The 54,180-nt window shown below is 74.7% G+C and carries 60 protein-coding genes (1 of these 60 only partly in view); 21 read left to right on the forward strand and 39 right to left on the reverse strand.

Translation table 11 applies throughout. The features are described from left to right. On the reverse strand, positions 1–952 hold the 5' portion of the coding sequence (locus AB0J76_RS36180; RefSeq protein ID WP_352326568.1) for a hypothetical protein. 251 nt of this gene lie to the left of the window's left edge; 952 of the gene's 1,203 nt are visible here — the first part of the coding sequence; its start codon is at positions 950–952; its stop codon lies beyond the left edge, outside the window. Positions 953–1,238: 286 nt separating this feature from the next. Here AB0J76_RS36180 and AB0J76_RS36185 point away from each other — a divergent pair, with 286 nt between their 5' ends. After that, a complete protein-coding gene (locus AB0J76_RS36185) occupies positions 1,239–2,003 on the forward strand; it encodes a SpoIIE family protein phosphatase (protein WP_352331291.1) in 765 nt (254 codons plus the stop codon). Between the two features lie 83 nt (positions 2,004–2,086). Here AB0J76_RS36185 and AB0J76_RS36190 read toward each other — a convergent pair whose 3' ends face one another. Then, positions 2,087–2,620 carry a hypothetical protein gene (locus tag AB0J76_RS36190; protein ID WP_352331293.1) on the reverse strand — a complete coding sequence of 178 codons (534 nt, stop codon included), beginning with the start codon at positions 2,618–2,620 and terminating at the stop codon, positions 2,087–2,089. Between the two features lie 45 nt (positions 2,621–2,665). Here AB0J76_RS36190 and AB0J76_RS36195 point away from each other — a divergent pair, with 45 nt between their 5' ends. The 3 genes from AB0J76_RS36195 (at position 2,666) to AB0J76_RS36205 (ending at position 6,318) form a co-directional block, all read left to right on the forward strand. Beyond that, complete coding sequence (locus tag AB0J76_RS36195; RefSeq protein ID WP_364392169.1) at positions 2,666–4,276, forward strand: helix-turn-helix domain-containing protein; 1,611 nt, start codon at positions 2,666–2,668, stop codon at positions 4,274–4,276. Between the two features lie 151 nt (positions 4,277–4,427). After that, a complete protein-coding gene (locus AB0J76_RS36200; RefSeq protein WP_352331251.1) occupies positions 4,428–5,798 on the forward strand; it encodes a diaminopimelate decarboxylase in 1,371 nt (456 codons plus the stop codon). Between the two features lie 184 nt (positions 5,799–5,982). Then, complete coding sequence (locus AB0J76_RS36205) at positions 5,983–6,318, forward strand: WGxxGxxG family protein (RefSeq protein WP_364392173.1); 336 nt, start codon at positions 5,983–5,985, stop codon at positions 6,316–6,318. Positions 6,319–6,475: 157 nt separating this feature from the next. Here the strand turns inward: AB0J76_RS36205 and AB0J76_RS36210 are convergent, their stop codons facing one another. Then, a complete protein-coding gene (locus AB0J76_RS36210) occupies positions 6,476–7,267 on the reverse strand; it encodes a putative protein N(5)-glutamine methyltransferase (protein ID WP_352327674.1) in 792 nt (263 codons plus the stop codon). Positions 7,268–7,669: 402 nt separating this feature from the next. On the opposite strand from AB0J76_RS36210, the gene AB0J76_RS36215 reads away from it, so the two are divergent. Continuing rightward, positions 7,670–9,766, forward strand: a complete 2,097-nt coding sequence (locus tag AB0J76_RS36215) for a prolyl oligopeptidase family serine peptidase (protein WP_364392177.1) — start codon at positions 7,670–7,672, stop codon at positions 9,764–9,766. A gap of 22 nt (positions 9,767–9,788) precedes the next feature. On the opposite strand, the gene AB0J76_RS36220 is transcribed toward AB0J76_RS36215, so the two are convergent. The 9 genes from AB0J76_RS36220 to AB0J76_RS36260 form a co-directional block, all read right to left on the reverse strand. Then, positions 9,789–10,319, reverse strand: a complete 531-nt coding sequence (locus AB0J76_RS36220) for a DUF1707 domain-containing protein (protein ID WP_352327676.1) — start codon at positions 10,317–10,319, stop codon at positions 9,789–9,791. Then, positions 10,316–11,119, reverse strand: a complete 804-nt coding sequence (locus tag AB0J76_RS36225) for an ABC transporter permease (RefSeq protein ID WP_352327677.1) — start codon at positions 11,117–11,119, stop codon at positions 10,316–10,318. The genes AB0J76_RS36220 and AB0J76_RS36225 overlap by 4 nt, the downstream gene beginning before the upstream one ends. Then, positions 11,116–12,096 carry an ATP-binding cassette domain-containing protein gene (locus tag AB0J76_RS36230; protein WP_352327678.1) on the reverse strand — a complete coding sequence of 327 codons (981 nt, stop codon included), beginning with the start codon at positions 12,094–12,096 and terminating at the stop codon, positions 11,116–11,118. Before AB0J76_RS36230 ends, AB0J76_RS36225 begins: the two co-directional genes overlap by 4 nt. A gap of 17 nt (positions 12,097–12,113) precedes the next feature. Further along, positions 12,114–13,100 (reverse strand): DUF4097 family beta strand repeat-containing protein, encoded by a 987-nt coding sequence (locus AB0J76_RS36235; protein ID WP_352327679.1) that lies wholly within the window; start codon positions 13,098–13,100, stop codon positions 12,114–12,116. Then, on the reverse strand, positions 13,100–13,651 hold the full coding sequence (locus tag AB0J76_RS36240; RefSeq protein ID WP_352327680.1) for a hypothetical protein: 552 nt from the start codon (positions 13,649–13,651) through the stop codon (positions 13,100–13,102). Before AB0J76_RS36240 ends, AB0J76_RS36235 begins: the two co-directional genes overlap by 1 nt. A gap of 71 nt (positions 13,652–13,722) precedes the next feature. Then, positions 13,723–14,112, reverse strand: a complete 390-nt coding sequence (locus tag AB0J76_RS36245; protein ID WP_352327681.1) for a hypothetical protein — start codon at positions 14,110–14,112, stop codon at positions 13,723–13,725. Positions 14,113–14,158: 46 nt separating this feature from the next. Then, entirely contained in the window at positions 14,159–14,665 is a 507-nt protein-coding gene (locus tag AB0J76_RS36250; protein ID WP_352327682.1) for an FBP domain-containing protein, read from the reverse strand. Beyond that, positions 14,662–16,023 carry a DHA2 family efflux MFS transporter permease subunit gene (locus AB0J76_RS36255; protein ID WP_352327683.1) on the reverse strand — a complete coding sequence of 454 codons (1,362 nt, stop codon included), beginning with the start codon at positions 16,021–16,023 and terminating at the stop codon, positions 14,662–14,664. The genes AB0J76_RS36250 and AB0J76_RS36255 overlap by 4 nt, the downstream gene beginning before the upstream one ends. Beyond that, positions 16,020–16,592 (reverse strand): TetR/AcrR family transcriptional regulator, encoded by a 573-nt coding sequence (locus AB0J76_RS36260; RefSeq protein WP_352327684.1) that lies wholly within the window; start codon positions 16,590–16,592, stop codon positions 16,020–16,022. Before AB0J76_RS36260 ends, AB0J76_RS36255 begins: the two co-directional genes overlap by 4 nt. A 131-nt stretch (positions 16,593–16,723) precedes the next feature. Here AB0J76_RS36260 and AB0J76_RS36265 point away from each other — a divergent pair, with 131 nt between their 5' ends. The 3 genes from AB0J76_RS36265 to AB0J76_RS36275 are packed head-to-tail and all read left to right on the forward strand — an operon-like array spanning position 16,724 to position 19,548. Beyond that, complete coding sequence (locus AB0J76_RS36265) at positions 16,724–16,924, forward strand: ferredoxin (RefSeq protein WP_352355003.1); 201 nt, start codon at positions 16,724–16,726, stop codon at positions 16,922–16,924. A 10-nt stretch (positions 16,925–16,934) separates the two neighbouring features. After that, positions 16,935–18,293, forward strand: coding sequence for an FAD-dependent oxidoreductase (locus AB0J76_RS36270; RefSeq protein WP_364392186.1), 1,359 nt, complete (start codon positions 16,935–16,937; stop codon positions 18,291–18,293). A 16-nt stretch (positions 18,294–18,309) separates the two neighbouring features. Continuing rightward, positions 18,310–19,548, forward strand: a complete 1,239-nt coding sequence (locus tag AB0J76_RS36275) for a cytochrome P450 (RefSeq protein ID WP_352327000.1) — start codon at positions 18,310–18,312, stop codon at positions 19,546–19,548. A gap of 74 nt (positions 19,549–19,622) precedes the next feature. Here AB0J76_RS36275 and egtE read toward each other — a convergent pair whose 3' ends face one another. From egtE to AB0J76_RS36315, 8 genes are all read right to left on the reverse strand, one after another. Continuing rightward, positions 19,623–20,759, reverse strand: a complete 1,137-nt coding sequence (egtE, locus tag AB0J76_RS36280) for an ergothioneine biosynthesis PLP-dependent enzyme EgtE (RefSeq protein ID WP_364392189.1) — start codon at positions 20,757–20,759, stop codon at positions 19,623–19,625. Beyond that, the gene (gene egtD, locus AB0J76_RS36285; protein WP_352327002.1) at positions 20,756–21,736 is read right to left on the reverse strand and encodes an L-histidine N(alpha)-methyltransferase; all 981 of its coding nucleotides are present in this window, start codon (positions 21,734–21,736) and stop codon (positions 20,756–20,758) included. Before egtD ends, egtE begins: the two co-directional genes overlap by 4 nt. Before the next feature lie 19 nt (positions 21,737–21,755). Continuing rightward, positions 21,756–22,466, reverse strand: a complete 711-nt coding sequence (gene egtC, locus AB0J76_RS36290) for an ergothioneine biosynthesis protein EgtC (RefSeq protein WP_352327003.1) — start codon at positions 22,464–22,466, stop codon at positions 21,756–21,758. Next, positions 22,467–23,762 (reverse strand): ergothioneine biosynthesis protein EgtB, encoded by a 1,296-nt coding sequence (egtB, locus tag AB0J76_RS36295; RefSeq protein ID WP_352327004.1) that lies wholly within the window; start codon positions 23,760–23,762, stop codon positions 22,467–22,469. Next, entirely contained in the window at positions 23,759–25,024 is a 1,266-nt protein-coding gene (gene egtA, locus AB0J76_RS36300; RefSeq protein ID WP_352327005.1) for an ergothioneine biosynthesis glutamate--cysteine ligase EgtA, read from the reverse strand. The genes egtB and egtA overlap by 4 nt, the downstream gene beginning before the upstream one ends. An 86-nt stretch (positions 25,025–25,110) precedes the next feature. Next, positions 25,111–25,356: a zf-HC2 domain-containing protein gene (locus tag AB0J76_RS36305; RefSeq protein ID WP_352327006.1), complete on the reverse strand. Its 246-nt coding sequence runs from the start codon at positions 25,354–25,356 to the stop codon at positions 25,111–25,113. 40 nt (positions 25,357–25,396) lie between these two features. Further along, positions 25,397–25,990, reverse strand: a complete 594-nt coding sequence (locus tag AB0J76_RS36310) for a sigma-70 family RNA polymerase sigma factor (protein WP_352327007.1) — start codon at positions 25,988–25,990, stop codon at positions 25,397–25,399. Between the two features lie 230 nt (positions 25,991–26,220). Next, complete coding sequence (locus tag AB0J76_RS36315) at positions 26,221–26,619, reverse strand: VOC family protein (RefSeq protein WP_352327008.1); 399 nt, start codon at positions 26,617–26,619, stop codon at positions 26,221–26,223. Positions 26,620–26,686: 67 nt separating this feature from the next. Here AB0J76_RS36315 and AB0J76_RS36320 point away from each other — a divergent pair, with 67 nt between their 5' ends. Then, complete coding sequence (locus AB0J76_RS36320; protein ID WP_352327009.1) at positions 26,687–27,175, forward strand: DinB family protein; 489 nt, start codon at positions 26,687–26,689, stop codon at positions 27,173–27,175. A gap of 16 nt (positions 27,176–27,191) precedes the next feature. Here the strand turns inward: AB0J76_RS36320 and AB0J76_RS36325 are convergent, their stop codons facing one another. Both AB0J76_RS36325 and AB0J76_RS36330 read right to left on the reverse strand, forming a co-directional pair. Next, positions 27,192–28,055: an SMP-30/gluconolactonase/LRE family protein gene (locus AB0J76_RS36325; protein ID WP_352327010.1), complete on the reverse strand. Its 864-nt coding sequence runs from the start codon at positions 28,053–28,055 to the stop codon at positions 27,192–27,194. 37 nt (positions 28,056–28,092) lie between these two features. Continuing rightward, on the reverse strand, positions 28,093–29,004 hold the full coding sequence (locus AB0J76_RS36330; protein ID WP_352327011.1) for an EamA family transporter: 912 nt from the start codon (positions 29,002–29,004) through the stop codon (positions 28,093–28,095). 76 nt (positions 29,005–29,080) lie between these two features. Between AB0J76_RS36330 and AB0J76_RS36335 the strand changes: the two genes are divergently transcribed. Continuing rightward, entirely contained in the window at positions 29,081–29,578 is a 498-nt protein-coding gene (locus AB0J76_RS36335) for a MarR family transcriptional regulator (protein ID WP_352327012.1), read from the forward strand. 37 nt (positions 29,579–29,615) lie between these two features. On the opposite strand, the gene AB0J76_RS36340 is transcribed toward AB0J76_RS36335, so the two are convergent. The 6 genes from AB0J76_RS36340 to AB0J76_RS36365 all read right to left on the reverse strand — a co-directional run bounded on the left by AB0J76_RS36340 (position 29,616) and on the right by AB0J76_RS36365 (position 34,818). Next, positions 29,616–30,815, reverse strand: a complete 1,200-nt coding sequence (locus tag AB0J76_RS36340; protein WP_352327013.1) for an MFS transporter — start codon at positions 30,813–30,815, stop codon at positions 29,616–29,618. A 44-nt stretch (positions 30,816–30,859) separates the two neighbouring features. Further along, complete coding sequence (locus tag AB0J76_RS36345) at positions 30,860–31,339, reverse strand: Rrf2 family transcriptional regulator (RefSeq protein WP_358001181.1); 480 nt, start codon at positions 31,337–31,339, stop codon at positions 30,860–30,862. A 23-nt stretch (positions 31,340–31,362) separates the two neighbouring features. Further along, positions 31,363–32,256 carry a pentapeptide repeat-containing protein gene (locus AB0J76_RS36350; RefSeq protein WP_364392200.1) on the reverse strand — a complete coding sequence of 298 codons (894 nt, stop codon included), beginning with the start codon at positions 32,254–32,256 and terminating at the stop codon, positions 31,363–31,365. A gap of 44 nt (positions 32,257–32,300) precedes the next feature. Continuing rightward, entirely contained in the window at positions 32,301–33,068 is a 768-nt protein-coding gene (locus AB0J76_RS36355) for a GNAT family N-acetyltransferase (RefSeq protein ID WP_352328108.1), read from the reverse strand. A 26-nt stretch (positions 33,069–33,094) separates the two neighbouring features. Next, complete coding sequence (locus AB0J76_RS36360; RefSeq protein ID WP_352328109.1) at positions 33,095–34,069, reverse strand: small ribosomal subunit Rsm22 family protein; 975 nt, start codon at positions 34,067–34,069, stop codon at positions 33,095–33,097. Between the two features lie 185 nt (positions 34,070–34,254). Then, positions 34,255–34,818, reverse strand: coding sequence for a TetR/AcrR family transcriptional regulator (locus AB0J76_RS36365; RefSeq protein WP_352328110.1), 564 nt, complete (start codon positions 34,816–34,818; stop codon positions 34,255–34,257). A gap of 57 nt (positions 34,819–34,875) precedes the next feature. On the opposite strand from AB0J76_RS36365, the gene AB0J76_RS36370 reads away from it, so the two are divergent. Next, entirely contained in the window at positions 34,876–35,835 is a 960-nt protein-coding gene (locus tag AB0J76_RS36370; protein WP_352328111.1) for a DsbA family protein, read from the forward strand. Positions 35,836–35,917: 82 nt separating this feature from the next. Here the strand turns inward: AB0J76_RS36370 and AB0J76_RS36375 are convergent, their stop codons facing one another. Beyond that, complete coding sequence (locus tag AB0J76_RS36375) at positions 35,918–36,388, reverse strand: MarR family transcriptional regulator (protein WP_352328112.1); 471 nt, start codon at positions 36,386–36,388, stop codon at positions 35,918–35,920. A 78-nt stretch (positions 36,389–36,466) separates the two neighbouring features. On the opposite strand from AB0J76_RS36375, the gene AB0J76_RS36380 reads away from it, so the two are divergent. Continuing rightward, the gene (locus AB0J76_RS36380; protein WP_352328113.1) at positions 36,467–37,942 is read left to right on the forward strand and encodes an LLM class flavin-dependent oxidoreductase; all 1,476 of its coding nucleotides are present in this window, start codon (positions 36,467–36,469) and stop codon (positions 37,940–37,942) included. Here AB0J76_RS36380 and AB0J76_RS36385 read toward each other — a convergent pair. Continuing rightward, a complete protein-coding gene (locus tag AB0J76_RS36385) occupies positions 37,866–39,170 on the reverse strand; it encodes an MFS transporter (protein ID WP_352328114.1) in 1,305 nt (434 codons plus the stop codon). The two genes, AB0J76_RS36380 and AB0J76_RS36385, sit on opposite strands and share 77 nt — an antisense overlap. A gap of 54 nt (positions 39,171–39,224) precedes the next feature. Between AB0J76_RS36385 and AB0J76_RS36390 the strand changes: the two genes are divergently transcribed. The 4 genes from AB0J76_RS36390 to AB0J76_RS36405 all read left to right on the forward strand — a co-directional run bounded on the left by AB0J76_RS36390 (position 39,225) and on the right by AB0J76_RS36405 (position 41,926). Beyond that, a complete protein-coding gene (locus AB0J76_RS36390) occupies positions 39,225–39,614 on the forward strand; it encodes a MerR family transcriptional regulator (RefSeq protein WP_352328115.1) in 390 nt (129 codons plus the stop codon). A gap of 127 nt (positions 39,615–39,741) precedes the next feature. Further along, on the forward strand, positions 39,742–40,377 hold the full coding sequence (locus AB0J76_RS36395; protein WP_352328116.1) for a GNAT family N-acetyltransferase: 636 nt from the start codon (positions 39,742–39,744) through the stop codon (positions 40,375–40,377). A gap of 244 nt (positions 40,378–40,621) precedes the next feature. After that, on the forward strand, positions 40,622–40,975 hold the full coding sequence (locus tag AB0J76_RS36400; RefSeq protein ID WP_352328117.1) for a hypothetical protein: 354 nt from the start codon (positions 40,622–40,624) through the stop codon (positions 40,973–40,975). A gap of 141 nt (positions 40,976–41,116) precedes the next feature. Beyond that, positions 41,117–41,926, forward strand: a complete 810-nt coding sequence (locus AB0J76_RS36405; protein WP_364392209.1) for a TetR/AcrR family transcriptional regulator C-terminal domain-containing protein — start codon at positions 41,117–41,119, stop codon at positions 41,924–41,926. Here AB0J76_RS36405 and AB0J76_RS36410 read toward each other — a convergent pair. The 6 genes from AB0J76_RS36410 to AB0J76_RS36435 form a co-directional block, all read right to left on the reverse strand. Continuing rightward, a complete protein-coding gene (locus tag AB0J76_RS36410) occupies positions 41,913–43,043 on the reverse strand; it encodes a pyridoxal phosphate-dependent aminotransferase (protein WP_352324525.1) in 1,131 nt (376 codons plus the stop codon). The genes AB0J76_RS36405 and AB0J76_RS36410 overlap by 14 nt on opposite strands. Beyond that, complete coding sequence (locus AB0J76_RS36415) at positions 43,040–43,666, reverse strand: PAS domain-containing protein (RefSeq protein WP_352324527.1); 627 nt, start codon at positions 43,664–43,666, stop codon at positions 43,040–43,042. Before AB0J76_RS36415 ends, AB0J76_RS36410 begins: the two co-directional genes overlap by 4 nt. Positions 43,667–43,729: 63 nt before the next feature. Then, positions 43,730–44,854, reverse strand: coding sequence for a winged helix DNA-binding domain-containing protein (locus AB0J76_RS36420; protein ID WP_352324528.1), 1,125 nt, complete (start codon positions 44,852–44,854; stop codon positions 43,730–43,732). Positions 44,855–44,948: 94 nt separating this feature from the next. Beyond that, the gene (locus tag AB0J76_RS36425) at positions 44,949–46,187 is read right to left on the reverse strand and encodes a DUF6596 domain-containing protein (RefSeq protein ID WP_352324529.1); all 1,239 of its coding nucleotides are present in this window, start codon (positions 46,185–46,187) and stop codon (positions 44,949–44,951) included. Beyond that, a complete protein-coding gene (locus AB0J76_RS36430) occupies positions 46,184–46,555 on the reverse strand; it encodes a YciI family protein (protein ID WP_352324530.1) in 372 nt (123 codons plus the stop codon). The genes AB0J76_RS36425 and AB0J76_RS36430 overlap by 4 nt, the downstream gene beginning before the upstream one ends. 40 nt (positions 46,556–46,595) lie before the next feature. Next, positions 46,596–47,258, reverse strand: coding sequence for a DUF998 domain-containing protein (locus AB0J76_RS36435; protein ID WP_352324531.1), 663 nt, complete (start codon positions 47,256–47,258; stop codon positions 46,596–46,598). 159 nt (positions 47,259–47,417) lie between these two features. Here AB0J76_RS36435 and AB0J76_RS36440 point away from each other — a divergent pair, with 159 nt between their 5' ends. The 3 genes from AB0J76_RS36440 to AB0J76_RS36450 all read left to right on the forward strand — a co-directional run bounded on the left by AB0J76_RS36440 (position 47,418) and on the right by AB0J76_RS36450 (position 49,584). Next, the gene (locus tag AB0J76_RS36440; RefSeq protein ID WP_352324532.1) at positions 47,418–47,843 is read left to right on the forward strand and encodes a hypothetical protein; all 426 of its coding nucleotides are present in this window, start codon (positions 47,418–47,420) and stop codon (positions 47,841–47,843) included. A 159-nt stretch (positions 47,844–48,002) separates the two neighbouring features. Beyond that, positions 48,003–48,593 carry an RNA polymerase sigma factor gene (locus AB0J76_RS36445; protein ID WP_352324533.1) on the forward strand — a complete coding sequence of 197 codons (591 nt, stop codon included), beginning with the start codon at positions 48,003–48,005 and terminating at the stop codon, positions 48,591–48,593. Next, entirely contained in the window at positions 48,586–49,584 is a 999-nt protein-coding gene (locus AB0J76_RS36450; RefSeq protein WP_352324534.1) for a CU044_5270 family protein, read from the forward strand. The genes AB0J76_RS36445 and AB0J76_RS36450 overlap by 8 nt, the downstream gene beginning before the upstream one ends. A 760-nt stretch (positions 49,585–50,344) precedes the next feature. Here AB0J76_RS36450 and thrC read toward each other — a convergent pair. Continuing rightward, positions 50,345–51,409, reverse strand: a complete 1,065-nt coding sequence (thrC, locus tag AB0J76_RS36455; RefSeq protein ID WP_352324535.1) for a threonine synthase — start codon at positions 51,407–51,409, stop codon at positions 50,345–50,347. A 55-nt stretch (positions 51,410–51,464) separates the two neighbouring features. Here thrC and AB0J76_RS36460 point away from each other — a divergent pair, with 55 nt between their 5' ends. Continuing rightward, positions 51,465–52,277, forward strand: coding sequence for a MurR/RpiR family transcriptional regulator (locus AB0J76_RS36460; protein ID WP_352324536.1), 813 nt, complete (start codon positions 51,465–51,467; stop codon positions 52,275–52,277). A gap of 401 nt (positions 52,278–52,678) precedes the next feature. Here AB0J76_RS36460 and AB0J76_RS36465 read toward each other — a convergent pair whose 3' ends face one another. Further along, entirely contained in the window at positions 52,679–52,966 is a 288-nt protein-coding gene (locus AB0J76_RS36465) for a hypothetical protein (protein ID WP_352324537.1), read from the reverse strand. 567 nt (positions 52,967–53,533) lie between these two features. Between AB0J76_RS36465 and AB0J76_RS36470 the strand changes: the two genes are divergently transcribed. Further along, complete coding sequence (locus AB0J76_RS36470) at positions 53,534–53,824, forward strand: endonuclease domain-containing protein (protein ID WP_352324551.1); 291 nt, start codon at positions 53,534–53,536, stop codon at positions 53,822–53,824. Positions 53,825–53,839: 15 nt separating this feature from the next. Here the strand turns inward: AB0J76_RS36470 and AB0J76_RS36475 are convergent, their stop codons facing one another. Continuing rightward, the gene (locus tag AB0J76_RS36475) at positions 53,840–54,100 is read right to left on the reverse strand and encodes a hypothetical protein (protein ID WP_352324538.1); all 261 of its coding nucleotides are present in this window, start codon (positions 54,098–54,100) and stop codon (positions 53,840–53,842) included. Positions 54,101–54,180 lie beyond the last annotated feature (80 nt).

Here is a 54,180-nt window from a genome sequence, read left to right on the forward strand (position 1 = left end):
TGACGGCGCGGGCGAAGTGCTCGGCGACGTCGCCGGGGACGGTCTGCGGGATCAGCCGGCGGCGCACGTCCAGGCCGGGCACGCGGCCGGCCACCTCGTCGAGCAGGGCGTCGAGGGCGATGAGGGCGGTCTCGGGGCGCGGCCGGTCGCGCAGCTTCTCCAGCGCGGCCAGGTCGGCGCCCACCTGGGAGCGCAGGGTGGGCGACGGCTCGTCGTAGGTGCCGAGGCCGACCATGGTCAGGGTGTGCAGGGCGGTCTCGTGGATGCTGGCGGCCTGGCGCAGCTCGTCCTCGCGGCGCAGGCGTTCGACCATGAGGGCGATCTCGGCCCGCGCGCTCTCGCGCAGGAACGCGTCGGCGGAGGCGGCCGAGCGGCGCAGCAGCGTCATCAGCATCACGATCGCCAGGAGCTGGACGAGGTGGATGCCCAGCGTGCCGGCCACGTCCTGGGACGGCGCGGCGAGCCGCACCCCCGCCAGGTACGCCCCCGCCACGGCCAGCCCGGCCGGCACGGCGATCCGGGGCCGCCAGGTCACCCCGATGACGACGATCGTCATGGTGACCAGCCCCGCGATCCAGCTCGACCCGGCGTCGAACGCCCGGACGGGCACCAGGTGGCGCTGGGCCAGGCAGGCCGCCACGGTGGTCGCCGCGTCACCGGCCACCAGCCAGTGCGGCAGCGGCTCCTCGCCGCGCAGCCGGCGCAGGTACAGCCCGGTCCACACCAGGCCCGCCGCCAGCGCGGGCGCCAGCCACGCGGCCGAGACCGGCGGGACCGCGCCGAGGCCGGCCGCGACCACCGACACCAGGCCGACGGCCCCGCGCGCGCCCGCGGCGGTACGCGCGACGGCCTTGTCGAGCTGCCGGGTCGCGGAGTCGTACCTCGTGTCGTGCCGCGTGTCGTGTCTCGGGTCGAGCCTGTCGCCGAGACGCGTGGAGCCGGGGTGAGCCATGTGCGATCCGCCCGCGAAGAGAGCACAGGACGGGTCTCACAATATCGACTTCGGACAGGCTTGTTCCCGTCATGACGGTCGGCTGGTTCCATGGCTCTTCCTCGGGGGCCGGCGGCTCTCCGGCGCGCGTGCGCCGCCCTGCCCCACTGTGGGTCGCGCGGGCCCGCGGCGGCATGACGGCCGATCGGCCGTCGTGCCGCCACGACGGCTGATCGGCCGTCAGTCGCATCCCACGTGAGAGGGGTGTACTGGGCAGGTGTCGTCGCGCGCGACGGGAGGGACGATCATGACTGTTTTCTCGATCTCGATTCTGCTCGGCTGCCTCTCGGTGATGGCGGTCCGGGGCCGCCGGGGGGACTGGCCGCCCGGCATGCCGGCGGCGCGGCCCAGGCTGGTGACCGCGGGCGGCACCTACGACGGCTCGCACGGCCACCCCTCCGACGCCTACGTCGTCCAGGAGCGGCTGATCGCGCTGGCCGACGGGCAGGGCGGCACGGAGGTCGCGCACACGGCGGCCGCGCTGGCCCTGGGCGCCGTGGTCGCCGCCCGCCCGCAGCACTCCGCCCGGCGGGAGGAGGACATGGACGAGTGCGCCCAGGCCGCCCACCGGGCCGTCCGGCGGGCCGCGTTGCGCACGCCGTCCAAGCCGGGGCTGGTCACGACGATGGACCTGCTGGTGCTCGTCCCCGGGGAGACGCCGTGCCTGCGTTTCGCCCACGTGGGCAACGGCGCGATCTGGCACTGCGCCAAGGGCGGCAGGCCGCGCCGGCTCACCACGTCGCACTCCTTCGACGACGGGCCGCTGCTGCGCGGGATCGGGCTGGCCTCCACGCTGAACCCCGAGGTCGGCACCGTGCCGCTGCGGCCGGGTGACCGCGTGGCGGTCGTCACCGACGGCGTGCTGAAGGCGCTGGGCGAGCACCGGCTGGCCGAGCTGCTGGCCGTCGGCCCGTCCCCGGCCGCCTGCCTGGACCGGCTGTACGACGAGGTGGCCGCCGCGGCGCCCAAGGACGACGCGACGATGGTCGTCGCCGACTTCGTCACCGCCTGACCGCCCGGCCGCCCGTGGAACGTGCCACCCGACACGAAGGCGGGGGCCGGGTGGCACGTCCGGCACGCGGGCGCGCCGGCGTTTCAGGCCAGGCGCTGGAGGAGGCCGTACACGAACAGGGCGCGGCGGGGCGTGCCCGCGCAGGCGAAGTCGACCGCCCAGTGGTGCGGGGCCGCCCCCTCGCCCTGGAAGCTCACCGGGAAGCTCGCGGCGACGTCGGCCACGACGCATTCCCACGGGGTCAGGCCGGCGGCCGACAGCCGCCGGTCGCCGCCGGGCCGCACGAACCACAGGTTCCACACCTCGCCGCCGGGGCCGGTCAGCGCCTCGAACTCCAGCTCCGGCCAGGACGGCAGCCGCCAGCGGGCCACCTCGCAGGTCAGGCTGCCGAACGGGGCCGCGCCGGCGTACGCGGGCGGGCCGAGCGCCATCCGCAGCGCGGCCCGTCCCTTGGGCGCCGCCGGGGAGTGGGCCAGCCGGGTCCAGTGGGTGTGGGCGGCGCGCAGCTCGGCGCGGGAGGCGTCCAGGTCGGCCAGCGCCTGCTCCACGCGCCGCGGGTTGAGGTCGCGCATGCGGTGCATCAGGGCCAGCTCGAACTGGCGTACGCCGAATCGCATGGCCCCCAGCCTGCCAGGCGTCGTGACCTGCGTATGCTCCCCGTCATGAACAAACGGGGGCAGATCACTCTCCGCGAGCTGCTCGCCTTCGACGAGGGCGGCGTCCTGCGGCTGCTGCTCGCGCCGTCGGGCCAGGACGTGCACGTGTCCGGCATGATCATCGGCGACGAGGGGCCCGCCCGCTCGTACGCGGGCCGGATCGTGCTCGCGGCCGGGCTGTTCCACTCCACCGGCGCGGCCACCGCCTCCATCCGCGAGGCGGCGCGGCGCGGCGCCGCGGCGGTGGTCGTGCGGGCCGGCGAGGACCTGGCCGACGACGCGCTCGACGCGGCCGAGCAGGTCGGCATCGCCCTGCTGGCCCGCGCCGAATGGGCCGACTGGGACGACGTGGCGACCCTGCTGCGCTCGGCCGCCGCCTACGGCGAGGCGGGACGCGGCGACCGGATGGCCGAGGCCACGGCGGGCGGCGGGCTGGCCGCGCTGGCCTCGGTGGTCGCCGAGTTCACCGGCGGCTCGATCACCATCGAGGACACCCAGTTCCGCGTGCTGGCGCACTCGGCCACCGGGCCGGAGGCCGACGAGCTGCGCCGCTCCACCATCCTGGGCGGCCGGGTGCCCGACTGGCGGGTGGACGAGCTGCGCCGCAGCGGCCTGCTGCGCACCCTGTGGTCCTCCGGCGAGGTGATCCACCGGCCCGCCGACGGCGACACCCCCGAACGGCTGATCATCGCCATCCGCAGCGGGCGGGAGATGCTGGGCTCGATCTGGGCCGCCGCCGACGGCCGCAGCCTGTCGCCCAACGCGGCCAGCGCGCTGAGCCGGGCCGCGGAGGTGGCGGTGCCGTACCTGGTGCAGCACCGGCTGCGGGAGAGCGGCGCGCGGCTGCGCGAGGAGCACGCGCTGCGCGGGCTGCTGGGCGGCGAGGGCGACATGAGCACCCACGCCTGGACGCTGGGCCTGCCGCCCGACCTGCGCTGCGCCGTCGTGATCGCCGAGGCCGGACCCGACGCGGCGGGCGAGGGCGCGGCGGCCCGGGGCCCGGCCGGGGAGCGGGTGCTGGAGGTGCTCGCGCTGCACGCCGCCTCCTACCGGCCCGGGGTGCGGGTGCTGCGGGAGACGGGCCGGGTGCTGGCCCTGGTGCCGGTGCGCGGCGGCGACGAGCGGGACGTGCTCGGGCTGGCCCGCGAGCTGGACGGGCTGGCCGCCTCGACGCCGGGCGCCGCCGCGGTGCTGGTGGGAGCGGGGTCGGTGGCCGCCTCGCCGCTGGTCGCGGCGGGCTCGCGGGAGGAGGCCGACCTGGTCGTCCGGGTCCTGCGCGGCCGCGGCTCCGGCCCCCGCCACGCCCTGGCGGCCGACCTCGGCCCCGCCCTGGACGTGCTGCGCGTCCTGGACGCCGTCCGCCCGGTGTGGGAACGCGGCAGCGGCCCGGTGTACGACCTCGTCCACGCCGACCTGGCGGCGGGCGGCGAGCTGGTCCGCTCGATCGCCGCCTACCTCGACGCCGCGGGGGACGTCGGCCGCGCCGCCCGCCGGCTGGTCCTGCATCCGAACACCCTGCGCTACCGGCTGCGCCGCGTGCGCGAGCGGTTCGGCGTCGACCTCGACGACCCCGACACCCGGCTGCTGCTCACCCTCGCCGTCCGCCTGGCCGCCTGACCTGGGGCTCCGGATTTTCCTTGGCCGGTCGGACAAAGCCGCAGGTGGGCTTTGTCCGACCGGCTGAAGACGTGGCCTGCGGTCATGGCCGAATCTCGTCTGGCCCCCCTCCGAAACTCCCTCTTTCCCGATGCATCCAGGAGCCTTGGACGTGATCCAGAGCAGTGCCACGCTCGCGCCCGCCCCGGCCCGCGGCACCACCGCCGAACGCGCCGCCCACGTGTTGCGCCATGCCGTACGCGCCGGTGCGCTCGGACCGGGCGAACCGGTCGCCGGTTTCGTCGACACCGCCGGCGTGCGGGACTCGGTCAGGGCGTTGCACGAGGCGTTCGGCGAGGTCCCGGACGTGCTGCACACCTTCGCCGCCAAGGCCGCGTCCCTGATCCCCGTCCTGCGGCTGCTGGCCGCCTCGGGCATGGGGTGCGAGGTGGCCAGCCCCGGCGAGCTGCGCATCGCGCTGGACGCCGGGTTCGCGCCGGGCACGATCGTCTTCGACTCCCCCGCCAAGACCCGCGAGGAGCTGCGCCAGGCGCTCTCGCTGGGCGTCGCGGTCAACGCCGACAGCCTGGCCGAGCTGCGCCGCATCGACGAGCTGCGCACGCCGGACTCCTCCTCGGTGCTGGGGCTGCGGGTGAACCCGCAGGTCGGCACCGGCACGATCGGCGCGATGAGCACCGCGACCGCCACCTCCAAGTTCGGCGTCGCGCTGCGCGACCCGGGGGCCCGCGAGGCGGTCGTCCGCGCGTTCGCCGAACGGCCCTGGCTGACCCGCCTGCACGCGCACGTGGGCTCCCAGGGCTGCCCGCTGGAGCTGATCGCGGCGGGCATCGCCGAGACGTACCGGCTGGCCGAGGAGATCAACGCGACGCTCGGCGTCCGGCAGATCAGCAGCATCGACATCGGCGGCGGCCTGCCGGTGAACTTCGACGGCGACGAGGTGGCCCCCACCTACGCCGACTACGTCGCCACGCTGCGCGCGGCCGTCCCCGGGCTGTTCGACGGCAGGTACGCGCTGGTCACCGAGTTCGGCCGGTCGCTGCTGGCCAAGAACGGCTTCGTCGCGGCGCTGGTGGAGTACACCAAGGACGCCGGCGGGCGGCGGGTGGCGATCACCCACGCGGGCGCGCAGGTCGCCACCCGCACGGTGCTCATGCCGGACGCCTGGCCGCTGCGGGTCGGCGCGTACGGCCCGGCGGGCGACCCCAAGGACGGCCCCCTGCTCGCCCAGGACGTCGCGGGCCCGTGCTGCTTCGCCGGTGACGTGGTCGCGCACGCCAGGGAGCTGCCGGAGCTGGCCGAGGGCGACATCGTCGTGCTGCACGACACCGGCGCCTACTACTTCTCCACCCCGTGGGCCTACAACAGCCTGCCCTATCCGGCGGTGCACGGCTTCACCGTCACGGCGGACGGCGACGTCCGGCTGAGCGAGGTGCGCCCGGCGCAGACCCTGGACGAGATCGCCGCGGCCAGCGGGCTGGCGCAGGCCGACGCGCTGACCGGCCTCCTGGCGGCCACCGCCTGAACGCCCGCCGTCCCAACCGTGGCGGTATGTCCTGGTTTGTGGGGATTGTTTTCGCGGCTGGGGGTATGTCTACCAGCGAGTATGGAGTTCTCGCTCCATTTCGGGGGAACCTTCCGGGCCGTCGCCCGGAAGGCGCGACAGGCGGCTCTCCGCCTTGAGGGCCGCCGGATCCGGGGGAACCCACATGCGCAAGACGCTCACCGGCCTGGGGATGGCATTCTGCTTGGCGCTGGCCCCGGCCGCCACCGCTGTGGCGGACACGCCCGTCGTCCAGAGCCAGGCGACGCCGAGCCCGCAACCGACCGAGAACAGATACGACGAGGGCGGCGGCAACGGCGGTCTGTGGGGCCTGCTGGGGCTGCTCGGACTGCTGGGGCTGGCGGGCCTGCGCAAGGGCCGCAACCCGGTGGGGACGGCTGAGCACATGACCACCCGTCCCACAGGAACCACCGGTACCACGGGTACCACCGGGACCACGACGGGGACCACCGCCAACCCCACCCGCCCGCAGCGCCCGTAAGGAGGCGCGGGCGGTGCCCGGCACGCTCCGGCGCGCCGGGCACCGCGCTGCCCGCCCCGGGAGCCGCCGCCCCCGCAGCACCGCCCCCCATGGCCCGGGCCCGCAGACCGGTGCGCGCAGACCGGCCCGCGCAGTCCGGTTGGCGTGGGTACGGGCCTCAGGCGGGGCGGGTGGCGATGACGGCGGCGGCGTCCAGTTCGTCCGAGACCGCGGCCCGCGCCTGGAGCCCCGCGGCCACGGCGGCCCGGACGGTGGCCGCGGCCTGCCGTTCGCTGGTTTCCACCAGCAGGTGCCCGCCCGGCGCGAGCCAGCCGGAGGCCCCCGCGATCACCCGGCGCACCACGTCGAGCCCGTCGCCGCCGCCGTCGAGCGCCATCAGCGGCTCGTGCAGGCGCGCCTCGGGCGGCAGCAGGCCGACCGACGCGGTGGGCACGTAGGGCGGGCTGGCGATCAGGATGCCGACGCGGCCGCGGAGCGAGCCGGGCAGGGCGTCGTACAGGTCGCCCTGGTGGACGTGGCCGCCGGGCAGGTTGAGCCGGGCGCAGCGCACGGCGGCGGGGTCGAGGTCGGCCGCGTGCACCTCGGTCTCCTCCCCCAGCGCCGCCACGACCGCGGCCCCCATCGCGCCCGTGCCGCAGCACAGGTCGAGCACGACGGGCGGGCGGCCGGCCCCGCGGGCCAGCGCGACGGCCTGGCGGATGAGGAACTCGGTGCGCGGACGCGGCACGAACACGCCGGGCTCGACGGCGATGCGCAGGCCGCAGAACCGCGCCCAGCCCAGGACGTGCTCAAGGGGCAGCCCGCCGGCCCGGCGCTCGACCATCCCGGCCAGCTCGGCAGGGGTACGGGCGGTGGAGACCAGCAGCTCGGCCTCGTCCTCGGCGAAGACGCAGCCGGCGGCGCGCAGCCGGGAGACGACGGCGGACAGGGGGATCGTGGAGGGGGACATGGGGAGCCTTCCGGGATGCCGATGGGCGCTCCCCGCGGTCACCCGGCCCAGGCGGGCCGGACGGGTGCCGAAAGGGAGCCCCAGCCTGACGAAGCGGTGATGGGTCTCACCTCCTACGGACGGTCTCGGCCAGAGACCGTCACAGTACCAGAGCCGTTCCGGCCCGACGCGGGCGGCCGCCGGGGATCTCTCCCGGTCACGCGCACGCCGTCACGCGGCTGATCACGTAGTAAGATGTCCGGGAGCTCGGCCGCGGAGATCGTCCCGGCGAGCGGGAGGCGGCCGCGGGAGCCGCGCGAGAAGTCCCGCCGATCACCTGACACGAACGAAGCGCACACCACTACGGTGTGCGCTTTTTGTCGTGCCCGAAAGCCGGACCACAGTGAGAGGAACCAGGCACGCATGCCGCACCACGACGACGACACCAGGATCAGCCTGCCCCGGCAGTTCGCCCGCACCCGGCGGTTCACCCTGGGCGCCCCCTCGGCCTTCACCGTCTCGGCGGACGGCTCCGTCGTGCTGTTCCTGCGCAGCCGCGCCGGCGACGACCCGGTCACCTGCCTCTGGGCCCTGGACGCCGGCTCCGGCGAGGAGCGGCTGCTCGCCGACCCCGCCGCGCTGACCGGCGGCGGCGCCCAGGGGATCGGCTCCTACGCCACGGACGACGCGGCCGGCCTGGCGGTGTTCACCCTGGCGGGCGCGCTGTGGGCGGTGGACGTCCCGACCGGCGCGGCCCGCCTGCTGCCGGTGCCCGGCACGGCCCGCGACCCGCGGCCCGACCCGGCCGGGCGGCTGGTCGCCTACCTCTCCGGCGGCGCGCTGCGGGTGATCGGCGCGGACGGCGCCGGCGACCGCGCCGTGGCCGAGCCCGACGGGCCGGACGTGCGGTTCGGCGTCGCCGAGTACGCCGCGTCCGCCTCGATGGGCCGCTCCCGCGGCTACTGGTGGTCCCCCGACGGCGCCCGCCTGCTGACGGCCCGGGTGGGCGAGGCCCGCGTCGCGCTCTGGCACGTCGGCGACCCCGCCGAGCCCGCGCGCCCGCCGCGGGCCGTGCGGTACCCGGCGGCCGGCACCGCCAACGCCGACGTCACCCTCTGGATCGCCAGGCTGGACGGCACGGCGGACGGCACGGCGGACGGCGGACGCGTCGAGGTCGTCTGGGACCGGGCCGCCTTCGAGTACCTGACGGCCGCCGGCTGGGACGCCCACGGCCCGTACCTGTCGGTGCAGAGCAGGGACCAGCGGACGGTCCGGGTGCTGGCCGCCGACCCGGACTCCGGCCGGACGCGGCTGCTGGCCGAGCAGCACGATCCGTGCTGGGTGCAGCTCGTCCCGGGCACGCCCGCCCGCACCGGCTCGGGCCGGCTGGTCGCCCACGCCGACCTGGACGGCACCCGGCGGCTCACCGTCGGCGGCCTCCCGGTCACGCCGCCCGGTCTGCAACTGGAGGCGGTTCTCGGCGTGGACGGCGAGGACGTGCTCTTCACCGCCTCCGACGACCCCGCGCAGACCCACCTGTGGCTGCACACCCCGGCGGCGGGCGCCCGCCGGCTCAGCGTCGCGCCGGGGGTGCACGGCGGGACGCGGCGCGCGGGCACCCTCGTCCACGTCATCCGCACCGCCGAGCACCCGGGCGAGCGGGTGCGCGTGGAACGCTCTTCGGCCGGGACGTCGTCCCCGGCGCGCAGCGGGGTCGAGGTGGCGTCGGCGGCGCAGCGGCCGGTGCTGGCGCTGCGCCGGCTGTCGCTCGTCACCACCGGGCGCGAACTGCGCAGCCACCTGCACCTGCCCTCCTGGCACCGCCCCGGCGACCCGGCGCTGCCGGTCCTGCTGGACCCGTACGCGGGGCCGGCCGGACGCCGGGTCACCGACGAGCAGGCGCCGATGATGTTCGTCTCGCAGTGGTTCGCCGAGCAGGGGTTCGCCGTCCTGGTCACCGACGGGGCCGGCACGCCGGGCCGCGGCCCCGGCTGGGAGCGCGAGGTGCACGGCGACATGTTCGGCCCCGTGCTGGCGGACCAGGTGGCCGCCCTGCACGCGGTCGCCGCCCGCCATCCGGAGCTGGACCTGCGCCGGGTCGCGATGCGCGGCTGGTCGTTCGCGGGCACGCTGGCCGTCATGGCGGTGCTGCGGCGTCCCGACGTCTTCCACGCCGCCGTCGCCGGCGCCGGCGCCAGCGAGCAGCGCCTGTACGACACCCACTGGCGGGAACGTTTCCTCGGCCACCCGGACCGCCACCCCGACCGCTACGAAGCCTGCTCCACCCTGGCCGGGGCGCACACCCTGACCCGGCCCCTGCAGCTCGTCCACGGCCTGTCCGACGACAACGTGTTCCCGGCGGGCACGCTGCGCCTGTCGTCCGCGCTGCTGGCCGCGGGACGCCCGCACGAGGTGCTGCCGCTGTCCGGCGCCTCCCACGCCCCCACCTCGGACGAGGACGTCTTCGAGGGCCTGCTCCTCCTCCAGCTCGACTTCCTCCGCCGCCACCTGAACGGGTAGCCGCCGGGGGGCAAGACGGTTCTCAGGTCCCGAGCAGGCGGCCGCCGAGACGGGTCGCCTGGCGGATGACCAGACGGCCGTAGGGCAGGTCGCCGGTCACCTGGACGTGCGGGTGGCCGGGGCGGGGCCGGCCGGGGGCCTTGCAGGTCACGCGCCCCCATGCGGACCGCACCCCGTCGGCGTTCGCGGTGGCGCCCGCGGGCAGGACGATCGTGGCGCTGCCGTACGCCAGCAGCAGCTCGATGTCGATGCGCCCGTGGGGCACGCGGGCCCGCGACAGGTCGAGCCGCACCCGGCCGTACCTGGAGTCGACGCACAGGCGGCGCGGGACCTCCCAGTCGCCGGTCCGGGTGACGGCGCCGCCGGCGGAGGCCAGCCGGACCACCTCGTCCGGCAGGTCGGCGACGATCGGCTCCAGCTCGCGGGCGGAGGTGGCGGTGAGCGCCAGTTCGAGCCGCCGTTCCAGCTCGGCGGGGTCGAGCCGGCCGTCCGCGTACGCCTGCTGGACCAGCTCGACCGCACGCTCGCGGTCCGCGCCCGAGACGGTGTTCATCGGCTGACGGCCCTGCTGTAGAGCCGCGTGGCCAGCGGCACGAACACGGCCAGGAGCAGCACGGACCACAGCAGCGACACCGGCACGGCGTGCCGCAGCGGCCAGGCGGCGGGCTGGGGCAGGGCGGCGCTGGTGTTCCCGAACAGCTCCCGCGCGGCCTGGACGAGCGTCGAGACCGGGTTCCACTCGGCGATCGGCCGCAGCGGGCCGGGCAGGCGCGTGCTGTCGGCGAACGCGTTGGACAGGAACACCAGCGGCAACGAGGTGAGGGTGGCGAGGTTGTTGAACACCTCGGGCGTGCGCAGGGCCAGCGCGACCGTGGCCGTCACCCAGGAGAAGGCGTAGGCGAACAGCAGCAGCATCGCGAACCCGAGCACCGCCTCCGGCGGCGAGCTGTGGACGCGCCAGCCGACCAGCAGGCCGACGAGCGCCATGGTGGCGATGCTGGTGACGTTCATGATGACGTCGCTGACGGTCTGGCCGGTGAGCACCGCCGTGGGCGACATCGGCAGGGTGCGGAACCGGTCGAAGATGCCCTTCTGCAGGTCCTGGGTGAGCGTGTAGCCGGTGATCTGCGCGCTGGTGACGATCGTCATGACGAAGATCCCGGGCAGCAGGTACTCGCCGTAGGACATGCCGGGCAGCTCGATCATGCTGCCGAAGACGTAGGTGAACAGCACCACGAACACGATGGGCAGCATGATCACGCCGCCCAGCAGGTCGGGGGCTCGGCGGATCTTGAGCGCGTTGCGCCTGGCGATGGTCAGGCCGTCGGCGGCGGCCAGCCGGAGGGCGTTCATCGGACGGTCTCCTCGGTCTTGTCGTCGGCGGTCCGCTCGTCGGCCTGGCGTCCGGTGAGGGTGAGGAACACGTCGTCGAGGGTGGGGCGGCGCAGCCCGGCGTCGCGTACGGCGATCCGCTCGGCGGCCAGGTGGCCGAGCGCCTGGGTCAGCGCGGCCGCGCCGCCGGTCACCGGGATCGTCATGCGCAGGGCGGCGGCGTCGACCTGCATCTCCCCCAGGGCCAGCGGCGCCAGGGCGCGGGCGGCGTGCTCCAGGCTCGCCGCGCTGGTCACCGAGAGCTCGATGCGGTCGCCGCCGACCTGGTCCTTCAGCTCCTCGGCCGTGCCGCGGGCGATCACCCGCCCGTGGTCGACCACCGCGATGCGGTCGGCGAGCCGGTCGGCCTCCTCCAGGTACTGGGTGGTGAGCAGGACGGTGGTGCCCTCCCGGACGAGCTCGGCGATGACGTCCCACAGGGCGATCCTGGCGCGGGGGTCGAGGCCGGTGGTGGGCTCGTCCAGGAACAGCACGGGCGGGTCGGCGACCAGCGCGCCGGCCAGGTCGAGGCGGCGGCGCATGCCGCCGGACCAGCCGCGCACCGGGCGGTCGGCGGCGTCGGCGAGGTCGAAGCGGTCCAGCAGCTCGCGGGCGCGCTCGCGGCTGCGCCGGGCGCCCAGGTGGTAGAGGCGGCCGACCATCTCCAGGTTCTCGGCGCCGGTGAGGTGGTCGTCCACGGCGGCGTACTGGCCGGACGCGCCGATGCGGGCGCGCAGCCGGTGGGCGTCGCGGACGACGTCGAGCCCGGCCACCGTGGCGTGGCCGGCGTCGGGTCGCAGGAGCGTGGTGAGGATTCGCACCGTGGTGGTCTTGCCGGCGCCGTTGGGGCCCAGCAGTCCTAACACCGTCCCCTCCGGGACGGTCAGGTCGACGCCGTCGAGGGCGGTCACGTCGCCGTACCTCTTGGTCAGCCCCTCGACCATGATCGCGTCTGGCATGTCGGTCTCCTCGGTCGTCAGGAACGGTGGATGTCGATGTCGCCGTGCGTGGTGTGGGCGTGGATCTCGACGGTCCGCGCCGGGTCGCCGGGGTCGTCGCCGGGGTCGAGGGCGACGTTCACGGTGCCGTACCGGGAGCTGACGTCGAGCCAGGCGGAGGCGCCCTCGCGCAGGCCGATGTCCAGGCCGCCGCCGGTGGTCTCCATGACGACCGTGCCGGACGCCACCTCGCGGATCTCCACGCCGGCGTAGGAGGTCTTGGCGACGACGCCGGCCAGCGGGCGTTCCACGGTGATGTCGCCGTGGGCGCTGTTGAGCCGCAGCTCGCCGGTGACCTCGCCGAGGCGCACGTCGCCGTGGGCGGTCTTGACGGCGGCGGTGCCGTCGATCTCGCCGACGCGGATGTCGCCGTGGTTCGTGGTGATCTCGGCGTGCCCGCGGGCGCGGGTGACGGAGACGGCGCCGTGGGTGCTCTTCAGGCGCAGCCGGCCGGCCTGCTCGACGCGGATGTCGCCGTACGTGGTGGTCGCCGTGACGTCGCCGAGCGGCCCGCGGCACGACAGGCCGCCGGACGTCCTGACGTCGAGGCGGGACCCGGCCGGCAGCTCGATCGTCACCTCCACCGAGCCCGTGCCGAGCAGCAGCGAACGCGCCCAGTCGGCGGGCGACTCGACGAGCTTGCCGAGCGAGAGCCCCCAGCCGAGCGCCGGCGCGCCCTGTTCCTTGCCGGCGGCCACCGTGAGCCTGCCGTCGGCGTGATGCACCTGGACGTGCTGGGCGGCCTGCACGTCGGCGTCGTTGTGCTCGTCGCTCGGGCGCACGTCGACCACGGTCTCGGCGCGGTCGCCCGCGACGACGCGGACGGCGGCGGTCGCCAGGTCGAGGACGGCGACGATGGGGCGTGGCGAGTCGAAGGCCGGCATTCCGATCTCCCTGTCATCGGTCGGCATGGTCATCAGCGCGGGCATCGGCGCGGGCATCGGCGCGGTCATCAGCGCGGTCATCAGCGCACCCAGCCGCTGTAGCGGTTGCCGGTCTGGGGGGCCGGGCGCCGGGTGGCGCGGCGGGTGGCGTCACGGGTGGCGTCACCGGGGTCGAGCGCCGCGGAGACGGCGCGGACCAGCCAGGCGTTGACGGACAGCCCGTCGCGCGCGGCCGCCTCCTCGATGCGCGGCTTGAGCGTCTCGGGCACCCGGAGGGAGATCCGGGACGTGCCGCCCTCGTCGGTCTCGGGGGGCGGCGGCATGGGCGGCCGCTCGCCGGGGCCGGCGCTGACGGGCGGTTCGTCCTGGTCCGGGAACGGGTGGGCGGCGGGCGGCGGCGTCACGACGAAGGCGGGGTCGCGCCCGCGCAGGCGCACCTCGACGGAGCCGGGCGCGAGGTCCTGGGTGATCTCGTCCGCGGCGGCCGACAGGGCCTCCAGCAGGGCGAGCCGGGCGGCCGACTCGAGAGTGGCGGCGAAGCGCTCGGCCAGCGCACGGGCCTGCTCGCCGCCCGTCCCGGCGGCGAGCATGAGCTCGCGCCGAAGTTGATCGACATACGGGGCAAGGTCCATGACGCCATCATGACATGCGTTGTGACGCCATCGCAAGGCGGAATGACGTCACTATGGCGTCAGATGGCGTCTCACGCGGGCGGCGGCCCGGACAGCGCGGTGACGACGCGGTGACGCAGCAGCTCGTACTGCTCCCGGCACCGGCGCGGCGCGTCCGGGGGACGGTGCCGGAGCTGGGGATTCACGACGACCTCGCCCGGGTGGAACTGGTCGGCGGTGAAGTCGATCTCGGTGCCGCCGGGCAGCACGTTCCAGTAGTGGTGGCCGACCTTGACGCCGCCGGCGTGCACCTCGGCCAGGATCAGGTCTCCGCCCAGCAGGTCCTGGACCACCAGCGCGATGATCCCGCACTGCCCCCTGGCCGGGTTGTCGGGCCGCCATTCCTCCCGCGCGGCGGTGTCGCAGGTGTCGGGCCCCCAGGCGGCGCGCAACGTCGGCCGCAACAGTTCCAGTATCAGCATCCGGGGAGTGTCGCAGGCAGGCCCGACAGTTCACCGGCCGTCCGGGTCACGCCAGGGCGCCGTCGAGGATCTTGTCGAGGAAGGCGTCCAGGTTGACCGCCGTCCTGGCGACGCGCTCGGCCACGCTCAGCGACTCGAACCGGACGCCCAGCTCGGTCTCCTTGCGCCCCCGGACGTACAGGGAGCAGGCCAGGTCGGCGCACATGTAGGCGCCCACCGTGTTGCCCTGCCGCCCCGCCGCGCCCACCCGGGCCGCGGTGAACAGCGCGACGCCGGTCCCGGCGTGCGGGGTCACGCAGACCGAGCAGAGCGTGCTCTTGGTGAAGCTCCTGCGCACCTCCTGGCCGAGCCGCAGCGCGACGCCGAGCGGCGCGCCGCCGCGTTCGGCCACCAGGTACGCCCGCTCCGGCGCCCCCGGATCGCGCCAGCCCAGGAAGTCGAGGTCGGGCCAGGGCAGCTCGCGCAGCCCGCGCGGGACGGCGAGCCGGCGGGCCTCGCCCTTGGAGCAGTTGACGAAGGACGAGCGGATCTCGTTCTCGGTGACGGGGTTCATGACGTGCCTGCTTTCGAGGACGGGAGGAACAGGGCGGGCAGGAGGCAGAGCGCGACGGCGGCCAGCGTGACCCAGAAGGCGGGCCGGTAGCCGCCGTGCTGGAGCAGCACGGCCACGCAGGCGGTGCCGGCCGCCGCGCCGACCTGCTGGCCGATGGCGTTGGCGGTGGTCGCGGCGGGCACCTTGGCCGGCGGCAGCGAGTGGTAGAGGGTGATCATGGTGGGTGAGACCGCGAGCGCGGCCCCCACCCCGCGGACGAACAGCGCCACCGGCAGCAGCGCCGTGCCCGCGCCGGGATCGGCCAGCGCGAACGGCAGCGTGCCGGCCGCCAGCAGGACCAGGCCCGTGACGACGATCCGGCGCGGGTTGCCGTTCAGGTCGATCAGCCGGCCGGCGGCCAGCACCGCGGCGAGCATGCCGAGCCCCTGCGGCGCGAGCACCAGCCCGGCGCCGAGCGCTCCGGACCCCTCGGCCGTCTGGAGGAACAGCGGCACCAGGAACACCGCGGCGAACAGGGAGAAGTTGGCCAGGAAGGCCAGCGCGGCGGAGGCGGCGAAGGCCCGGTCGCGGAACAGGCCGGGCTCGACGATCCGCGGCCCGGAGGTGCGGGCGGCCCGCCACAGGCAGACGGCCAGCAGCAGCGCCCCGGCGGCCGCGGTCAGCGCGGCCACGGGCTCACCGGCCCCGCTCAGCCCGTGCAGCAGCAGGGTCAGGCCGCCGCTCACGCCGAGCAGGCCGGCCACGTCGAGGCGTTCGGCCAGGCCCTCCGGCCGGGCGGTGCGCACGTACAGAGCCGACAGGACGACGCCGGCCGCCACGAACGGCACGTTGATCAGGAACACCCACCGCCACGACAGCGTCTCCAGCAGCACGCCGCCGACGACCGGCCCGAGGACGGGCGCGAGCACGGCGGGCACGGCCATCAGCGCCATCATCCGGCCGAGCCGCTCGCGCCCGGCCACCTCGACGACGATGATCCGGCTGAGCGGGAAGAGCATGCCCGCCCCGGCCCCCTGCACGACGCGGAAGGCGACGAGGCTGCCGAGCGACCAGGCCGACCCGCACAGGATCGAGCCGGCCAGGAACACGGCGAGCGAGGCGGTCCAGGCCGTCCCGGCGCCGAACCGCTGGGCCGCCCACCCGGTCGCGGGGATGACCGCGGCCAGGGCGAGCAGGTAGGCGGTCGTCACCCATTGGGTGGCCGCCAGGTCGGCGGAGAACGCGCGGGCCAGGGTGTGCGTGGCGACGCCGACCACCGTGCCGTCGAGCAGGGCGGTGAAGGCGCCGAGGGTGAGCACCCCGGCGACCGTCAGCAGCCGCCGGTCGAGGCCGGGCCGGATGTCGGTCGTTCCGGTCATGGGGAAACCTGCCAATGTCTCAGTGCGCTGTCGAGCGCGTCGATGATCGCGTCCCACGAGCTGCGGACGTCGCGGGACGCCTGGAAGCCGCCGCGGGCCTCCAGGTTCGTGAAGCCGTGGAAGGTGCTGCGCAGCAGCCGGATGGCGTCGGTGTGGGCCGGCTCGGGCAGCCCGTACGCGGCCACGACCGCGTTGGTGGTGGTGAAGATGCGCTGGACGTCGGCGCACCCGGCGACGATCTCGGGGTCGAGCCGGAGCTGGGTGGCCTCGTACAGGCCCGGGTGGGCGAGCGCGAAGTCGCGGTAGGCGGCGGCGAAGGCGGCCAGCGCGTCCTTGCCCGCCTTGCCGGCCACCGCCGCGGTCAGGGCGTCGGCCTGGATGCGGGCGGCCCGCAGAGCGACCCGGACGCGCAGGTCCTGGAGGTTCCTGACGTGGGAGTAGAGGCTGGCGTCCGCGACGCCGAAGCGGCGCGCGAGGGCCGAGACCGTCAGGTTGTCGAACCCGGCCTCGTCGGCCAGCTCTCCGGCCGCCTCCGTCACGCGGTCCGCCGTCAGACCGGCCCGAGCCATCATGATCCACCTCCGCAGCAGGAAACCTAAGCTTCCTAGGTTTTATCCTAGGAGTCCTAGGTTTCGCAAATCAGGAAAACTTGGGATCAGGTTGGAACGTGGCTGGAGCAGCCGTTCGTAACGTGGCGGACATGAGAGTGCTCGTCGATCTGAACCGCTGCCTGAGCTACGGCCAGTGCGTGTTCGCGGCGCCGGCGGTCTTCCGGTTCCACGGCGCCGAGTCCCTCGAGTACGACTACGCCCCGGCCGACGCGCTGCGCGAGCAGGTGCGCGAGGCCGCCGCGGCCTGCCCGGTGCAGGCGATCACCTGCTCGCCGGACGACCATGCGTAGCGCGGTGATCGTGGGCGCCTCCTTGGCCGGCCTGCGGGCCGCCGAGACGCTGCGCGCCGAGGGCTTCACCGGGGAGCTGACCCTGATCGGCGACGAGCCGTACGAGCCCTACGACCGGCCGCCGCTGTCCAAGCAGGTGCTGGCCGGGCGTGCCTCGCCCGCGCACACCGCGCTCGTCACGGCGCGGGACCTGCGGGCGCGCTGGCTGCTCGGCGAGCCCGCCACCGGCCTGGACCTGCGCACCCGGCAGGTACGCCTGGCCGGCGGGCGCGAGATCGGCTTCGACCGGGTGCTGATCGCCACGGGCACCCGGGCGCGCCCCTGGCCCGAGCCCGCCGAGGCGGCCCTGACCGGCGTGTTCACCCTGCGCGGGCGCGACGACGCGGAGAGCCTGCGGGCCGCGCTCGCCGCCGGGCCGAGCCGGGTGCTGGTCATCGGCGGCGGGTTCACCGGCTCGGAGATCGCCTCGGTCTGCCGCGAGCTGGGCCTGGCCGTGACGGTCGCCGAACGCGGCCCGGCCCCGCTGGCCGGCGCCCTGGGCGCGGCGGCCGGCAGCGTGGCCGCCCGGCTGCACCGCGAGCACGGCGTGGACCTGCGGGTGAACACCACGGTGATGGCGCTGGAGGGCGACGCGGAGGGCCGGCTGCGCGCGGCGCACCTGTCCGACGGCGACGTCCTGCCGGTCGAGGTCGCGGTGGTGGCGCTGGGGGCCGTCCGCAACACCGAGTGGCTGGACGGGGCGGGCCTGGCGGCCGACGCGCGCGGGGTGGTGTGCGACGCCGCCTGCCGGGCCTTCGACGCCGACGCGATCGTCACCTCCGACGTGTTCGTGGCCGGCGACGTGGCGCGCTGGCCGCACCCGCACTACGACGGCCTGCTGCTGGCCGTGGAGCACTGGGACAACGCGGTGCGCCAGGCGGCCACCGCCGCGCACAACATGGTCGCCGACCGGCCGCGCCCGCACCGGGGGCTGCCGGCGTTCTGGTCCTACCAGTTCGGCGTCAGCATCAAGTCCGTCGGGCTGCCGACGATCGCCGACGAGGTGGTGGTCACGCAGGGCTCGGTGGCCGAGCGCCGCTTCGTGGCCTGCTTCGGCCGCCAGGGCCGGTGCGTGGCGGCGGTCGCGGTGGACGCCCCGCGCTCGCTGCCCGCCTACGCCGGCCTGATCGAGGCGGCCGCGCCCTTCCCGCCCGACCTGCGGGCCGCCGACGGGCCGCGCACGCTGCTCCCGGTGCCCGCCGGCCTGGCCGTGGACGGCCAGTCCACGCACAGCCCGACGGCCGCCGTGACCGGGCAGGGCCCGACCGCGCGCGAGGCGCCGCGCGAGCGCGACCCCCGCTCGCCGCTGACCGCGCCGCCGCTGGAATGAGAGCCGGAGGACGACCATGGCCCACCAGGTGACGCAGTACCTGTTCGCGCAGGTCCTGGACGAGGCGAGCCGCCCCGACCCGTACCCGCTGTACGCCCGGCTGCGCGAGACGCCCGTCTCCCGCCAGGGGGACGACCTGTACGCGGTGAGCACGTACGCCGAGATCGTCTCGCTGCTGCACGACCCGCGGATCAGCTCCGACGAGCGCAAGAGCAGGAGCGGCTCCGGCTCGTTCGGCGCCTCCGGCCGGCTGATGGCCGGACAGGACGGCCAGGAGTCCAGGAAACCGGCGTTCATCTTCCTCGACCCGCCCGACCACGACCGGCTGCGGCGGATCGTCATGCGGCACTTCACCCCGGAGCGCGTCAACCGGCTCGGGCAGCACGTGGTGTCGCTGGTGGCCGAACTCCTCGACCGGCGCGCCGGCCACGACTCCATGGACGTGGTGGACGACCTGGCCTACCCGCTGCCGGTCACGGTGATCTGCGACCTGCTCGGCGTGCCCAAGGAGGACGAGCCGCGCTTCCACGGCTGGGCCTCGGCCCTGGCCCGCACGCTGGACCCGCCCGAGGGGCTGTCGGCGCAGGAGGTCCGGCAGGCCGAGGCCGCCGCGCCGGAGCTGCGCGCGTACCTGGTGGAGCTGGCCGGCGAGCGGCACGCCCGCCCGTCGGACGACCTGCTGTCGGCGCTGCTCACCGACGACGAGGCCGAGCGCATGGACGCCCCGGAGATCATCGCGACGATGGCCCTGCTGCTCATCGCCGGCCACGAGACCACCGTCAACCTGATCGCCAACGGCATGCTGACGTTCCTGCGCAACCCGGAGGCGCTGGCGCGGCTGCGCGCCGATCCCGGGCTGATCGTGCCGGCCGTCGAGGAGGTGCTGCGCTACGACCCGCCGGTGCAGTTCCGCACCCGTACGACGCTGGCCGACATCGAGATCGCCGGGGTCACCGTCCCCCAGGGCGCGGACGTGGCGCTGCTGCTGGCCTCGGGCAGCCGGGACCCGGCCCGCTTCCCCGGCGCCGACCGCTTCGACCCGGCGCGGCGGGACAACCAGCATCTGGGGTTCGGCGGGGGCGTGCACTACTGCGTGGGGGCGCCGCTGGCCCGGATCGAGGCGCGGGTCGCGCTGGGCGCGCTGGTGAGCAGGCTGGTCGGGCCGGAGCTGGCCGCCGGGCCGCCGCCGTACCGGCACAGCGCGTCGCTGCGCGGGCCCGCGCACCTGGTGGTCGGCTTCGACCGCCTGCTCTGACACCCTGCGCCCTGACACCCGCCTGCCCTGACACCCGCCTGCTCTGACGCCCGCCGCTCTGACGCCCGCCGGTTCTAACGGCCGTCGAGGACGCTGGCCAGGGCGTCCAGGGTCTCCTGCCGGGTTCCCGGGGGCGGTGAGACGCGCAGCACCGGTTCCCGCAGGTCGAGCGGGGCGCGGGCGACCGGCGCGACGCCCACCAGCAGTCCCGCCGCGGCCGCCGCCGCGGCCGTCCTGGTGGCATCCGCGCCGCCGGGCGGGCGCAGGGTGACGATGGCCGTCGGCTCGTCGTACGGCTCCACCACCCGCCAGCCGCCCCTGCCGTCGAGCGTGCGCCGGGCCGCCGCGCCCAGCTCGGCGAGGTGCGCGCGGACCGCCTCCGGCCCCAGCGCGTGGTGCTCCAGGACGGCGACGCCGAGGCCGATCCGCGCCGCGACCGCCGACTCGGCGCTCTCGTAGCGCGCGGCGCCGGGCAGCGGCCCGGTGCGCGCCGGGTCCTCCAGCCAGACGTGGCCGCCGAGCGAGGGGGCCGCCGCGTCCATGTCCTCGGTGAGGCCGGGCACGATCAGGAAGCCGACGCCGCGCGGCCCGGCCAGCCACTTGCGGGAGGTGCCGACGTAGGCGGCGGCCCGCGCGCCGGTGACGTCCAGGTGGCCGAGGGACTGGCACACGTCCAGGACCAGGGGCACGCCGGCCTCCCGGCACAGGCGGCCGATCTCGCCGGCCGGCTGCGCGGTGCCCCGGTGGGAGGGCAGGTGCGGCAGGGTGACCAGGTCCAGGCCGCGGCGCAGGGCGGCGGACAGGGCGTCGAGGTCCAGGCGGGCGTCGTCGTCGGCGGGCAGCTCGGCGAGGGTCCAGCCGCGTTCGGCGGCCAGGCGGCGCAGCAGCATGAGCGTGCTGCCGTACTCCGCGCGGGTGAAGCCGACCCGGGCGCCCGGCGGCAGGCGCCAGCCGCCGAGCAGCGCCGCCATCGCGGCCGTGCCGCTCTCCAGGAAGGCGACGTCGGCCGCGTCCGCGCCGGTCAGGGCGGCCAGCGCGGCCCTGGGCGTGCTGAGGCCGGGCACGGCGGCGTACCCGCCGAGCTCGCGTTCGCGCCGCAGGTGCTCGACCGTCGCGGCCAGCGTCCGGTCGCTGGGCACGTTGCAGCCGGCCGCGTCCAGGTGGCCGGGCGGCGCGGCCGAGCGGGCGGCCCGCCAGCGTTCGGCGATCACGCCCCGGCCAGCAGCAGCCCGAAGTCGCCGTCGGGGTCGGTCCACGACCGCAGGACGGTGAACCCGGCCGCGGCCAGCTCCTCACCCAGCGGCTCCAGCCGGAACTTGGCGCTGATCTCCGTCCGCATCTCCTCGCCCGCGGCGAAGTCCACGGTCAGGCCGAGCGCGCCGACCCGCACCCGCATGTCCCGGGTGGCCCGCAGCCGCATCTCGATCCACTCGTTGCGCTGGTCGTACAGGGCGACGTGCTCGAACGCCGCCGGCTCGAACCCGGCCGCCAGCTCCCGGTTGACCACGTGCAGGACGTTCCGGTTGAACGCGGCCGTCACCCCGGCGGCGTCGTCGTAGGCCGCGACCAGCCGCCCGGTGTCCTTCACCAGGTCGGCGCCGAGCAGGAACGTGTCGCCGGGCCGCAGGGTGGCGCGCACCTCCTTCAGGAACACCTCGCGGGCGGCCGGTTCGAGGTTGCCGATCGTGCCGCCGAGGAAGGCCACCATGCGCCTGCCCGAGCGCGGCAGCAGCCGCAGGTGCCGCTCGAAGTCGGCGCACACCGGCCGCACCTCCAGCCCGGGGTAGCGGCCGCCCAGCCGGCGCGCCGCCGCCTCCAGGGTGACGGCGTCCACGTCCACCGGCGTGTACGCGCGCAGCGTGCCCGCCGCGGTGAGCGCGTCCAGCAGGATCACGGTCTTCTCGCTCGTGCCCGAGCCCAGCTCGACCAGCGTGTCCGCGCCGCTCGCGGCGGCGATCCCGGCTGCCCGCGCGCGCAGGATCGTCAGCTCGCGGCGGGTCGGGTAGTACTCGGGCAACCGGGTGATGCGCGAGAACAGGTCGCTGCCCGCCTCGTCGTAGAACCACTTGGGCGGCAGCCACTTGGGCGTGGCCGTCAGCCCGGTCCTGACGTCGTGTTCGAGCGCCTGGCGCAGGTAGCCGGGGTCAAGATGGTTGATCACATGGACGGTCGGCTGGGTGACGGGCACGAGATCCTCCTTGGGAAGGTCACAACGGCTGGACGCGTACGTCGTCCGGCGTGGCGGTGAGCAGGCTGCGGTCGGGCGCCTCCTGCCAGCCCGGCCGGTCGTCCAGGGGCTCGCTGGCCACGTACACGCCGTCCTGGTCGGCGCGGAAGAAGAGGGTGTCGCCCCAGACGGTCGCGGCGAGCGCCGTGCCGTCGCAGGCGAGCAGGTTCAGCCGGGCGGCGGCGTCCTTCTCCCCGGCGCGCACGACGACGTCGGCCAGCGCCGCGGCCAGGCCGAGCCCGGCGCTGCCGCGGGCGAACACGGCGGCGGCCAGCCAGGCCGAGTCGCAGGGGCTCTCGGGCAGGTCGTCGGCCAGGTCCATGACCGCGTCGCGCTCGACCCGGCCGTTGTGGCTGAGCAGCCAGCCGCCCCCGGCGAACGGCGCGGTGGCGCTCTCCTCCACCGGCATGCCGGTCGTGGCGCACCGCACGGCCGCGATCAGGCAGCCGGAGCGGGCGATCTCGGCGAGCGCGGGCAGGTTGGCGTCGGCCCAGATGGGGATGGCACGGCGGTAGCGCACCGGCTCCGGCCGGGCCGGGTCGTACCAGGCCATGCCGTAGCCGTCGGCGTTGACCGTGCCGTGGCGCTGCCGCCGGGGCGCGTACGACTGGGCGAGCAGGCCGTTCGCCGGCTCGTGGATCAGCGAGGTCAGCGGGCGCGGGGCGCCCAGCCAGGCGGCGTGCCGGCACATCTAGGCCCGCTCGGCGTCGCGGGCGCAGCGGAAGCCGGTGAAGATCTGCCGCCGGACCGGGTAGTCCCAGTTACGGAACGTCGTCCGCACCGCCGCCGGGTCGGCCGCCCACGAGCCGCCGCGCAGCACCCGGTACTCCTGCCCGAAGAAGACCTCGCTGTACTCCTTGTACGGGAAGCTGCGGAACCCGGGATAGGGCTGGAACCACGACCCGGTCCACTCCCACACGTCGCCGACCATCTGCTCGGCCCCGTACGCGCTCGCCCCGGCGGGGTAGGCGCCCAGCGGGGCCGGCCGGGCCGCCCGGTGACCGAGGTTGGCCAGGTCGGGACGGGGGTCCTCGTCGCCCCACGGGTACTTGCGGGCCCGCCCGGCGTCCGGGTCCCAGCCGCACGCCTTCTCCCACTCGGCCTCGGTGGGCAGCCGCCGGCCCGCCCAGCGGGCGTAGGCGTCGGCCTCGTACCAGCTCACGTGCTGCACCGGCTCGTCCATCGGGACGGGCTCGGCGCGGCCGAAGCGGGTGCGCCACCAGGCGCCGCCCTCGCGGGTCCAGAACAGCGGCGCGGTGGCGCCGCTCTCCTGCCGCCAGCGCCAGCCGTCCGGGTGCCACCAGCGCGGGTCGTCGTAGCCGCCCGACTCGACGAACGCGGCGTAGGCGGCGTTGCCGACGGGCAGCCGGTCGATCCAGTAGGCGGGCAGGTCGACCCGGTGGGCGGGGCGCTCGTTGTCGTAGGCCCAGGGCAGGGTGGCGGTGCCCATCTGGAAGGGCCCGGCGGGCACGTACACCTCGGCGGGGCCGGTGTCGCGGCCCGGCGGCAGGTCGCCGTCGCGGACCAGGCCGGGCTGCCGGGACAGCTGCCAGGTGGCCAGCATCGTCTCGTCGTGCTGGTGCTCGTGCTGGATGACCAGGCCGAACACGAACCCGTCGCGGTGCAGCGGCGCGGCGGCCTCCAGGTCGATCGCGTCCAGCACGTCGAGCACCCGGCCGCGCACGCCGCCGATGTACTTCCTGGCCTCGGCCGGGCCGAGGATCGGCAGGGTGGGACGGTCCTTGCGGGGGTGCTTGAAGGCGTCGTAGATGTCGTCGATCTCGGGGCGCAGCGGCGTGATGCCGGCGGCCTCGCGCAGCACCCACAGCTCCTCGTAGTTGCCGACGTGCGCGAGGTCCCACACCAGCGGCGACATCAGCGGGGAGTGCTGGCGCAGCAGGAGGTCGTCCTCGGCCTCGGTGTAGGTCAGCGAACGGTCGCGCACCGCGGTCAGCTCGGCGGCGATGCGTTCCTTGATGTCGTTCATGCCCGTCCTTCTCCGCTCAGCCAGGCCGGCAGGCGCCGTACCGGGTCCGTCATCAGGTCCATCAGGTCGGCCGCCGGGGAGCGGCCCGCGCTCACGTACCGGGCGGCGAAGCCGGACACGCCGTCGACCAGATCGGCGGGCGCGCCGAGCCGGGGCAGCGCCTCGACGGCGGCGCGGAAGGCCGCCTCGGCGGCGCGGGCGAGCCGCGGGTCGGTCAGGCCGCACCTGGCGGCCACCTCCGTCAGGCCGGCTACGGGCTCGGCGGCCGACAGGGCGGCGTCGGCGGCGCGGTCGTCGGTGATCAGCGCGTGGGTGACGGCGACGCACACCGGCCAGTCGTCCGGGTGCTGGGCGTCGAGGTAGCGGATCTCCAGCCAGCCGCGCGGCCGGACCGGCGGGAACAGCGTGGTGGCGTGGTAGGCCAGGTCCTCGGGGGTGGGCGGGCGCTCGCCCGCGCCGTCGAGCCAGTCGCGGAAGGTCGAGCCGTCGCCGACCGCGCGGTAGCGGCGCTCGTCCTCGCGGACGAGCATGAGCCGGGCGTCCAGCAGGTACGCCGCCCAGGCCGCCGCCGGGTCGCCGGAGCCGTCGACGGGGGCGGTGCGGGTGGGGTCCAGGTTCTCCCAGACGGCCTGGCGGCCCGACATCCAGCCGCAGGGGCGTCCACGGCTCAGCGGCGAGTTGGCGAAGGCCGCGATCAGGACGGGCGCGAGCAGCCTGGCGCGCTCCCACCGGACCGCCGGCCGCTCCCCCAGGTCCACGTTGACCTGGACGGACGCGGTCGAGCACATCATCAGCGGCCCGTACGGGCGGCCCAGGAACTCGGCCATGGCGTCGTAGCGCGGCTGGCGGAGCTGCCGCCGGGCCGGGCGCAGCGGATCGAGCCCCACGCCGCCCAGCACCAGCCCGTCCCGCCCGAGCGCCGCGCGTACGGCGGCCACGTCGGCGGCCAGCCGTCCGATGGCCTCGGCGGGCGGCCCGGCCGGGCCCGACAGCTCGATCTGGCCGCCCGGCTCGTACGTCACCCGGCTCCCGCCGGCCAGCGCCGGGACGACCCGCTCCACCCGGTCCATCGGCACCTGCCGCGCCGGGTCCGCCCGGTCGAAGACCAGGAACTCCAGCTCGGCCCCCACCCGGTCACCCGGGGCGGGGGCGAAGCACCGGCGTGCGAACTCCTCCACCTCCGGCACGCCCCGGAGCGGCTCGCCGGCCGCTCCCGAGGCGCCGGACCCGCCGGCCGCCGGGCCGGTCATCGCGTGGCGCATGTGCTTACAGACCCGCGAGACCCGCCAGCGTTACACGGAATTCTGATGATCTGCCGAGATTTGCCCTTTTTGCGGCTCTTGGGCCGTCAGCGCTGGTGGCGGCGGGCTCTGAACGCGGACATCAGCCGGTCGCGCGTGCCGTCGGACAACTTGCGCTCCGGCGGCAGCTCGCGCAGGGCCCGGACGGTCTCGCGGAACTGGTCGAGCTGCCGCGCGCAGTCGGCGCAGGCCGCCGCGTGCGCCTCGAACCCCTCGCGTTCGGGCCGGTCAAGAGCGCCGTCAAGGTAGGCGGTGATGAGTTCTACCAGCTCGTCGCACGTGAACCGCTTCACGACGTTGACCGCCTCACCTCTGAACGTTGAACCGTTTAACCTATTCTGACCGCTTCACGGACTGGTAGTAGCCTTCGAGCCGGTCGCGGACCGTGGCTCTTGCCCGGTGCAGGAGCACCCGTTGGTTGGCGGCCGAGATCTCCAGGATCTCGCAAACCTCCTCGGACGTGCATCCCTCCAGGTCACGCAGGGTGATGACGATCCGCTGCCGGGGCGGCAGCCCGGCCAGCGCCTCGCCGATGAGACCGCGCGCCTCCGAGGCGAGCACCGCGCCCTCCGGCGTCGGGCCGTCCTCCTTCTGGGCCGGCTCGGCGGGCGGCTCGAACGCGCTCCACGGCAGCGTCCGGCTCTCCCGCAGGCCGCGTTTCTTGGCGGTGTTGACCAGGATGCGGTAGACCCACGTCTTGACCGAGGAGCGCCCCTCGAAGGCGTCGATGGCGCCGATGACCGCCAGCCACGTGTCCTGCACGACCTCCTCGGCCGAGTCGTCGGTGGACACGTAGGACCTGGCCGCCCGCAACATCCCCCGCGACCAGGTGTCGAGGAGCGCGGCGAACATCGACTCGTCCCCGGCCCGCAGCGCCGCCACGACGACGTCGTCCGGGGGCAGCCCACCGCCCGCGAAAGGCCCCACGATCGTTTCCTCCCGGTCGAGCGTCGGGGACATCATGACATCGGGCCGCGCGTCGTCCACGCCCGGCCGGCCGCCGGGCCCGTGCGGGACGTCATGCTCCAGGCTAGCCCTCGCCCCCTCGCACCTGAAGATCGCACACCGGTCCGCGCCCGCACGTCGTACGGCGGCACCGACAGGGAACCTTCCCCGGCGGCGGCCGTCCAGCCGCGCGGGACCCGGATCGCCGCAGGTCAGTCGCGGTCGTAATGGCAGACGGCCTCCAGCATGACGCCGTGCGGGTCGAGCCAGAACGCGGCGTGGTACGGCGGCGGGTACTCGGGGAACTCCCTGGGCTCGTGCAGCACCTGCGAGCCGAGCTCCACCGCCCGCGCGTGCGCCTCGGCCACCGCCGACCGGCTGCGCAGCGAGAACGCCAGATGTTGCAGCCCGGTGCGGTGCCGCGAGTAGTCCCCGTCTTCCTGCGAGGGGTAGAGGAACAGGTACGTGCCCGGCTTGTCGTCGGCCGGCATGTAGCCGATCTCCTCCTCGCTGCTGAAGAACTCCTTGAAACCGAGGTACGGCAGGAGGGCGTCGTAGTACTGCTTGGCCGCCCGCATGTCGGGGACGTTGATGCCGATATGACCGATCATGCAGGGAGTATCGCGGCCCCCGGCGGGCGACGGCAACGTGTCGGTGCCGCCTGTTACGGTCGCGGGCATGGGAACGGAAGTGCCGCCGTCCGGTGGCGAGAAGGAGAGCCTGCACGCCAGCCTCGACCGGCATCGCGACGTCGTCGTGTGGAAGCTCCAAGGGCTGGGCGAGGAGCAGGTCAGGCGGCCGATGACACCGTCCGGCACGTCGCTGCTCGGCATCGTCAAACACCTGGCCGCCGTCGAGTACGGCTGGTTCTGCGCCACCTTCGGCCGCGAGGCCGAGCCGCTGTGGTTCGCCCCCGAGGACGACTTCGCGATCGGCGAGCGGGAGACCACCGAGCAGATCGTCGCCTTCTACGGCCGGGCCCGCGCCGCCGCCGACAAGGCGATCACCGACCTCCCCCTCGACGAGATCGGCACCTCGTGGTCGGGCCGCCGGGTGACCCTGCGCTGGGTGCTCATCCACATGATCGAGGACACCGTGCGCCACGCGGGCCACATGGACATCCTGCGCGAGCTGATCGACGGCGCCACCGGCGACCATCCCCGCTGATCGTCCTTCGCTCCCGTCACAGGGTGGTGGGCAGCACCGGGCGGCCGCGCACGCCGGGGTCGGCCGCGAACAGGGCGCCCGCCTCCGGCTGCTCCCGGGCGTCCACCCCGAGCCTCGACGTGGTGACGAACAGCCGGTCGAGGCCGGGGCCGCCGAACGTGACCGCGGTGACCTTGCCGACCGGCAGCTCCACCACGGCGTCGAGCCGCCCGCCGGGGGTGTACCGGTGCACGGCGAACCCCTGCCAGAGCGCCACCCACACCCCGCCCTCCGCGTCGACCGTCAGCCCGTCGGGCGCGCCCTGGGCGGGGTCGATCGTCACGAACGGCCTGCGCCCGGTGAGCCCGCCCGCCGGGTCGTGGTCGAGCACGTCCACCCGGCCGGTGGCGGTGTCGGCGTAGTAGGCCAGGCCGCCGTCGGGGCTGAAGTCGAGGCCGTTGGAGACGGTGACGCCGGTGATCACCGGGCTGAGCGCGCCGTCCGGTCCGGCCACGTAGAGCGAGCCGGCTCCGGGGGTCTCGTCGTAGGGCATGCTGCCGATGTAGAAGCGGCCCTCGGGGTCGCAGCCGCCGTCGTTCATGCGCACGCCGGGGTCGCTCCACGCCTGGCCGAGCGGGCGCAGCGGCGCGTCGAGGTCGTCGGAGCCGGCCAGCAGCAGCTCGCGTTCGCCGGCGACCACGTAACCGCCGGACACGCGCGGGCGCAGCGCCGCGGCGACCGGGCCGACGTGCCGCCGCCGCACGCCGCCGGAGTCGTCGAGGGCGAGCACGTCGCCGGCCAGCATGTCCACCCACCGCAGCCCGCCCCAGCGGGCGCACCACACGGGCCCCTCGCCGTGCTCGGCCACCGGCCCGGTCACGGGGTACGCCTGCACGCTCATCCCGGCCTCCTCGGCCCGATCCTAGCGGCGGACGCGATCATCGTTTCCCGCCCGCGGGCACGGGGGCCTCCAGCGGCTCCGGCGCGACGCGGTGCCGTACGGGCTGGAGCTGCGCCACGAGCAGGGCGGCGAGCACGATCACGGCGCCGGCCACCTGCGCGAGCGTGAGCCGCTGGCCGAGCACCAGCCAGCCGAGCGCGGTGGCGACGACGGGGCTGAGCAGCCCGAGGAAGGTGACCTTGGTGGCCGACAGCTCCCGGATGCCCCGGAACCACAGGGTGTAGGCCAGGGCCGAGCCGATGATCGCGAGGTAGGCGTACCCGGCGAGGTTCTCGCCGGTCAGGTGCGCCGGCGGCGGCCCCTCGACCAGGAACGTCACCGGGGCGAGCAGCAGGCCGCCGGCCGTGAGCTGCCATCCGGTGGTGGCCAGCAGCGGCGCGGGCGACTTCCAGCGCTTGCTGAGCACGACGCCGACCGCCATCACCACCGCGCCGCCCAGCGCGGCGGCCACGCCCAGCAGATCGAGCCGGGCGTCGGCGCGCAGCACCAGCAGGCTCACCCCGGCCACGCCCGCCGCCGCGGCGAGCGCGACGCGCCAGGTCAGCCGCTCGCCCAGCAATCCCGCCGACAACAACGCGACCAGCAGCGGCTGGATGGCCCCGACGGTGGCGGCCACCCCTCCGGGCAGCCGGTAGGCGCCCACGAACAACAACGCGAAGAACAACCCGATGTTGAGCGCGCCGAGCACCAGGGCACGCCACCACCAGTTCCCCCGGGGCAGCCGGCGGGTGATCGCGATCAGGATCAGCCCCGCCGGCAGGGCGCGGATCAACGCGGCGAGCAAGGGGCGGCCGGGCGGCAGCAGTTCGGTCGTGATCAAATAGGTGGTCCCCCAGATGGCGGGGGTGAGGGCGGTCAGCAGAACGGTTCCCGTTCGATTACTTAGCACTAAGACAAATTAACCGAACGCCGACGTTCCGGCCAGGTGATTTTCCTCACCGCTAAGACACTTGTAGGCTGCCAGTGTGGCTGACCAGGTCGACTACATCCTCAGGCAGTGGCACGAGCAGCGCCCTGACCTGGACGTCTCCCCCATGGCGGTGATCGGACGGCTGTCGCGGCTGTCCCGGCTCATCGAGGCCGAGCTGGGCCGTACGTTCGCCGGGCACGGGCTCGACCGGGCCTCGTTCGACGTGCTGGCCACGCTGCGGCGCAGCGAGCCGCCCCACCGCCTGACCCCCGCCGCCCTGATGCGCGCCTCCATGGTCACCTCCGGGGCCGTCACCCAGCGGCTCGACCGGCTGGAGTCGCGCGGGCTGGTGCGGCGCACGCCCAGCGACTCCGACGGGCGCGGCGTGCACGTGACGCTCACCGCCGAGGGGCTCGCGCTGATCGACCGCGCGCTGCCCGACCATCTGGCGACCGAGCAGCGGATGCTGGCGGCGCTCACCGGGCAGCGGCGCGAGGAGCTCGCCGCCACCCTGCGCGACCTGCTCGAATCCCTCGGCGACAACACCGCCTGACCCGACCCGCGCCGCCGGGCGACGCGGCCCGCGCCGGTCAGTGCGGGGTGGCGCCCGCCGATCTGGTGGCCAGGGCGAACAGCAGGGCGGCGGCCGCCAGCGCCGCGCCGGTCGCGTACGTGAGGGCCGCGCCCGACGGCAGCGTGAGCCCGCCGAGCAGCGTGCCCGCGCCGATCCCCGCGTAGATCGCCGAGGAGTTGAGCGAGACCACCAGCGGCGCCTCCCCGGGCGCGGCGGCGATGAGCCGGTGCTGCTGCGGCGGCGTCTGGCACCAGCTGCTCGCTCCCCACGCCAGGACCAGCACGCCGACCAGCGCCACAGTGCCGACCGTGGTGCCGTCCGCCGCGCCGGCCGCCGCCATCCAGGCGAGCAGCCCCAGGCTGACGGCCATGACCAGGTACGCGACCGGCAGCACCCGGTGCGCGCCCCACCGGTCGGTGGTGTACCCGGCGGCCAGGTTGCCGAGGACGGCGCCGAGCCCGTACAGGAACAGCATGCCCGCCGTCCCCTCCACGCCCACGGCGCGCAGGGCGGGCACGCTGTAGGCGTACACCGTGTAGCTGGCCGCCATGCCGAGCACGGTGAGCGGCAGGATGGCCGTCACCGCCGGCCGCCTCAGCACGTCCAGCCTGGCGCGCAGCGGCACCCGAGGCGCGCCCGGCAGCACCGGCATGATCGCGTACACCCCGGCGGCGACCGCCAGGCAGGCCACGGCCACCGCACCCAGCGCGTACCGCCAGCCGAGCCGTTCGCCGGCCAGGTCGCCGAGCGGCACGCCGAGCGCCGTCGCGACCGTCAGCCCGCCCACCACCACGGCCAGCGCCCGCGCCCGCAGCTCGGGCCGCACCAGGACGGCCGCCACCGCGCCCGCGCCCGGCGTGTACGCCGCCGCCGCGGCCGCCGCCAGCACCCGGCTGACCACCAGCACGGGGAACGACGGCGCCAGCGCCGACCCCAGGTTGGCCAGCCCGAGCACGACCAGCGCCGTCACCAGCAGGGCCCGCCGCGGCACCCGCGCGGCGACGGTGGCCAGCACGGGCGACGACAGCGCGTACGCGACGGCGAACACCGTCACCGACTGCCCGGCCGCCCCCTCGGTGACCTCCAGCGACGCGGCCAGGTCCGGCAGGAACCCGGCCACCACGAACGCGTCCGTGCCCACGGCGAACGTCCCGAGCGCCAGTACCAGCGTCGGGGCGAGGCCACGGGACTCCGTCTTATTCGGGACATTCAACATCCCGATTCTCCTTCCAGGTGTGCGCCCGGCGGGCGGGGTCGAGTTCAGCCGCGAAGGCGTTCGTAGTGGCGGCGCGCGCGGTCGGGGGCGTTGGCCGGAGCCGCGTCCATGAGGTCGGCGACCGTCTGGGCGGCCAGCTCGCGCCGCCAGGCGAGCTCGGCCCGGCGCATGGCCGCCGCGACGCCGCACGGGTGCGCGAACTCGCGGGCGGGCGCCTCGGCCCCCGCGCCGCGCTGCCGGATCTCGGTGCACCTGAACGCCTCGTCGGGGCCCTCGACCGCGGCGACGACGTCCATGAGCGTGATCCGGGCGGGCGGCCTGGCCAGCCTGAAACCGCCCTGCGCGCCCGGCACCGAGGCCAGGATGCCGGCGCGGACCAGCGCCTGGAGCCGTTTCTTGAGGTAGACCGGCGGCAGCTCGAACAGCGCCGCCAGCCGCCCGGTGGGCAGCGGGGCCTCGTCCTCCAGCCACGCCAGCACCAGGCAGCAGTGGAGCCCCCACTCGACGCCTTCACCCATGCGCATGAAAGGGGATACTACATGTCCCTTTAGGGGCGGCCGCGCCGGCCCCGTCCGCCGCGGGATCCGGCCCTGCCGCGCCGGGCGCGCGGCTCCGGCTCCGCGGCGGCGGACGTCCAGTGGGCGGGGCGGGTCAGGGCGGCGGGCAGCCGCGTGGCGGGGTTGCCCTTGGCGGCGTTGACCTGGGCCTGGGTGAGGAAGACGCAGCCGGTGAGGTCGGCTCCGGACAGGTCGGCGCCCCGCAGGTCGGCGCCGATCAGGTCGGCCAGGCGCAGGTCGGCCCCGCGCAGGTTCGCGCCGATGAGGTAGGCGCCGCGCAGGTTGGCCGCGCGCAGGTCGGCGCCCTTGAGGTTGGCGCCGATCAGGTCGGCGCCGCGGTGCTCCCTGCCCCGCCGACCGGCCCTGACCAGCTCGCTCGTACGCAGCAGCAGCGTGTTGACCTCGCCCCGGTGGGCGGCCACGTCGAGCCGCTCCAGGACGCCGGGGCTCTCCCGGGTCAGGCGCTCGGTCTCCTCGTACGCCGCCCGCAACTCGGGGACGATCTCCGCGGCGGCGTCGAGGGTCAGCGCCTCGGCGAGGTACCACAGCAGCTCGTGGAGCTGCCGCATGACCGGGAACACGGCGAACATCTGCCCGGACGTCTCGGGCGCGGCGCGCCAGTCGCGGCCCTCGAAGGTGACCTGGGAGACCTTCTGCCCGGCGCCGAAGCAGTCGAAGACGGTGCAGCCGGGGAAGCCGCGCTCCCGGAGCTGGGCGTGGATGCCGCAGCGGAAGTCGTCGCGCAGGTTGACGCAGGGGCGGCCGGCGTCCTTGGCGACGGCGAAGTCGGCGGAGGCGGCGAACGGCAGGGCCACGCAGCACAGGCCGAAACAGCTCTCGCAGTCGGCCAGCAGGCCGAGCTCGCGCGGGGTCCTCTCGGGCAACGCTCTCCTTGTCTCGACGGGGTCTGCCCAGGGTACCGGCGGGATCAGGGGCGCACGTACGGCGTGGTCGTGGTGAGCGGGACGAACCCGAGCCCGAGCAGGATCGGCCGGCTCTGCTCGGAGGCGTCGACCTGGAGGTAGTCGTAGCCGCGCTCGGCGGCCCGCCGGGCCCGCCAGGCGACCAGCGCCCGGTAGAGCCCGCGTCCCCGCCAGCCCGGCACGGTGCCGCCGCCCCACAACCCGGCGAAGCTCGCGCCAGGGGACAGGTCGAGCCGGGCCGCGCTGACCGCCCGCCCGCCCGCCACCGCGAGGACGGGGACGACGGTGTCGTCGGACAGGCGGCCCAGCAGGTGGTCGCGCAGCCGGCTGCCGTCGGCGCCGAAGGCCAGCTCGTGCACCTCGACCAGCGCCTGCACGCCCGCCGCGTCGGTGACCGGCGCCAGGCGCACGCCGTCGGGCGGCGCCACCTCGGTGTCGAGGTCGGCGACCCGGGCGACCATCACGGTCTCGGCCGGTTCGGCGGCGAACCCGGCGGCCAGGAGCCGGTCGGCCAGGTCGGCGGGCCGGTCGTGGGCGTACAGCTTCCACTCGAAGCCCAGGCCGAGGTCGCCGAAATAACGCACCTGGCGGGCGACGGCCGCGTCGGCGCTCCCTTCGTCGAGGCCGGACCACAGGACGCCGTTCCACGCGTGCGGCGGGCCGACCTGGCGGACGACGTCGGCGTCCCGCTCGACCCTGGCGTCGGGCCCGTCGGGGCGCGCCTCCCGCCGCATCTGCCGGTCGAACAGCGCCAGCACCTCATCGTGATCCATCCGGCCGACCCTACCGCCGGACCGGGTCACTCGGCGGCCGGCCAGTCGTCGCCCCAGTCGACGTCGCGGGCCAGCCGGTACAGCTCGCCCTGCCGCTTGGAGACGACCACGTCGCGCACGCCCTCCTCGGCGGTGCACAGGCGCAGCGACACCAGGCCCTTGCGCTTCTGCGGGTGGCGCAGGACGCGTGCCGCCGCCCGCGGCCACTCCCCCCGCACGGCGGCCACGTAGGAGAACTTCTCGTCCTCGAAGCCGAGCGTGCCGGACTTGACACGGCGGTGCAGGGTGGTGCGCGGCAGGCGGACGGAGAAGTGGCACCAGTCGCGGCCCGGCCGGATCGGGCAGGGGCCGTCGTGCGGGCAGGGGGCGACGACGGTCAGGCCGCACCCGGTCAGCGTCTCGCGGGCGGTGACGATGTTGGCGTAGCCGGCGGGGGTGCCGGGCTCGATCACGATCACCATCGTCGCGTCCGCGGCCAGCCAGCGCACGACGTCGGCGTGCCGCTGCGCGGGCAGCTCGTTCAGGGCGTACGACATGGTGACCAGGTCGGCGGCGGGCCGGTCGAGCCCAGGGTCGATCGAGGCGCGCCGCCAGGTGACGTCGCGCACGGGCGCGGTCCTGGCCAGCCGCCGGCCGAGCTCGATGATCTGCGGGTCGTGCTCGACGACGGTGACCCGCTCCAGCGAGGGCCAGACCGGCGCGGCCGCCCAGACCGCCGCGCCGGTGCCGCCGCCCACGTCGAGCTGCGTCCGCGGCGCGAAGCCCGGGGTCGACGCGGCGGCCATGCGCATGGCGGTGCCCGCGGCGGCGTACGTGGCGGGCATGCGGTAGGCGGCGTAGGCCGCGATGTCGGCCGGGGTGCGCAGGTGCGGCGCGGCGGCGGACGGGCCGGTGCGGTAGCGCTCGGTGAGCTGTTCCGTCGCGCGGGACAGGTCGTGCGGCGCGAAGCGGGCCAGGGCCGAGTCCAGGGCGGTCCTGAGCTCGTCGGGAAGCATGGTCATCGTGTGGTCCTGGCGGTCGGGTCGGGGTCGGGGACGGGGCGGGCGACCGCTGCCAGGGGAGGAATGACGCCTCTGACCTGTCCGGCGATGTCGCGACGCAGCGTACCAACCGGGCGGCGCGCGGCGGCCGCTCAGGGCCCGGAGCGCCCTGGTTTCCGTAGGGCAGCCCGCGGCGGCGGCGCAGCTCAGCCGGGGACCGGGGGCCGGAACAGGCGCCAGAACGACTGGGCGGCGGCGGCGTCGCGGCGGCCGCCGCACACCCAGTGCGTGATCACGCCGATGAGCGCCCCGGCCAGGAAGGCGGCGTGCACGTCGGCGGGCACGTCCTCGAACCCCGCCGGGCGGCTGCCGGTGGCGAAGCGGCCGGTCAGCTCCTCGGTGAGCCGCTCGCGCATCCGGGCGGCGAAGCGGGCGCTGCCCTGGCCGCCCAGCATGCGCTCGTACAGGGTGGCGTTGGCGGCCACGTGGTCGAACAGCTCCGCCAGCGGGGCCGGCGGCCGGTCGCGGGGGGCGTCGAGCGGGCACAGGGCCGCCGCCCGCGCCACGGCGGTGACGGCGTCCTCCATGGCGTCGGTGACCAGCGCGTCGACGTCCGGATAGTGCAGGTAGATCGTGGCGCGGTTGACCTCGGCGTGCTGCGCCAGCGCCGACATGGTGATGCTGCCCAGCTCCTGCCGGGCGGCCAGGTCCAGCACGGCGGCCTTGAGGCGGGCGCGGGTGCGCCGCGCGCGCGGATCGTCCGGGTTCACGCCGCCACTATACGACATATGTTGACTAATCGACAGTTGTCGCATAGATTGCCCGTCATGCGAATCGAAGTCTGGGCGGACATGGTCTGCGGATGGGCCCACATCGGGAAGCGGCGGCTGGAGAAGGCCCTCGCCTCCTGGGAGGGCGAGCCGGTCGAGGTGGTCTGGCGGCCGTTCCAGATCGATCCGTCGGCGCCGGCGAAGGCCGAGCCGCTGGCCGAGGTGCTGAGCGACCCCATGGTCGAGGAGGCGCTGCAGGTGTGCTCGCCCGGCCTGTCCCCGGCCGACAACCGGCTGCGGGTGGCCGGCGTCGCCGCCGACGAAGGGCTCGGGCAGCAGTGGGGCGCGGCCTGGCGGCCCAACACGCTGGAGGCGCACCGGCTGATCGCCGTGGCGTACGAGACGGGCGGCGCGGCGCTGCAGTCGGCCGTGGTCGGGCGGGTCCTGTCGGCCCACTTCGTCGAGACCCTCGACATCGGCGACCCGGCCGTGTTGTCGGCGATCGCCGCCGAGACCGGCCTCCCGTGGGACGGCCGGGGCGCCGGCCTGGTGCGCGAGCTGCTGCTCACGGGCAAGGCCAAGGGCGTGCGCACGTCGCCGACCATCGTGGCGGGCCGCCGCGCCCTGGCCGGGGCCCAGCCGCCGGACGTGATCAGGGACTTCCTGGCCGACGCCGCCGGCCACCCGGTCCGGCGGCTGCCCGCCGAGGTGGAGCGCCTGCGCCACGCCGAGTCGCTGCTGGACCAGCGCGACCCGCTCGGCGCGCTCACGCTGCTGCGGCCGCTGCTCGACGAGCACGGCACGGACCGCGGGGTGCGGCTGCTGGCGGCCCGCGCGTACTTCGCCTCGGCCCAGCTCGGCCGGGCGCGTACGGCGCTGGAGAGCCTGGTCGCCGAGGCGCCCGACGACTCCTACGCCCGCCACCTGCTCGGCCGCACCCTGCACCGCCAGGGCCACCCGGAGCAGGCCGCCCCGCACCTGACCCTGGCCGCCGTCATGACCCCCGACTACGCCTGACGCCGAGCCCCTGGTGACCTGCTCCCGCACCCCCGCGGGAGGAGGTCGCGAAGGTCTTCCCCCGCCTCTGACGCTCCCCCGATCAGCGGCCGGGCTCCAGGCGGCCCCAGGTGCGGCCGGTGCGGGCGGTGTCCTCGGCCAGGATCTCCCCGATGGCCGCGGCCAGCAGGTCGCGGTGGCCCGCGGGCAGGCCGGCGGACAGCGTCTCCAGGCGGGCCGCAACCCCGTCGTGGGCGCGCACCGCGATCTCCGCGCCCGCCGGGGTCAGCTCGATCAGGCAGGCTCGGCGGTCACGCGCGTCGCGCACCCGGGCCACCAGCCCGCGTTTCTCGGCGCGGTCGACGAGCCCGGTCAGGCTCGACTTCTCCAGGTGCAGCGCCCGGGTCAGACCGGTCATCCCGATGGGCCCGCCGACCAGCAGGCACAGGAGCTGGGCCTGCTGCGGGGTCAGGTCGTGCTCCCTGCTGACCTCGCCGTAGACCTGCTCGACCAGGTGCGCCAGGCGGACGAGCGCCTCGGTGAGGCTCAGAGCCGGGGCTTCGGTGGCGACCATGCGACCAGTGTAATTGACAGTAGTTGGCGGCACGAACTAAATTTACTTCGCGACACCAACAGTTCGTACAACCAACCAATGGGTGAGCCCCTCATGCCCGACTACGGTCACGACCTGCAGTTCAGCGCCAACCTCGTCCCGGCCGCCGGGCAGGCGGACGAGGTCGTGGCCCTCGCCCAGCTCGCCGAGCGCGCCGGGCTGGACCTGGTGACCTTCCAGGACCACCCCTACCAGCCCGCCCTCCTCGACACCTGGACGCTGCTCAGCTTCGTCGCCGCGCGCACCGAGCGCATCCGGCTGGCCGGCAACGTGCACCCGCTGCCGCTGCGCCCGCCGGCCGTGCTCGCCCAGGCGGCGGCCAGCCTCGACCTGCTCAGCCACGGCCGGTTCGAGCTGGCGCTCGGCGCGGGCGGCTACTGGGACGCCATCGAGGCCATGGGCGGCCCCCGGCACACCCCGTCCGAGGCCGTGGCCGCGCTGGAGGAGGGCATCGGGATCATCCGCGCGGTCTGGGACACCGGCACGCGCGGCGGCGTCCACCACCGCGGCGAGCACTACCGGGTGGACGGGCTCAAGCGCGGCCCGCGACCGGCCCACGACATCGGGATCTGGCTCGGCGCCTACAAGCCGCGCATGCTCCGGCTCACCGGGCGGCTGGCCGACGGCTGGCTGCCCTCGCTCCCCCGCTTCCAGGACGTCTCCGCCCTGGGCGCGGGCAACGCCGTCATCGACGAGGCCGCGCTGGAGGCCGGGCGGTCGCCGTCCGACGTGCGGCGGCTGCTCAACCTGGGCGGCCCGCTGCCCGCCGCGCAGCTCGCCGAACTCGCGCTCGTCCACGGGGTGAGCGTCTTCATCCTCATGTCCGGCGATCCGCGCGAGATCGAGCGCTTCGCCGCCGAGACCGCCCCGGCCGTACGGGAGCTGGTCGCCGCCGGACGCGGGCACTCCCCGGAACCGGACCACCGCACCGCGACCCGCACCGCGCCCCGCACCGCGACCCACGCTGCGGTCCAGGTCTGGGACGAGGCCACCAGGCCCACCGCGCCCGACCCCGACCCCGGCCGCCGGTACACCCCGGCCGAGCAGGCCGCCGGGCAGCACCTCGTGGACGTGCACGACCACCTGCGCGCCGAGCTGGCCCAGCTGCGCGACCTCGTCGAGCAGGTGGCGGCGGGCACGATCGACGCGGGCGCGGCCCGTTCGCAGATCGCGACCATGACGATGCGGCAGAACAACTGGACGCTGGGGGCGTACTGCGAGTCGTACTGCCGGCTCGTCACCATGCACCACACCGGCGAGGACAGCATGGTCTTCCCGAAGCTGCGCCGCGCCGAGCCGGGGCTCGCGCCCGTCCTGGACCGGCTGCAGGAGGAGCACGAGGCGATCCACAAGATCATCGAACGGGTGGACCGCACGCTGGTCGCCTTCGTCGGCGAGCCCGGCGGCCTGGGCGACCTTCGCGCCGCCGTCGACCTGCTCAGCGACGCGCTGCTGTCCCACCTGTCGTACGAGGAGCGGGAGCTGGTGCCGCCGCTGTCGAGGCACGGCTTCTAGCGACGGCCGCTCCGGAGGCCCGGCTCCCGGCGACAGGATCGCCGTGGACCGGATCCTCGTGGACCGGGCCGCCGGGGGCCGGGAAGGCGTGCCGGCGGGCGGCGGCCACGACCGCGAGGGCGGCGAGCGCCACCGGGAGGGCGGTCCACGGCAGCGCGCCCGCCCCCGCGCCCTCCAGCACGATCCCCCCGGCCAGCGACCCGGCCGCGATGCCCGCGTTGTAGACGGTGGTCTGCATCGACGTGGCCACGTCGGCGTGCTCCGGCCCCGAGGCGACGACCAGCGCGGTCTGCAGCAGCGTCGGCGCTCCCCCGAACGCCGCGCCCCACAACGCCACCGCGCCCAGCAGCACCCCGGCGGACCCGGCGTACAGACCGAGGGCCGTCATGGACGCGGCCACCGCGGCCAGCACCGCGAGCAGGGTCGCCCGCGGGCGCCTGTCGATCACCGCGCCGACCACCCAGATGCCCGCCACCGTGGCCACGCCGAACACCAGCAGCACGGTCCCCGGCCGGCCGAACCCGGCCTGCTCGGCGAACAGCGCCAGGTACGTGTACATCGCCTGGTGCCCGAGCAGCACCAGCGCCGTCACCGACAACACGGTCCTGACGCCGGGCACGACCGCGACCCGCCGCAACGGCACCCGCCGCGCGGCCGGCTCGCCGGGGAAGGGCGGCACCCTCCACAGGACCCAGCCCACCAGCACCACCGCCACCGCCGACAGCGACCCGAACGCCGCCCGCCATCCGACGGCCGCCGCGAGCTGCGTGCCCGCCGGGATGCCCGCGCACAGCGCCACCGTGATCCCGGCCGAGACGATCGCGATGGCCCTTCCGCGGCGCTCCGGGGGGACCATGCGGGCGGCGTACCCGACGAGCATGGCCCACAGGATGCCGCCCATCGCCCCCGCGCCCACCCGCGCCGCGAACGTCACCGCGTACGACGACGACACCGCCGTGACCGCGTTGAGCAGCGCGAAGCCGAGCAGCGCGGCCACCAGCACCTGCCGCCTGGGCAGCCCGCGCAGCAACGCGGTCAGCGGGATCGCGGCCAGGAAGGAGGCGACCGCGTAGGCGGTCACGAGGAACCCGGCTGTCCCCTCCGCCACGCCGAGGGCGACGGCGAGCTGCGGCAGCAGGCCCGCCGGGAGGAGTTCGGTCATGACGGCCGTGAACGCCGCCGTGAACAGCGCGAGCAGCCCCGCCCACGGGAGTTTCGCAGGAGACATGCCGCCTATGCTGAAACCTTCACATCAGTGTGAAGGCAAATCCTCGGGGGAAGCATGAAGATCGGACAGTTGTCCCAGCGTACGGGCGTGCCGACGCGCATGCTCCGCTACTACGAGGAGCAGGACCTGCTGCACCCCGACCGCGCCGTCAACGGCTACCGCGACTATCCCGAGTCGGCGGTCTACCGGGTCCAGCAGATCCGCGGCCTGCTCGACTCCGGGCTCACGACGGAGATCATCCGCCGCATCCTGCCGTTCCTGAACAAGCCGGACGAGATCCACCTGCATCCGGAGTGCCTGACGCCCGAGCTGGCCGAGCTGCTGCGGGCGGAGGCGGGCCGCATCCAGCAGCGCATCGACTGCCTGTCCCGCAACCGGGACGCCATCCACGCCTACCTGGCCGCCGTACGCTCCGCGGCGGACGGGGGCGCGCCCTCGGAGTGACCGTTCCGCCGGGACGGCAGCCCGGCTGCGCCGCCGCCCGAAGGCCAGCAGGCCGCGCTGCTGGGCGCCCGAGCACGGCCCCCGGCCTGATCGTTCCGCCGGGAATTCGGTCTGCTGGAATGTGGGCATGGAGACCTTGGCCGACCTTCTCTCGGACGCGGCGGCGGGCCGCCCGCCCGCCCCCGACGGCAGCGTGACCGTCCTGCCCCAGCCGTCGGAGCGCGACGCGGGGATCATCGCCTTCACCGCCCACACGGTGGTCTTCGCCGACGTCGACCCGGCCCGGGTGCACGCCCTGCTGCCCGCCGGCGACCTGTCGGCGCCGCTCATGCCGGCCTTCCTGACGGCGATGGAGGCCGCGACCGGCCGGCGGACCGGCAACCTCGACCTGCTTGCGCTGGCCGCCCCCGCCCCCGGGCCGCCCCCGCTCCCGCTGGAGGAGCTCACCGCCGGCGACCATCCGCGCGTCGTCCGGGCCCGCCTCTATCGGGACGCCGTGCGCGTGTGGGTCACCGGCGACGGGGCCGGCCTGGTCACGCTGGGCCGCGGCGTGGCGGGCCGCTGGGAGGCGGCCATCGAGGTGGAGCCCGAGCACCGCGGGCGCGGGCTCGGCAGGTCGCTGGCCGCGGCGGCCAGGCACCTGACGCCCGGCCCGCTGTGGGCGCAGATCGCGCCGGGCAACGCCGCGAGCGTACGGGCCTTCCTGGCCGCGGGTTACCTGCCGATGGGGGCCGAGGTGCTGCTCGTTCCGGACAACGGCTGACCCATCAGCGTCCTGGACCCGGCGGCGTCCTGGCCCCGGCGGCGTCCTGTGCCCGGCGTGCGCCCGTGCCGGAACGCCGTGCGGAAGGCCCGCGCTCCCTTGCCAGGCCGGGGTTGCCGGTGTCCGGGAGTTTGCTGGTAGGGGGCCCGCTGTTGGGGGAAACCGGGTGTGGCGCTGCGGAGGGCGTCCAAGATCGCTACGTATAGTGATGGCCGATGTCACTTCGTGATTACAGGGGGAGCTCATGAGAGGTAACCTCATCGCCGCCGGCGGTGCACTGCTCGTCGCGGCCGCGGTGTTCAGCATGGCCGGCGTGGCCGCCGCGGACGCCTGGTCCGACGAGAGGCACTGGCACCCGGACAACTGCAGCCTCGGAACGAACGACGACTCCACGTACCACCACGTCACGAAGTACGGCAGGTTCGCCGGCACCCGTGACGCCGACGCCTGCAAGGGCGACGAGCACGGGCACGACTCCGACGACGACGGCTGGGGCTGGAAGCACGACCACGGCCGTCACAACTGGCCGGGCAGCGGCAACGGCAACTGGATCGGCCACGGCTACGGCCCCGGCGCGGGGGTCGGCGTCGGGGGCTGACGCCCTCACCCGCCTCGATCCCGGCGCCCTCGCGGGGCGCCGGGATCGACGCACGCCCGGCTCTCGCCGCCCCCGCGGACGCCGCGGCGGGCGCTGATATCTTCTGCCGTAAAGAGATCCGGGGCAGAGGAGAGTCGTACTGTGGTCGTCTTCGCCGGGCAGGGGGACGCGCGCCGTTCGATGGCGTTGTTGTGGCGGACCGAGGAGCCGGGCGAGTCGCGTCCCGGCCCCAAGCCGGGCCTGAGCGTGGACCTGATCGTCGACGCCGCCATCGCCGTCGCCGACGCCGAGGGCATGGCCGCGCTGTCCATGCGCAAGGTCGGCGAACGGCTCGGCCGCACCGGCATGGCCCTCTACACCTACGTCCCCAGCAAGGGCGAACTGGTGGACCTCATGTACGACAAGGCCCTGGGCGAGCTGCCCACCGCCCACGACCTGACCGGCGGCTGGCGGCCCGCGGTCACCGCGTGGGCCGGGCACCTGTGGCACTTCTACCAGCGTCATCCCTGGGTGTTGCAGGTGTCGCAGGCCCGGCCGGTGCTGGGCCCCAACGAGTTCGCGCTGCTGGAGAGCCTGGTCACGATCCTGCGCGAGACCGGCCTGCGCCCGCCCGCGCTGCGCGGCGTGGTGTCGCTGCTGTTCGACTTCGTCCGCGGCGCGGCCCGTACGGTCGCCGAGTCCCGGCAGGCCCCGTCGGCCACCGGCGTGTCGGACGAGGAGTGGTGGCACACCCGTTCCCAGCTGCTGGAGGAGGTCGCGCCGGGTTTCGCGGCCCGCTTCCCCATGGTGGCCTGGATCGAGAGCGAGGCGAGCGTCCCCGGCGAGGGCGAGCCGTACCTGGAGCATCAGGTGAACGAGGCGTTCACGGTTGGGCTCACCGTGCTGCTCGACGGCGTGCAGGCCGCCGTCGGGCGGACCGGTCCGCCCGACGGGCCGGTCAGCGCCCCTTGAGGAAGGACGCCCAGGCCTCCAGGCCCGGCTCGGGGTCGGCGCGGCCCACGCCGAGCCGGAACCGGTCGTCCGGCGTGGGCGTGAGCTCCGAGCGGTAGACGCCCGCGGGCAGCAGCAGCACGCCGGCCCGTTCGACCAGCTCGCCGCAGAACGCCTCGACGCCGTCCGGCCCCAGGTAGCGGGGGAACGTGACGCAGCCGCCGTCCGGCGCCCGGTACTCGAACAGGTCGCCGAACTCGCCGAAGAACGCCTCGAAGCGCGGCAGGTTGGCGGCGATGATCCCGCGGTTGCGCTCCAGGATGCGGTCCCGTGCCTTGATCGCGATGCGGGCGAGGATCTCGCTGGGCGCGGAGTTGCAGATAGTCGTGTAGTGCTTGGCGCGTTCGAGGCGGGCGCGCAGCTCGCGGTCGCGGCAGGCGATCCAGCCGATGCGCAGGCCGGGCATGCCGAGGGACTTGGAGGTGACGTTCAGCGAGAGCGCCGCCGTCGACAGGTCGGCGGCCTGCGGCAGCGTACGGGCGGGATCGAGCTCCAGGCCGCGGTAGACCTCGTCGCTGAACAGGTGGATGCCGCGCTCCTCGCACAGCGCCGCCAGCCGGGCGAGGTCGGCCGCGTCGATGACCTTGCCCGTCGGGTTGTTGGGGAAGTTGACCGACACCACGCGGGTGTTGGGCCGGATCGCGGCCGCCACGGCGTCGAGGTCGAGCGCCCAGTCGCGGGCCGGGTCGAGCGCGACGCCGGTGACCTCGCACAACGCCATCGGCACCGTCTCGGCGGACTGGTAGCAGGGCGTGACCACCACGGCGTGGTCGCCGGGGCCGAGCAGCACCTGCATGGTCAGGTACAGGGCTTCCTGGGCGCCCGCGAAGACGAGCACGTCGTCCGCGCCGACGCGCTCGTAGGTGTCCGCGACGGCCTGGCGCAGCCCCGGGTCGCCGAAGGTCTCGGTGTAGCCGAGGGACAGCGTCTCCCAGGCGTGCCTGTCGTCGTCGCCGGCCAGGGCGAGCAGCTCGGCCATGGTCATGGTCTGCGCGTCGGAGGCGGCCAGGTGGTGGCGGGCGGTGAACTCCCAGCGGGAGAAGTAGACCTCCAGCCGGAAGTCGGGAAGCGGGGTCACGGTCGGCTCCTCCTGAGCTCGGCGAGCAGGGTGTAGAGGGTGGAGCGGGACGTCCGCAACGCCCCCGCGACGACGGACGGCGCCCGCCGGACGGTGAACACCCCGGCCTGGTCCAGCTCGGCCAGCACGGCGAGGCGGTCCTCGCGGGTCAGCCGCTCCACCGGCCGGCCGTGCGCGCGGACGTAGGCGCCGACGATCTGCTGCACGCGCTCGGTCCAGTCCTGCTCGAACAGCGCCTCCGGACGGGGCGCCGACGGCGCGGCGAACGCGGCCAGCAGCGCCGCGGCCTGCTCCAGCGGGGTGCGGTCGAGGTTCACGCAGAGCACGGCGGACGGCTCGCCGCCGGGGTCGCGCAGCACGGCGCTCACCGACGACAGCCGCCGCCCGTCGGCCAGCAGCTTCTCGTACGGGCCATAGACGCCGCCGGGCGAGGGGTCGAGCCGGTCGAGCTCGCCGAGCAGCGACGGAGCGCCGGGGCCGCGCCCGGACATCGGGTTCCACACGCCCAGGACCTGGTCGCCGCGGACGTCGTGCAGGACCACCTCGGCGTACGGGGCCAGCAGCGCGGCCACCGCCTCGCACACCGGCGACCACAGCCGCACGCGTTCATCCGTCTTCGTCACGCCCGGATGCTATGTCCAGTTCGGACGCTTTGTCCAACCGGGCCCGATGTGCGTCCCCCGGGCTCAGGCGTGCGCGCCCACGGTGACCGGGCCGAGAGTCAGGCGCGGCCTGCCCTCCAGGATCTCCCCCACCCGTTCCACCTGCTCGTCGAGCTCGCCGCGCTGGGCGGCGGTCAGGCCGGCCAGCAGTTCCACCGTGACGTCGATCCGGCTGCCGGAGCGCCGCTGGTGCCAGACCCCGCGCACCTCGCCGTCCACGAGCAGCACGGGGAAGTTGCCCGCCTGGCCGCCGGACAACGCCCGCTGCCAGGCCGGGCCCGGGTAGAGCAGCTCGCGGGGGCGGCCCGCGACCAGGTAGGCGTCGAAGTACGGCAGCAGGCGCACGCCGCGCGGCGGCCCGTCCGGCACCGCCGTGTCCCCCGCCGGCACCCGGGCCGGACGCCCCTCGAACGACACCTCCTCGGTCTCCACCGACGCGAACGCCTCCGCCGCCCACCGCACCGGCGCCCCGATCCACTGGGCGAACTGCGCCGGGGTGGCCGGCCCGTACGCGGCCAGGTAGGCCGTGACCAGGCCGGCCCGCCCGTCCGGCGGCACGGGCGCGGCCGGCGCGGCGCGGTAGGTGACCTTGCGCCCCCTGACCGGCCCGAACACGAACGCCCCGCGGTGCGCCGCGGTGGCCATCGCCTGCCGCCAGCGCGGCCACATGCCCTGGAACGCGGGCATGACCAGGTCGCCCGCCCACGGCCCGGTGGCCGCGACGACCGCCTCGCTCAGCTCGTCGATCGTCAGGTCGGCCCCGCCCAGCGCGTCGCGGACGGCCTGGACGACCTGGTCGGTCTGCTCCGCCGTCAGCCGCACGCCCTCGGCCCCGCCGGGCCCCGCGGGCAGCGACGACAGGGCGCCCAGCCACATGGGCAGGTCGTCCGCCGGCAGCAGGTGCACGGTTCCGCGCGGCCCGTGCGTCTTGACCAGGGTTCCCTCCTCCCACAACGCCTCGCGGACGTGTGCGCGGGTGACACCGTCGAGCCGCAGGCCGATCGAGAGCTCGGCCGCCGACATGACCTGGGCGTGCGCCCCGCACATGGCGGCCACGACGGCGGCCTGGCCCTTGTCGGCGGCTGGGGCGGCCAGCCGCGCCCGCTCCAGACGCCGTGCGCTGACCTGCGGCCACGACAGTTCGATCACGAATTCCTCCTCGGTGCGTTCCCTTCACCGTAGAAGGACAGGCGGAAAGGTTCGTTCCGCTACATCGGGCGTCACCCCTGCGGGCGGGGGCCGGTCAGCTGAGTCCGCCGGCCTTGCTGAGCAGGTAGCGCTGCTCGACCTGGTTCGCGGTCAGGCCGGCGGCCTGACGGTAGAGCGCGGCGGCCCGCGCGGTGTCGCCGGTCATCTGCAGCAGGTGGGCGCGGACCGCGTGCTCCCGTTGCCTGGTGAGCGGGTGCCGGTCCAGGTGGTGGCGGCGGTTGAGGTCGTCCAGGAGCGCCAGGCCGCGGGCCGGTCCGTAGGCGTGGGCCACCGCCACCACCCGGCTGAGCTGGACCGGCGCCGTGGGGGTGAGCCGTTCGAGCCACACGTACAGCATGGCGATCTGGGCCCAGTCGGTCCGGTCGGGGGCGGCGGCCGCGGAGTGCACCGCGGCGATCGCGGCCTGGAGCTGGTAGGGGCCCGTCCGGCCGCGGTTCCAGACGCCGTCGATGAGAGCGGTGCCCTCGTCGATCAGGTCGCGGTCCCACCGGGCGCGGTCCTGCTCGTCCAGGGGGACCAGGTCGCCGCCGTCCGTACGGGCTGCGCGCCTGGACTCGGTGAGCAGCATCAGCGCCAGCAGGCCGGTCACCTCGGCGTCGTCGGCGAGCGAGGCGTGCAGCATGCGGGTCAGCCGGATGGCCTCGCGGGTCAGGTCGACGCGGGCGAGCCGGTCGCCGGCGGTGGCGGTGTAGCCCTCGTTGAAGATCAGGTACAGCACCCGCATCACGGCGGTCATGCGGCTGTCGCGGTCGGCGTCGGTGGGCGGCGTGAAGCGGGCTCCGGCGCGGGCCAGCCGTTGTTTGGCGCGGCTGATCCGGGCGCCCATGGTGGGCTCGGTCGTGCCGTGGGCGTGCGCGATCTCGGCGGTGGTCAGGCCGCCGACCGCGCGCAGCGTGAGCGCCACCTGAGAGGTGGGGTCGAGCGCGGGATGGCAGCACAGCAGCAGCAGGGTCAGGCTGTCGTCGCTCCCGGCGGCGGGGTGTGCCTGTCGCCCGGGTTCCTGCATGGCAAGGTCGGCCGCCCCGGCCCGCAGCTCGCGGCGGTGGCGGGCCTGGTCGGAGCGGAGCAGGTCCACCATGCGCCGGTATCCGACGCGGATCAGCCAGCTGCGCGGGTTCTCCGGGACGCCCTCGACCGGCCAGGTACGCCCGGCGGTCAGCAGCGCCTCCTGCACCGCGTCCTCGGCGATGTCGAACCGGCCGAAGCGGCGGACCAGCGCGCCGAGCACCTGCGGCGCCTCGGTGCGCAGCAGGTGCTCCAGCTCGCGGTTCACGTCCCGAAGTCCGCACCCATGATCGGGCGGATCTCGATCGGTTCGCCGAGCGCCTCGACGATGCGGGCGGCGATCTCGACGGCCCGCTCCCTGCCGGTCACGTCGATCACGGCGAAGCTGGCCAGGACCTCCTTGAGCTCGGCGAAGGGACCGTCGGTGGCGACCACCTCGTCACCGTCGCGGTGGACGGTGGTGCTGACCGCCGGGTGCCCCAGGCCCTCGCTGCTGACGAACTCGCCGGAGGCGATCAGCTCCTGCTCCAGCTTCTGGTAGGTCGCGAAGGCGGCCAGCGCCTCCTCGGAGGGGACGTCGGCGGTGGCGGCGTCCCACGCGGCGGCCGGGGTGTAGCCGAGCAGCAGGTATTTCATGGTGAGTCCCTTGATCGTGGCAGCCGATTGTACGTTCGCCTCAGGCGGCGCGCCGCAGCGACACCGCGAGGACGGTCGTCCAGGTGAAGGCCACCAGGCCGTTCACGGCGATCTGGACGCTCATGCGGTCGGGCGACATCGGCACGAGGAGCACCACCGCGGCGACGGCACTCAGCACGGCGCCCAGCACGGCGGGCGGCGCCGACCGGCGGCGAGCGCACCGGACGCTCATCACCACGGCCGCGACGGCCAGCGCGGTGAAGGCCACGGCGGCGGCGGCCGAGTGCGCGATGCCGTGCCAGGACATCTGCGCGACCGGCCCTTCAGGCGTCCCCGCCGGGAAGCCCTTCTCGGGGTCCATGGTGAAGACCCCGGCCGCCACCAGCCCCGCGCCGAAGACACCCACCAGAATCGGCAGCGCCCGCCGCCCGATCCCGTCGGTGAGCGTGCGCCTGACGCCGACGGCCAGCGCCAGCGCGCCCGCCCCCGCGAGGACGAAGGTGAGGATCTGGATCCACCCCAGGTCGCCGGTGGACAGCTGGCTGATGGGGTGGCGGGTGATGTCGAAGCCCGCACGGGTGAGCATCTGCGTGGTGGCCGAGGCGAAGAAGATCGGCCCGGCCAGCGCCCCGGCCAGCAGCAGTCGTCCGGACGTCCGGGCGCTCCTGCGGGCAGGAGCGCCGGTGGCGGTGGTGGCGGTCATGCACGTCCTCCTTTGTCGGTGGGTTTCCCGCTCGCTACCTCGGACCCGGATCGCCCTTCTTGACGCCGGTCGAGTGTGATTCACGTCACAGCGATCTCGTGTCAAAGCCCGGCAGGTGCCTCCGAGGTACCGGTGAGACAACCCACAGAGGAGGGCAACATGATCGAGACCCAGCAGCCCAGCCCCGAGCTGAAGGCCCTGGACCGGCTGGTCGGCACCTGGAAGGTCACCGGCGGCGCCGAGGGGACCGTGCGCTACGAGTGGCTGCCCGGACGGTTCTTCCTCGTCCAGCACGTCGAGCTCACCCAGTTCGGCGAGCCGGTCACCGGCATCGAGGTCATCGGCAACCTGCGCCCGTTCGGCGAGCCGACCGGGGCGGACGTCGTGTCCCGCTACTACGACTCGGCGGGCAACACCTTCGACTACGTCTACGAGCTGGACGGCGACCGGCTGACCATCTGGGCCGGAGCCAAGGGCGGCCCGGCCTACTACGCGGGCACCTTCGACGCCGACGGCACCACGCTCACCGGCGAGTGGGTCTACCCCGGCGGCGGCGGGTACGCCTCCACCTCGACGCGCATCTGACGCCCGCCGGGAGAACCCGCCGCGTCTGACGCGGCGGGGGAACCCGCGGGGGCGAGCTGCTGTGGCGCTGGAATTCCGGCATGCTTCCCGTCGGCGGGAACCGGTCGGCCGCGAGCGGGCAAGTGGGGGTGTCCCATCCGTGAGCCGAGAGGCCAGAGCATGTCAGACACGAGCCCCGCCGATTCCGCCGTACTCGCGCGGTCCCGGCAGGAGCCCGAGGTGTTCGCGGAGATCTTCCGCAGGCACGCGCCTGAGATCAAGAGATTCGTCGTCCGCCGCCTCGGGCCCGACGTCGCCGAGGACGTGGTGGCGGAGACGTTTCTCGCCGCCTTCCGCCAGCGTGGCCGCTACGACCTGGCCAGGCACAACGCCCTGCCCTGGTTGTACGGCATCGCGACCAACCTCGTCGGCCGCCACAAGCGCACCGAGGCCAGGCAGCTGAACCTGCTGGCCCGCACCGGGGTGGACCCGGTCACCGAACCCTTCACCTCGCGCAGCGACGAGCGGCTGAGCGCGCAGGCCGTGAAGCAGGGCCTGGCCGCCGCGCTCGCCGCGCTGCCCGCCGGGCACCGCGACGTGCTGCTCCTGGTGACCTGGGGCGGCCTCAGCTACCCCGAAGCCGCCGAGGCGCTCGGCATCCGCGTCGGAACGGTCCGCTCCCGCGTCAACCGGGCCCGCGCGAAGATCCGGGCGGAACTGGGCGGGACCGACCCCACAGCACTCGCCGTCGAGGAGGTTCACCATGGATGAGCTGGCCCAGCTCAACAGTTTCCGCTCCGAGGTCCCCGCGCAGCAGGACCTGCGCGCCGAGGCGGAGCGCCTGATGGCCGGCATGTCGGCCCGGCCCCGCGCCGGCCTTCGCCGCCTGGCGCTGCGCGCCGCCGTGGCAGGCGGGCTGGCGGCCGCGGTGGGGGCGGCGGTGTTCGCCGTCCAGAGCCCGCCCGCCCCGGCGCCGGCGCCGCCGCGGATCCGCACGGTCGCGGCCGTGGAGGTGTTGTCGCGGGCGGCCGAGCAGGCCGGCAGCCGTCCGGAGCTGCATCCCAGGCCCGGCCAGTTCCTCGTCTTCGAGTCGCGGAGCATGGACACCTCCGAAGGGGACGGGGGCATCTGGCTGTCGCGCTCCAAGCGCACGATCTGGCTGCCGGTCGAGGGCAGCGCGGTCAAGGGCGTCCTGCAGGAGGAGATCCTGGCGCCGCTGCCGTATCCGGGCCACCCGCTCCCACCGGCCGCGCGAGCGGAGCAGGCGCTGGTGGGCAGGCCCGGCCGTCCGTTTCGGGCGGCCGACTTCGATGACCGCGCCGAGTTCCTGCGCAACGACTACGCCTACGTCAGCAAGCTGCCGACCGACACCGAGGGCATGCGCAGGCACCTCTACACGCGCCTGCCCGACGACGGGCTGCAGGACTACCAGGCGTGGAACCGGGTGGGCGGGCTGCTCGACGAGGCCTACCTGCCCGCCGCGCAGCGGGCCGCGCTCTTCCGCGCGGCGGCCACGATCCCCGGGGTGGTGACGGTGAAGGAGGCGCGGGACGCCGCGGGGCGCACGGGCATCGCCGCGGCGATGGTCTCGCCCAACGGGGTCAGGGAGGAGTACATCTTCGACCGGAAGACCTACGACTACCTCGGCCGCCGGGGGGTGGTGGTAGACGCGAAGCTGGCCGACGCACCGGTGGGGAGCGTGGTGTCGTCGAGCGCGCAGCTGAAGGTCGGCGTCGCCGACCGCCCGCCCACGGTGGAGTAGCCCGGCGGAAGCTCTCGGCCGGAGGAACCGGCGGCCTCCGCACCTCGGACGCCGCCGGCAGGAAGTTCTCCAGGAAGAAACCCGGTTCGAGGATCGTCCAGCGGGAGACGCCGGCCGCACGAACCCGGTCCTGGATCGTGCTCTCGGCTCCCAGGCTGGCGTCAAAGGAGCCCCAGCGGCCTGCGATCCAGCCGGGAGTCTCGGTGTGCTGACCGGCGCCACTGGTGGAGGCGTGTACGAACTGCGGCACTCCCGCGGCGGCCCGCACCACCGAATCGCGATCGTGGAGAGCACCGGTGACCAGCTCGGCGCCCAGCGCCTCAGGGCCATAAGCGGTGGGGGCCGCCGTTTTCTGTGCGATGAATATGGCGGGCCCGCCATTCGGCAACCCTGGAGACGACGCCCATGCCCGACCGCCGGCGCGCAGACGCCCGGCGCGACTTTCGCACGGGCGAGCCACATCGAGAACGCCCTCCTGCGCTTGGCCGGCGACTTTCCACCTCGCGCTATCAGCGCGAATCCCAAACGATCACCGGGCTCCGGGTGACGCGCCGGATCCGAACCCCAGATGACCACCGGATTCCGGCGTTAGCGGAGTTCTCCCAGGCCAGTGAACCCCTGCCGTTGAGGTCTTCTGGACGTCGTCAACGCCGCGTTCCGTTCGATCGCCCAGCGTCACGAACGTCTACCTCCTTGAAGATCACGGGGTTTCATACGGCTGCCCCACCCCGCGCATCCGCTGGGTGGGGCACGCCTGGGGTCAGGCGGCGAGGCCGAGGGCTCGGGCCACGGCCGAGGTGGCCGAACTGGTTGCCGTGGCGGTGTAGCCGCCGCGCAGGGAGGCGTCCGGGTCTTTCAGGCCGTTGCCGCTCAGCGTGATCACGACCCGCTGGCCCGGCGCGAGGTTGCCCCGGGCGTGCTGGTCGAGGAGGCCGGCGATCCCGGCGGCCGAGGCGGGCTCGGCGAAGACGCCGTCGCGCCGCGCGACCAGCTCGTACGCCTCGAAGATCTGCGCGTCGGTCACCGCGGCGATCAGCCCGCCGGACCGGTCGCGGGCGTCGAGCGCGCCGTCCCAGGTGGCCGGGCTGCCGATGCGGATCGCGCTCGCGGCGGTCTCGGGATCGGCGACCGGCGTGCCGTGGACGAGCGGCGCGGCCCCCGCCGCCTGGAAGCCCCACATGCGCGGCGACCGGCCAGACAGCCCCTCCTGCTCGTAGGCCCGGTAGCCGCCCCAGGTGGCGGTGATGTTGCCGCCGTTGCCGACCGGCAGGCAGTGGATGTCGGGCGCGTCGCCGAGCGCGTCCACGATCTCGTAGGCGACCGTGCGCTGCCCCGCGAGCCGCAGCTCGTTGCCGACCGAGTTGACCAGCGCGATCGGGTGGTGGGCGGCGAGCTCGCGGGCGACGCGCAGGCAGTTGTCGAACGTGCCGTCGATCTCGACGATCCGCGCGCCGTAACGGACCGCCTGTCCGAGCTTGGCGAGCGCGACCCGCCCCTTCGGCACGAGCACGGCGGCCGTCAGCCCGGCGCGCGCGGCGTAGGCGGCGGCCGAGGCGCTGGTGTTGCCGGTGGAGGCGCACACGGCCAGCTCGGCCCCGGCCTCGGCGGCCCTGCTGATCGCCACGGTCATCCCGCGGTCCTTGAAAGACCCCGTGGGGTTGGCGCCCTCGACCTTCAGCCAGACCTCGCAGCCGGTCACCGCGGACAGGTGCGCCGAGCGCAGCAGCGGGGTGTTGCCCTCGTTGAGCGAGACGGCGGGCGTGTCGGGGGTGACCGGGAGCCAGCGCCGGTAGTCGCTGTCGATCAGTCCGTTCCAGGTACTCATACCGGCGACCGTAACATTCGTTTCATGCGCCGTGCCACGTGTAACATTTGTCAGCATGGATGAGGATCCCGTGACGACCCGGCTCAACGCGGTCTACCCCGAGCTGCCACCGGGCGAGCGGGCCGTCGTGCGGGTGCTGCTCGACGACCACCCCTTCGCCGCGCTCGGCTCGCTGCGCGCGCTCGCCGAGCGGGCCGGGGTCAGCCCGCCGACCGCCTCCCGGCTGTTCGACCGGCTCGGGTACGCGGGATTCGCCGGGTTCCAGGCGGCCGTGCGCGACGGCGTCCGCGACCGGTCGCGCCTACGTGAGTTCGTCGCCCGTCCGCCCGGCACCCAGCGGGCCGCCGAAGACCTGCGTGCCGGGCTCGACAGCACCCTCACCGCCGTCACCGAGCCCCTGCTCGACGCCGTCGGCGACCTGCTGGCCGGAGCCGCGTCGGTCTGGGCGCTCGGCGGGCCGCTCAGCGAGCTGGCCGCCGAATACCTGATCAGGCAGCTCGCCGGCCTGCGTCCGGGGGCGCATCGGGTGCCCGACTCGGCGTCCGCGCGTGCCCGTACGCTGCTCGACCTCGGCGGTTCTGCGGCCGTGGTCGCGTACGACTTCCGGCGCTACTCCCCCGCGACGGCCCGCTTCACCGAGGCCGCGTGCGCCCGCGGGGCGCGGCTGGCGCTGATCACCGACGCCGGGGAGTCGCCGCTCGCGGCGCGGGCGGAGGTGCTGATCAGGCTGCCGCGCGAGGCCGCCGGGCCGATCGCGCCGCTCGCGCACCAGATCGCCGTCACTGAACTGCTGCTGGTCGCCGTGGCGGCCCGCCTCGCTCCCGGCGGACGCCTGGCCGACCTCGACGCGCTCACCGAGATGTTGTGAACCGCTGGTCGAAGAAGCTGCAGTCCAGCAGTGTGCCGTCGGGCGCGCCCGCGTAGGCCGGCGCACGATGCCGAAGCGCGTCCGGCCGCCGGTGAGGTGGACGTGCTCGGCGGTGCTGCCGGTCTCGGTGTCGAGCATCAGCAGGCTCACGCCCGCCCGTCCCCGGCGACCACCGCCGCCTGCTCGCGCCCGAACAGCTCCACGAACCCCGGCCGGCCAGGATGTGGATCAGGCCCAGGACCACGCTGATCGGCATCAGCCTCACGGCACGCCCTACTCGTCGTTCCCGCAACGTGTCGCGCGAGTATCCGGTCAGGCTGCTGGATGAGGGGGGGTGATTCCTTCTCGGTTGGTTGGAGGAGATCGGTGGGTTCCATGCCGTGAGTTGAGAAACTGGGTAGTCACTTCGGTCCGATGAGGTCGGACAGGATGTTGATCGGAACTGCCAGAAGGAGCCCGGCACCGAAGAAGCCCCATTCCCGAAGACGCTGTCGGCGGGCGTCGGTCTTGGTGTGGCTGAGGATAAGGGATTGGACCAGGGCAGCGCAGGCAAGGGTGAACGATATAACCATGTCGAAGGCATTGGCGGCTACGCTTATCGCTATTCCGATGAGGAGCAGGGCTTCCTGCCCTCGGTCCTTCTTCGGAGGACGCAGCTCATCGTGTTCCGGCGGGGTTGATTCGTTCACCTGGCAATTGGACCGCGATCCACATGGGCGCGGAGGCAGCTTCATCAATGTGCGACATGGGAGCCGCTCCGTCCTGGAGTGACATTGCGTTCTCACCCATGCGGTTTCCCCGACACTCGGGAGAGGAAGTCTAGGTGGTGATGAGTCGACCCGTTCGGACGTGAAGTCACCTCGAAAGCCCGGGAGGTCCTGTGGCACGCCGGGCCTGACGGGATCGAGCATGAGCGCGAGCGGAGCAAGCCGCCGGGCTGGGCCCTGACCTACAGGCTGGGCCAGGAGTTCGCGCAGGGCGAGGCCGCGCACGTTGCCGGCGTCCGAGGCGAGACCGAGGAGGTGGAGCGCGGCCGGCCGACGGGGCAGTCGGGCACGCGGTGCCGCGTCCGGATCCAGCGGAGGCACCTGGCATGCCCGGCACACAGGACTCCAGAAGAGCGCGCCGAGGTCGCCCAGCCGGACGCTGAACGCGACACCGAACGCGCCAAGATCCAGGAGTGGTTGCCCGCGGCGGAGCCCGCCTGCTGGAGCTGGCAAGTCCCCGAGATTGACCAGGGCGCCGATCCGGTGGATGTGCTCGTTGAACGGCAGGCCGAACGATGCGCCATCTGCGGTGGTCGCAGCGCACGGCAAGTCTGGGACCATGACCACGCCACCGATCTGCTCCGCGAGCTCCTGTGCGTGAGCTGCAACGCCAAGGAGCCGTGCGGGGGGCGTGTTCAACCGGTACCGGGAGCGTCCGCCGACCGCGATCCTCGGGATCGAGATCGACACTTCGGACGCCCGTCGCTGGGTGCGCTCACGGCCGCCAGGCTCCTGGAGGACGACTCTTCCGACCTGGTCGCCGCCGCAATCGAATGGTGAAACCCGGCTGGACCCCTACCAGGCGTCCCAGACGACCTTGTTCGAGTTGCTCATGTTGTAGATCACCACGTTGCCGTCGGCCTGGATGACGAGTTCACAAACCGCGCTGCCGCTGCACGTTGACCATGTGTTGGAAGCCCATCTGACGATAGGGGGATTGTAGGCGTAGACCACGAAGTTGCCGTCGGTCTGGAACTCAGCCCGATAACCACTGGGCTTCGTCAACGTTTCGGTGGTGTTGGCCGCCCAAACCGCTCTGCCGTTGTTGTAGAGCACAAGATTACCGTCGGATTGCACGATCAGCTTCGCGGCGCCCGTCTGGCAGACCTCTTCCCCGCTCCTGAGGAGATTTCCGC

Source organism: Nonomuraea sp. NPDC049624 (assembly GCF_040675255.1).
GTDB lineage: Bacteria > Actinomycetota > Actinomycetes > Streptosporangiales > Streptosporangiaceae > Nonomuraea.

Bases quoted from the DNA above. Each gene is read 5' to 3' on its own strand.
- AB0J76_RS36240 (WP_352327680.1), bottom strand. From the start codon at position 13,651: ATGGACCTTGCCCCGTATGTCGATCAACTTCGGCGCGAGCTCATGCTC.
- AB0J76_RS36375 (WP_352328112.1), bottom strand. From the start codon at position 36,388: ATGGTCGCCACCGAAGCCCCGGCTCTGAGCCTCACCGAGGCGCTCGTC.
- AB0J76_RS36440 (WP_352324532.1), top strand. From the start codon at position 47,418: ATGATCGAGACCCAGCAGCCCAGCCCCGAGCTGAAGGCCCTGGACCGG.
- AB0J76_RS36215 (WP_364392177.1), top strand. From the start codon at position 7,670: ATGCCGCACCACGACGACGACACCAGGATCAGCCTGCCCCGGCAGTTC.
- AB0J76_RS36460 (WP_352324536.1), top strand. From the start codon at position 51,465: ATGGATGAGGATCCCGTGACGACCCGGCTCAACGCGGTCTACCCCGAG.
- AB0J76_RS36275 (WP_352327000.1), top strand. From the start codon at position 18,310: ATGGCCCACCAGGTGACGCAGTACCTGTTCGCGCAGGTCCTGGACGAG.
- AB0J76_RS36355 (WP_352328108.1), bottom strand. From the start codon at position 33,068: ATGGATCACGATGAGGTGCTGGCGCTGTTCGACCGGCAGATGCGGCGG.
- AB0J76_RS36315 (WP_352327008.1), bottom strand. From the start codon at position 26,619: ATGATCGGTCATATCGGCATCAACGTCCCCGACATGCGGGCGGCCAAG.
- AB0J76_RS36205 (WP_364392173.1), top strand. From the start codon at position 5,983: ATGCGCAAGACGCTCACCGGCCTGGGGATGGCATTCTGCTTGGCGCTG.
- AB0J76_RS36220 (WP_352327676.1), bottom strand. From the start codon at position 10,319: ATGAACACCGTCTCGGGCGCGGACCGCGAGCGTGCGGTCGAGCTGGTC.
- AB0J76_RS36450 (WP_352324534.1), top strand. From the start codon at position 48,586: ATGGATGAGCTGGCCCAGCTCAACAGTTTCCGCTCCGAGGTCCCCGCG.
- AB0J76_RS36400 (WP_352328117.1), top strand. From the start codon at position 40,622: ATGAGAGGTAACCTCATCGCCGCCGGCGGTGCACTGCTCGTCGCGGCC.
- AB0J76_RS36250 (WP_352327682.1), bottom strand. From the start codon at position 14,665: ATGAACCCCGTCACCGAGAACGAGATCCGCTCGTCCTTCGTCAACTGC.
- AB0J76_RS36385 (WP_352328114.1), bottom strand. From the start codon at position 39,170: ATGTCTCCTGCGAAACTCCCGTGGGCGGGGCTGCTCGCGCTGTTCACG.
- AB0J76_RS36380 (WP_352328113.1), top strand. From the start codon at position 36,467: ATGGGTGAGCCCCTCATGCCCGACTACGGTCACGACCTGCAGTTCAGC.
- AB0J76_RS36255 (WP_352327683.1), bottom strand. From the start codon at position 16,023: ATGACCGGAACGACCGACATCCGGCCCGGCCTCGACCGGCGGCTGCTG.
- AB0J76_RS36260 (WP_352327684.1), bottom strand. From the start codon at position 16,592: ATGGCTCGGGCCGGTCTGACGGCGGACCGCGTGACGGAGGCGGCCGGA.
- AB0J76_RS36390 (WP_352328115.1), top strand. From the start codon at position 39,225: ATGAAGATCGGACAGTTGTCCCAGCGTACGGGCGTGCCGACGCGCATG.
- AB0J76_RS36225 (WP_352327677.1), bottom strand. From the start codon at position 11,119: ATGAACGCCCTCCGGCTGGCCGCCGCCGACGGCCTGACCATCGCCAGG.
- AB0J76_RS36325 (WP_352327010.1), bottom strand. From the start codon at position 28,055: ATGAGCGTGCAGGCGTACCCCGTGACCGGGCCGGTGGCCGAGCACGGC.
- AB0J76_RS36245 (WP_352327681.1), bottom strand. From the start codon at position 14,112: ATGCTGATACTGGAACTGTTGCGGCCGACGTTGCGCGCCGCCTGGGGG.
- AB0J76_RS36445 (WP_352324533.1), top strand. From the start codon at position 48,003: ATGTCAGACACGAGCCCCGCCGATTCCGCCGTACTCGCGCGGTCCCGG.
- thrC (WP_352324535.1), bottom strand. From the start codon at position 51,409: ATGAGTACCTGGAACGGACTGATCGACAGCGACTACCGGCGCTGGCTC.
- egtA (WP_352327005.1), bottom strand. From the start codon at position 25,024: ATGCGCCACGCGATGACCGGCCCGGCGGCCGGCGGGTCCGGCGCCTCG.
- AB0J76_RS36430 (WP_352324530.1), bottom strand. From the start codon at position 46,555: ATGAAATACCTGCTGCTCGGCTACACCCCGGCCGCCGCGTGGGACGCC.
- AB0J76_RS36195 (WP_364392169.1), top strand. From the start codon at position 2,666: ATGAACAAACGGGGGCAGATCACTCTCCGCGAGCTGCTCGCCTTCGAC.
- AB0J76_RS36360 (WP_352328109.1), bottom strand. From the start codon at position 34,069: ATGACCATGCTTCCCGACGAGCTCAGGACCGCCCTGGACTCGGCCCTG.
- AB0J76_RS36230 (WP_352327678.1), bottom strand. From the start codon at position 12,096: ATGCCAGACGCGATCATGGTCGAGGGGCTGACCAAGAGGTACGGCGAC.
- AB0J76_RS36435 (WP_352324531.1), bottom strand. From the start codon at position 47,258: ATGACCGCCACCACCGCCACCGGCGCTCCTGCCCGCAGGAGCGCCCGG.
- AB0J76_RS36340 (WP_352327013.1), bottom strand. From the start codon at position 30,815: ATGTTGAATGTCCCGAATAAGACGGAGTCCCGTGGCCTCGCCCCGACG.
- egtB (WP_352327004.1), bottom strand. From the start codon at position 23,762: ATGAACGACATCAAGGAACGCATCGCCGCCGAGCTGACCGCGGTGCGC.
- AB0J76_RS36190 (WP_352331293.1), bottom strand. From the start codon at position 2,620: ATGCGATTCGGCGTACGCCAGTTCGAGCTGGCCCTGATGCACCGCATG.
- AB0J76_RS36345 (WP_358001181.1), bottom strand. From the start codon at position 31,339: ATGCGCATGGGTGAAGGCGTCGAGTGGGGGCTCCACTGCTGCCTGGTG.
- egtC (WP_352327003.1), bottom strand. From the start codon at position 22,466: ATGTGCCGGCACGCCGCCTGGCTGGGCGCCCCGCGCCCGCTGACCTCG.
- AB0J76_RS36320 (WP_352327009.1), top strand. From the start codon at position 26,687: ATGGGAACGGAAGTGCCGCCGTCCGGTGGCGAGAAGGAGAGCCTGCAC.
- AB0J76_RS36235 (WP_352327679.1), bottom strand. From the start codon at position 13,100: ATGACCGCGCTGATGACCGCGCCGATGCCCGCGCCGATGCCCGCGCTG.
- AB0J76_RS36395 (WP_352328116.1), top strand. From the start codon at position 39,742: ATGGAGACCTTGGCCGACCTTCTCTCGGACGCGGCGGCGGGCCGCCCG.
- AB0J76_RS36370 (WP_352328111.1), top strand. From the start codon at position 34,876: ATGCGAATCGAAGTCTGGGCGGACATGGTCTGCGGATGGGCCCACATC.
- AB0J76_RS36185 (WP_352331291.1), top strand. From the start codon at position 1,239: ATGACTGTTTTCTCGATCTCGATTCTGCTCGGCTGCCTCTCGGTGATG.
- AB0J76_RS36210 (WP_352327674.1), bottom strand. From the start codon at position 7,267: ATGTCCCCCTCCACGATCCCCCTGTCCGCCGTCGTCTCCCGGCTGCGC.
- AB0J76_RS36265 (WP_352355003.1), top strand. From the start codon at position 16,724: ATGAGAGTGCTCGTCGATCTGAACCGCTGCCTGAGCTACGGCCAGTGC.